This is a genomic window from Mesorhizobium newzealandense (assembly GCF_042682145.1).
Lineage (GTDB): Bacteria > Pseudomonadota > Alphaproteobacteria > Rhizobiales > Rhizobiaceae > Mesorhizobium > Mesorhizobium newzealandense.
On the sequence record NZ_JBHUGZ010000023.1, the window covers coordinates 56,620 to 114,290 of the forward strand.

General features: G+C 62.8%; 46 protein-coding genes and 2 pseudogenes (1 of these 48 running past the window's edge). 29 read left to right on the forward strand and 19 right to left on the reverse strand.

The window, feature by feature from the left end; all coding sequences use genetic code 11:
* Together dnaE and ACFSOZ_RS30015 are read left to right on the forward strand one after the other, a co-directional pair.
* Positions 1 to 1,996, forward strand: the 3' portion of a protein-coding gene (gene dnaE / locus ACFSOZ_RS30010) for a DNA polymerase III subunit alpha (RefSeq protein ID WP_379104065.1). 1,532 nt of this gene lie to the left of the window's left edge; only the last 1,996 of its 3,528 coding nucleotides appear in the window; its start codon lies off the left edge, out of view; its stop codon occupies positions 1,994 to 1,996.
* 67 nt (positions 1,997 to 2,063) lie between these two features.
* Positions 2,064 to 2,867 carry a potassium channel family protein gene (locus ACFSOZ_RS30015; protein ID WP_379104066.1) on the forward strand — a complete coding sequence of 268 codons (804 nt, stop codon included), beginning with the start codon at positions 2,064 to 2,066 and terminating at the stop codon, positions 2,865 to 2,867.
* 43 nt (positions 2,868 to 2,910) lie between these two features.
* Here the strand turns inward: ACFSOZ_RS30015 and ACFSOZ_RS30020 are convergent, their stop codons facing one another.
* Positions 2,911 to 3,369, reverse strand: a complete 459-nt coding sequence (locus ACFSOZ_RS30020) for a hypothetical protein (RefSeq protein ID WP_379104068.1) — start codon at positions 3,367 to 3,369, stop codon at positions 2,911 to 2,913.
* 139 nt (positions 3,370 to 3,508) lie between these two features.
* A complete protein-coding gene (locus tag ACFSOZ_RS30025) occupies positions 3,509 to 4,390 on the reverse strand; it encodes a DMT family transporter (protein ID WP_379104070.1) in 882 nt (293 codons plus the stop codon).
* Positions 4,391 to 4,582: 192 nt separating this feature from the next.
* On the opposite strand from ACFSOZ_RS30025, the gene ACFSOZ_RS30030 reads away from it, so the two are divergent.
* Positions 4,583 to 5,089 (forward strand): hypothetical protein, encoded by a 507-nt coding sequence (locus ACFSOZ_RS30030; RefSeq protein ID WP_379104071.1) that lies wholly within the window; start codon positions 4,583 to 4,585, stop codon positions 5,087 to 5,089.
* A 147-nt stretch (positions 5,090 to 5,236) separates the two neighbouring features.
* On the opposite strand, the gene ACFSOZ_RS30035 is transcribed toward ACFSOZ_RS30030, so the two are convergent.
* Positions 5,237 to 6,565: a DNA polymerase IV gene (locus ACFSOZ_RS30035; protein ID WP_379104073.1), complete on the reverse strand. Its 1,329-nt coding sequence runs from the start codon at positions 6,563 to 6,565 to the stop codon at positions 5,237 to 5,239.
* Between the two features lie 65 nt (positions 6,566 to 6,630).
* On the opposite strand from ACFSOZ_RS30035, the gene ACFSOZ_RS30040 reads away from it, so the two are divergent.
* Together ACFSOZ_RS30040 and ACFSOZ_RS30045 are read left to right on the forward strand one after the other, a co-directional pair.
* Positions 6,631 to 7,206 carry a GNAT family N-acetyltransferase gene (locus tag ACFSOZ_RS30040; protein WP_379104074.1) on the forward strand — a complete coding sequence of 192 codons (576 nt, stop codon included), beginning with the start codon at positions 6,631 to 6,633 and terminating at the stop codon, positions 7,204 to 7,206.
* A gap of 181 nt (positions 7,207 to 7,387) precedes the next feature.
* Positions 7,388 to 8,917, forward strand: coding sequence for a hypothetical protein (locus ACFSOZ_RS30045; protein WP_379104076.1), 1,530 nt, complete (start codon positions 7,388 to 7,390; stop codon positions 8,915 to 8,917).
* A gap of 10 nt (positions 8,918 to 8,927) precedes the next feature.
* On the opposite strand, the gene ACFSOZ_RS30050 is transcribed toward ACFSOZ_RS30045, so the two are convergent.
* Positions 8,928 to 9,581, reverse strand: coding sequence for a hypothetical protein (locus ACFSOZ_RS30050; protein WP_379104079.1), 654 nt, complete (start codon positions 9,579 to 9,581; stop codon positions 8,928 to 8,930).
* Complete coding sequence (locus ACFSOZ_RS30055) at positions 9,578 to 9,877, reverse strand: DUF3572 domain-containing protein (RefSeq protein WP_111546380.1); 300 nt, start codon at positions 9,875 to 9,877, stop codon at positions 9,578 to 9,580. The genes ACFSOZ_RS30050 and ACFSOZ_RS30055 overlap by 4 nt, the downstream gene beginning before the upstream one ends.
* A 239-nt stretch (positions 9,878 to 10,116) precedes the next feature.
* Between ACFSOZ_RS30055 and ACFSOZ_RS30060 the strand changes: the two genes are divergently transcribed.
* From ACFSOZ_RS30060 to ACFSOZ_RS30100, 9 genes are all read left to right on the forward strand, one after another.
* Entirely contained in the window at positions 10,117 to 10,473 is a 357-nt protein-coding gene (locus ACFSOZ_RS30060) for a response regulator (RefSeq protein WP_281035958.1), read from the forward strand.
* Between the two features lie 33 nt (positions 10,474 to 10,506).
* Positions 10,507 to 11,880, forward strand: a complete 1,374-nt coding sequence (locus ACFSOZ_RS30065) for a PleD family two-component system response regulator (RefSeq protein WP_379104081.1) — start codon at positions 10,507 to 10,509, stop codon at positions 11,878 to 11,880.
* A gap of 547 nt (positions 11,881 to 12,427) precedes the next feature.
* Positions 12,428 to 13,924, forward strand: coding sequence for an FAD-dependent monooxygenase (locus ACFSOZ_RS30070; protein WP_379104082.1), 1,497 nt, complete (start codon positions 12,428 to 12,430; stop codon positions 13,922 to 13,924).
* Between the two features lie 115 nt (positions 13,925 to 14,039).
* Complete coding sequence (locus ACFSOZ_RS30075; RefSeq protein WP_379104084.1) at positions 14,040 to 14,774, forward strand: FadR/GntR family transcriptional regulator; 735 nt, start codon at positions 14,040 to 14,042, stop codon at positions 14,772 to 14,774.
* Positions 14,771 to 15,958, forward strand: a complete 1,188-nt coding sequence (locus ACFSOZ_RS30080; protein ID WP_379104086.1) for a PLP-dependent transferase — start codon at positions 14,771 to 14,773, stop codon at positions 15,956 to 15,958. Before ACFSOZ_RS30075 ends, ACFSOZ_RS30080 begins: the two co-directional genes overlap by 4 nt.
* Positions 15,959 to 15,987: 29 nt before the next feature.
* Positions 15,988 to 17,265: an ABC transporter substrate-binding protein gene (locus tag ACFSOZ_RS30085; RefSeq protein WP_379104088.1), complete on the forward strand. Its 1,278-nt coding sequence runs from the start codon at positions 15,988 to 15,990 to the stop codon at positions 17,263 to 17,265.
* A gap of 238 nt (positions 17,266 to 17,503) precedes the next feature.
* On the forward strand, positions 17,504 to 18,427 hold the full coding sequence (locus ACFSOZ_RS30090) for a carbohydrate ABC transporter permease (protein ID WP_379104090.1): 924 nt from the start codon (positions 17,504 to 17,506) through the stop codon (positions 18,425 to 18,427).
* Positions 18,427 to 19,275 (forward strand): carbohydrate ABC transporter permease, encoded by an 849-nt coding sequence (locus ACFSOZ_RS30095; RefSeq protein ID WP_379104092.1) that lies wholly within the window; start codon positions 18,427 to 18,429, stop codon positions 19,273 to 19,275. Before ACFSOZ_RS30090 ends, ACFSOZ_RS30095 begins: the two co-directional genes overlap by 1 nt.
* Before the next feature lie 4 nt (positions 19,276 to 19,279).
* Positions 19,280 to 20,347, forward strand: a complete 1,068-nt coding sequence (locus ACFSOZ_RS30100) for an ABC transporter ATP-binding protein (RefSeq protein ID WP_379104094.1) — start codon at positions 19,280 to 19,282, stop codon at positions 20,345 to 20,347.
* Positions 20,348 to 20,420: 73 nt separating this feature from the next.
* On the opposite strand, the gene rpmG is transcribed toward ACFSOZ_RS30100, so the two are convergent.
* From rpmG to ACFSOZ_RS30140, 8 genes and pseudogenes are all read right to left on the reverse strand, one after another.
* Positions 20,421 to 20,588 carry a 50S ribosomal protein L33 gene (gene rpmG / locus ACFSOZ_RS30105; RefSeq protein ID WP_006201775.1) on the reverse strand — a complete coding sequence of 56 codons (168 nt, stop codon included), beginning with the start codon at positions 20,586 to 20,588 and terminating at the stop codon, positions 20,421 to 20,423.
* A gap of 154 nt (positions 20,589 to 20,742) precedes the next feature.
* Entirely contained in the window at positions 20,743 to 21,201 is a 459-nt protein-coding gene (locus ACFSOZ_RS30110; RefSeq protein WP_379104096.1) for a YqfO family protein, read from the reverse strand.
* Positions 21,202 to 21,318: 117 nt separating this feature from the next.
* A complete protein-coding gene (locus tag ACFSOZ_RS30115) occupies positions 21,319 to 22,497 on the reverse strand; it encodes an MFS transporter (protein WP_379104098.1) in 1,179 nt (392 codons plus the stop codon).
* Between the two features lie 23 nt (positions 22,498 to 22,520).
* Positions 22,521 to 23,262: pseudogene (locus tag ACFSOZ_RS30120) on the reverse strand (NUDIX hydrolase).
* Positions 23,263 to 23,347: 85 nt separating this feature from the next.
* Entirely contained in the window at positions 23,348 to 23,782 is a 435-nt protein-coding gene (locus tag ACFSOZ_RS30125; RefSeq protein WP_379104552.1) for a DUF983 domain-containing protein, read from the reverse strand.
* Between the two features lie 11 nt (positions 23,783 to 23,793).
* Positions 23,794 to 26,101: pseudogene (gene rnr, locus ACFSOZ_RS30130) on the reverse strand (ribonuclease R).
* A gap of 6 nt (positions 26,102 to 26,107) precedes the next feature.
* Complete coding sequence (topA, locus tag ACFSOZ_RS30135) at positions 26,108 to 28,744, reverse strand: type I DNA topoisomerase (protein ID WP_379104100.1); 2,637 nt, start codon at positions 28,742 to 28,744, stop codon at positions 26,108 to 26,110.
* Positions 28,745 to 29,111: 367 nt separating this feature from the next.
* A complete protein-coding gene (locus ACFSOZ_RS30140; RefSeq protein WP_379104102.1) occupies positions 29,112 to 29,489 on the reverse strand; it encodes a COG4315 family predicted lipoprotein in 378 nt (125 codons plus the stop codon).
* A 180-nt stretch (positions 29,490 to 29,669) separates the two neighbouring features.
* Here ACFSOZ_RS30140 and ACFSOZ_RS30145 point away from each other — a divergent pair, with 180 nt between their 5' ends.
* From ACFSOZ_RS30145 to ACFSOZ_RS30160, 4 genes are all read left to right on the forward strand, one after another.
* Entirely contained in the window at positions 29,670 to 30,416 is a 747-nt protein-coding gene (locus ACFSOZ_RS30145) for a cytochrome c biogenesis CcdA family protein (protein ID WP_379104105.1), read from the forward strand.
* Between the two features lie 154 nt (positions 30,417 to 30,570).
* Positions 30,571 to 31,929, forward strand: coding sequence for a bifunctional UDP-N-acetylglucosamine diphosphorylase/glucosamine-1-phosphate N-acetyltransferase GlmU (glmU, locus tag ACFSOZ_RS30150; protein WP_379104107.1), 1,359 nt, complete (start codon positions 30,571 to 30,573; stop codon positions 31,927 to 31,929).
* Positions 31,930 to 32,104: 175 nt separating this feature from the next.
* Entirely contained in the window at positions 32,105 to 33,928 is a 1,824-nt protein-coding gene (gene glmS / locus ACFSOZ_RS30155; protein WP_379104109.1) for a glutamine--fructose-6-phosphate transaminase (isomerizing), read from the forward strand.
* 174 nt (positions 33,929 to 34,102) lie between these two features.
* Complete coding sequence (locus ACFSOZ_RS30160) at positions 34,103 to 34,858, forward strand: DUF502 domain-containing protein (protein ID WP_379104111.1); 756 nt, start codon at positions 34,103 to 34,105, stop codon at positions 34,856 to 34,858.
* Here ACFSOZ_RS30160 and recG read toward each other — a convergent pair.
* Positions 34,810 to 36,918, reverse strand: coding sequence for an ATP-dependent DNA helicase RecG (gene recG, locus ACFSOZ_RS30165; RefSeq protein ID WP_379104113.1), 2,109 nt, complete (start codon positions 36,916 to 36,918; stop codon positions 34,810 to 34,812). The two genes, ACFSOZ_RS30160 and recG, sit on opposite strands and share 49 nt — an antisense overlap.
* Positions 36,919 to 37,010: 92 nt before the next feature.
* Between recG and ACFSOZ_RS30170 the strand changes: the two genes are divergently transcribed.
* The 3 genes from ACFSOZ_RS30170 to ACFSOZ_RS30180 all read left to right on the forward strand — a co-directional run bounded on the left by ACFSOZ_RS30170 (position 37,011) and on the right by ACFSOZ_RS30180 (position 42,455).
* Positions 37,011 to 37,298: a succinate dehydrogenase assembly factor 2 gene (locus tag ACFSOZ_RS30170; protein ID WP_379104115.1), complete on the forward strand. Its 288-nt coding sequence runs from the start codon at positions 37,011 to 37,013 to the stop codon at positions 37,296 to 37,298.
* A 71-nt stretch (positions 37,299 to 37,369) separates the two neighbouring features.
* A complete protein-coding gene (gene mfd, locus ACFSOZ_RS30175; protein WP_379104117.1) occupies positions 37,370 to 40,867 on the forward strand; it encodes a transcription-repair coupling factor in 3,498 nt (1,165 codons plus the stop codon).
* Positions 40,868 to 41,081: 214 nt separating this feature from the next.
* Positions 41,082 to 42,455: a class II 3-deoxy-7-phosphoheptulonate synthase gene (locus tag ACFSOZ_RS30180; RefSeq protein WP_379104554.1), complete on the forward strand. Its 1,374-nt coding sequence runs from the start codon at positions 41,082 to 41,084 to the stop codon at positions 42,453 to 42,455.
* Positions 42,456 to 42,646: 191 nt separating this feature from the next.
* Here the strand turns inward: ACFSOZ_RS30180 and ACFSOZ_RS30185 are convergent, their stop codons facing one another.
* Positions 42,647 to 43,717: a GGDEF domain-containing protein gene (locus tag ACFSOZ_RS30185; RefSeq protein ID WP_379104119.1), complete on the reverse strand. Its 1,071-nt coding sequence runs from the start codon at positions 43,715 to 43,717 to the stop codon at positions 42,647 to 42,649.
* A 440-nt stretch (positions 43,718 to 44,157) separates the two neighbouring features.
* On the opposite strand from ACFSOZ_RS30185, the gene ACFSOZ_RS30190 reads away from it, so the two are divergent.
* The 3 genes from ACFSOZ_RS30190 to ACFSOZ_RS30200 all read left to right on the forward strand — a co-directional run bounded on the left by ACFSOZ_RS30190 (position 44,158) and on the right by ACFSOZ_RS30200 (position 45,671).
* Positions 44,158 to 44,574 carry a GFA family protein gene (locus tag ACFSOZ_RS30190; RefSeq protein ID WP_379104557.1) on the forward strand — a complete coding sequence of 139 codons (417 nt, stop codon included), beginning with the start codon at positions 44,158 to 44,160 and terminating at the stop codon, positions 44,572 to 44,574.
* Positions 44,575 to 44,655: 81 nt separating this feature from the next.
* Positions 44,656 to 45,015, forward strand: coding sequence for a diacylglycerol kinase (locus ACFSOZ_RS30195; RefSeq protein WP_095085124.1), 360 nt, complete (start codon positions 44,656 to 44,658; stop codon positions 45,013 to 45,015).
* Between the two features lie 68 nt (positions 45,016 to 45,083).
* Positions 45,084 to 45,671 (forward strand): hemerythrin domain-containing protein, encoded by a 588-nt coding sequence (locus tag ACFSOZ_RS30200; RefSeq protein ID WP_379104122.1) that lies wholly within the window; start codon positions 45,084 to 45,086, stop codon positions 45,669 to 45,671.
* Positions 45,672 to 45,731: 60 nt separating this feature from the next.
* Here the strand turns inward: ACFSOZ_RS30200 and ACFSOZ_RS30205 are convergent, their stop codons facing one another.
* Positions 45,732 to 46,319 carry a DedA family protein gene (locus tag ACFSOZ_RS30205; protein ID WP_379104124.1) on the reverse strand — a complete coding sequence of 196 codons (588 nt, stop codon included), beginning with the start codon at positions 46,317 to 46,319 and terminating at the stop codon, positions 45,732 to 45,734.
* Entirely contained in the window at positions 46,319 to 46,879 is a 561-nt protein-coding gene (locus ACFSOZ_RS30210; protein WP_379104127.1) for a DUF1003 domain-containing protein, read from the reverse strand. The genes ACFSOZ_RS30205 and ACFSOZ_RS30210 overlap by 1 nt, the downstream gene beginning before the upstream one ends.
* A 95-nt stretch (positions 46,880 to 46,974) precedes the next feature.
* Here ACFSOZ_RS30210 and ACFSOZ_RS30215 point away from each other — a divergent pair, with 95 nt between their 5' ends.
* From ACFSOZ_RS30215 to gltX, 4 genes are all read left to right on the forward strand, one after another.
* On the forward strand, positions 46,975 to 47,691 hold the full coding sequence (locus tag ACFSOZ_RS30215) for a DNA-3-methyladenine glycosylase I (protein ID WP_379104128.1): 717 nt from the start codon (positions 46,975 to 46,977) through the stop codon (positions 47,689 to 47,691).
* Between the two features lie 129 nt (positions 47,692 to 47,820).
* Entirely contained in the window at positions 47,821 to 49,497 is a 1,677-nt protein-coding gene (locus tag ACFSOZ_RS30220; RefSeq protein WP_379104130.1) for an NAD+ synthase, read from the forward strand.
* A 513-nt stretch (positions 49,498 to 50,010) separates the two neighbouring features.
* Positions 50,011 to 51,816, forward strand: coding sequence for an ABC transporter ATP-binding protein (locus ACFSOZ_RS30225; RefSeq protein WP_379104132.1), 1,806 nt, complete (start codon positions 50,011 to 50,013; stop codon positions 51,814 to 51,816).
* Positions 51,817 to 51,978: 162 nt separating this feature from the next.
* On the forward strand, positions 51,979 to 53,352 hold the full coding sequence (gene gltX, locus ACFSOZ_RS30230; RefSeq protein WP_379104134.1) for a glutamate--tRNA ligase: 1,374 nt from the start codon (positions 51,979 to 51,981) through the stop codon (positions 53,350 to 53,352).
* Here the strand turns inward: gltX and ACFSOZ_RS30235 are convergent.
* On the reverse strand, positions 53,270 to 54,472 hold the full coding sequence (locus tag ACFSOZ_RS30235) for a DUF2865 domain-containing protein (RefSeq protein ID WP_379104136.1): 1,203 nt from the start codon (positions 54,470 to 54,472) through the stop codon (positions 53,270 to 53,272). The two genes, gltX and ACFSOZ_RS30235, sit on opposite strands and share 83 nt — an antisense overlap.
* Positions 54,473 to 54,682: 210 nt before the next feature.
* On the opposite strand from ACFSOZ_RS30235, the gene ACFSOZ_RS30240 reads away from it, so the two are divergent.
* The gene (locus ACFSOZ_RS30240; RefSeq protein ID WP_379104139.1) at positions 54,683 to 55,303 is read left to right on the forward strand and encodes a DUF1287 domain-containing protein; all 621 of its coding nucleotides are present in this window, start codon (positions 54,683 to 54,685) and stop codon (positions 55,301 to 55,303) included.
* Between the two features lie 6 nt (positions 55,304 to 55,309).
* On the opposite strand, the gene ACFSOZ_RS30245 is transcribed toward ACFSOZ_RS30240, so the two are convergent.
* Positions 55,310 to 57,634, reverse strand: a complete 2,325-nt coding sequence (locus ACFSOZ_RS30245) for an NADP-dependent malic enzyme (protein WP_379104141.1) — start codon at positions 57,632 to 57,634, stop codon at positions 55,310 to 55,312.
* Positions 57,635 to 57,671: the final 37 nt, after the last annotated feature.

Genomic DNA, 57,671 nt, shown 5'->3' on the forward strand with positions numbered 1-57,671 from the left:
CGACGCCATCGCCAACGAGCCGCGCTTTGCCGAAGAGGCCGAGAAGGAGCCGATCGTCCAGACGCTGCTCGACATGGCGCAGAAACTGGAGGGCCTCTACCGCCACGCTTCAACACACGCCGCGGGCATCGTGATAGGCGACCGGCCGCTGTCGGAGCTGGTGCCGATGTACCGCGATCCGCGCTCGGACATGCCGGTCACCCAGTTCAACATGAAATATGTCGAGCAGGCCGGGCTGGTGAAGTTCGACTTCCTCGGCTTGAAGACGCTGACCGTGCTCGAAACCGCGGTCAAACTGATCCGCCGCCGCGGCATCGAGATCGACCTGGCGACGATCCCGCTCGACGACCCCGAAACTTACGCCATGCTGTCACGCGGCGAAGTGGTCGGCGTGTTCCAGGTGGAAAGTGCAGGCATGCGCAAGGCGCTGATCGGCATGCGGCCCGACTGCATCGAGGACATCATCGCGCTGGTGGCGCTCTACCGGCCGGGGCCGATGGAGAACATCCCGACCTACAATGCCAGAAAGCATGGCGAGGAGGAGATGGCGTCGATCCATCCCAAGATCGACCATCTGGTGAAGGAGACGCAGGGCGTCATCGTCTACCAGGAACAGGTGATGCAGATCGCGCAGGAGCTTGCCGGCTATTCGCTCGGCGAAGCAGATCTTTTGCGCCGCGCCATGGGCAAGAAGATCCGCGCCGAGATGGACAAGCAGCGCGAGCGCTTCGTCTCGGGCGCGGTCGAACGCGGCGTCGCCAAGCCGCAAGCCGACTTCATTTTCGACCTGCTGGCCAAGTTCGCCGACTATGGCTTCAACAAGTCGCACGCCGCTGCCTACGCGGTGGTCTCCTACCAGACTGCCTATCTCAAGGCGCATTATCCGGTCGAGTTCCTGGCGGCGTCGATGACGCTCGACATGGGCAACACCGACAAGCTTGCCGATTTCCGCCAGGATGCGCTGCGCCTCGGCATCGAGGTTCTGGCGCCGTCGGTTATATCGAGCTTTCGTCCCTTCGAGGTCGGTGAGAACCGCATCTACTATTCGCTGGCCGCCCTAAAAGGCGTCGGCGACGCAGCGGTCGAGCACATCGTTGCCCAGCGTGGCGAAAAGCCATTCAAGAACCTCGCCGATTTCTGCGAGCGGGTCGATCCCAAGATTGTCGGCAAGCGTGTCTTCGAAAGCCTGATCATGGCTGGCGCTCTCGACTGTTTCGGCCATGACCGCGCTTCGATGATGGCAGGGGTGGAGCGGATGATGGGGCTGGCGTCGCTGGCGCAGCAGAACGCGGTCTCCGGCCAGCACGATATCTTCGGCGCCTCGCTCGGCGCCCAGTCGCAGGCGCTCAATCTGCCGGCGACGGATCCATGGCTCGCCGCCGACCGGCTGCACCGTGAATTCCAGGTGGTCGGCTTCTATCTCTCCGCCCATCCGCTCGATGAGTACAAGGCGGCGCTGCAGAAGATGCGGGTGCAGAGCTGGGCCGAGTTTTCGGCAGCCGTCAAACGCGGTGCGGCTGCCGGCCGGCTCGCCGGCACGGTCACCACCAAGCAGGAGCGCAAGACGCGCACCGGCAACAAGATGGGCGTCGTCGCCTTTTCCGATACATCCGGCCAGTATGAAGCGGTGCTGTTTTCCGAAGGACTGGCGCAGTATCGCGACCTGCTCGAGCCCGGCCGTTCCGTCGTCATCACCGTCGCGGCCGAGGACAGGCCGGAAGGCGTCAATCTGCGCATCCAGACGGTGCAGTCGCTGGAGGACGAGGCAAGCCGCATCCAGAAGGCACTGCGTATTTTCGTGCGCAATGCGGCGCCGATCGGCACGCTGGCCGGCCAGCTTGCGGTCAGGGGCGAAGGCCAGGTCAGCTTCGTGCTGATCAAGGAAGATGGCGAGGGGGAAATCGAGATCGAGCTGCCCAATCGCTACCGGATCTCACCGCAGATCGCCTCGGCGATGCGTGCCGTGCCGGGCGTGGTCGAAGTGGAGCTGGTGTGAACCCCGCTCTTGCGGGCCGGCGGCAGTCCGCCGCGCGGCTCTTGCCGCGAACGCCACCGCAATCGTCATGAAAGCGGCGGACAAGGACGGGTTGCCAGACAGTTCAGCAATGGCGCGGTTGCGCGACAAACTGCGCAAGCTCTATCACGGACGCACCCCGGCGGCTTTCCGGTTCCAACTGGTATCTGTTGTCATCGACCTCGCGATCATTGCTTTCTTCATCGCGACGCCGGTTCTTCAAGACAAGCCGTCATTCCTCTGGCTCGACTATGCGGTGGCGGCGCTGGTCGCCGCCGACATGATTGCCCGGCTGCTGGCCTCCAACGACATGCTGCGGCTGATGAAACAGCCGACATCGTGGATCGATGCCTTCATCCTGCTGACGCTGCTGATGCCGACGGCGCTGGCGAGCCTCGGTTTCCTGCGCATCCTGCGACTGTGGTCGCTGTCGCGCAGCGGATCGCTGTGGCGGCATTTCGAGATGCGCGGCGTCAAGAAATGGCGCGAGGCAAGCCAGGCGGTCATCAACCTGTTGACCTTCCTGTTCGTCATCACCGGCTTCGTCTACACCTTCTTCTTCCGAACCGGGACGGGGCTCGAAAACTATATCGACGCCCTCTATTTCACCGTCGCCACCGTGACCACGACCGGCTTTGGTGACATCGTCCTGCCCGGGATCGCAGGCAAGCTGACCGCGATCGCCACCATGATCGTCGGCATTTCGCTGTTTGTCAGGCTGGCGCAGGCGCTCTTCCGCCCCTCCAAGGTATTCTTTCCCTGTCCGCAATGCGGGCTGCAGCGGCACGAGCCCGACGCTGTCCATTGCAAGGCCTGCGGCCACCTCCTCAACATACCCGACGACGGCAATTGACGGGCTGGAGACCCGTCCCGCCGGAATACCGAGGTTAACCCGCTCAAAACTGCGGGCCACCTATCTGGCTGTAGTTGATGCCGTCGAAGCTGATGCCCGTCAGGCCGGGAGCCGCCATCTTCCGCTTGTGACCATCGCGGCAGTCGAACACGGGCCACTCCGTCTGTTTGCAAGGGATCTCGCGGCACATTCGGCTCAGGCAATCGCCCTCGGTAAGCAGGAACAAACTATTACCCAGGCGCCGAACCGTGCTTCCGTCGTCGGAACGCCAAGTCCAGGGAATGCGCAACGAGGAAACGAAATCGCCGACAAGGCCACCGGTCCCGGAATGTGCGCGCAGGCTTGTTCGATAATGCGCCATGGACGCGGAATAGTCGGCCACGATCGTCGGGCCATAGGAGGAAGCCATAGGGCTATCCGACTCGAGAAGGTGTGTTCCCGCTTCGGCTTCCGCTTTGCTGGTGGCTACCAGCGCCGACATCAACAAAACAGCGACGATCATAAGAGGCATCGTTGCACCATCTCACGCTGGCTCTCTGTCTCCAGGAGCGTCTCATCCCGCCGCCCCAGCTACAGGCAGCAACGTTAGATCAGGGCACGAAACTCTCGTAGACTCAATCTCTACCAGACCGGACCATGGTCTAGGACGCGACGATCTTTACCGGTTGTGGCGTTTTTCGCTGCAGATTGAGCAGATTGCCCATCAGGATCAGCAGCGCGCCGCATGCGGTGAAGGCGTCTATCTGCTCCTGATAGAGCAGCCAGCCGATCAGCGCCGACAACGGCACGCGCAGGAAATCCATCGGCGAAATGACGGTGGCGTCGGCATAGCCAAGCGCACGGGCCATGCAGAAATGCGACGACATGCCGGTGAAGGCGATCAGCAGGATCCATGGCCACAGCTCCAGCGGCGGGTTGCGCCACTCATAGAGCGCCGGGATGAGGCCGAGTGCCGATTGGATGATCAGCATCCAGAAGATGATGCGCACGACGCTGTCCGTGCGCGTCAGCGACTTGACCAGCACCAGCGATATGCCGAAACAGACGGCGGCACCGAGCACGACGAGGTGTCCCGGATCGACCGAGCCGACGCCGGGGCGCACGATGATCACCACGCCGATCAGCCCCAGCACGATCGCAGCAAGCCTTGGCCGGGAAAGTCTTTCGCCGAGAAAAGTCACCGCCAGGATCGCCGTCCAGATCGGCGTGGTGAATTCGATCGAGATCAGCACGGCCAGCGGGATCAGCGTCAGCGCGTAGAGCCAGGCCGCCTGGCCGGAATAATGGATGATGTTGCGGGCGATGTGGGCAACGGGGCGCTGCGTGCGCATCGCAGCAAAGCCGCCGCTCATCATCACTAACGGCAGAAGGATGAAAAAGCCGATCACCGAGCGCAGTTCCAGCACCTGGAAGACGTTGAGCTCGGCCGTCGTGGCGCGGCCGGCGACCGACATCGCCAGGAACGAGGCGATCGACAGCGCCATCCAGAACGCGGCCTTTGGGATGGAGGGGGTGGGTGCCATGCCCGCTATGTCGCAGGCCGGGGCTCTTGCCGCAATCGCTAGCCGCTGCATTCTTCTGGGCCAGTCGCAACGGCTGGAGGTTGCAAAACGTCATGGTCGAGGCGGAACCTGATACGGCAACGGGCGTTGAGTACCCGATGTTATGCCGTGCCCTTGCGGAGCTGCCTTTCCAACATTGACAAGGAGAGTTTCATGAAACCATTCGCGCAGTTTGCGCTTGCCGGCTGTGTGTTGCTTGCAGCAGGCACGGCACATGCCGATGAGGCCAAGTTTCTCCAGTCGTTCAATGGCGATTTCGCTGGCAAGGGCACTGTCCAGGTAACCACCGATGTGCCGAACGTTAGTGTATCCTGCAGCTTCAAATCGAATGCGACCTCAACCTCACTCTCGCTGGATGGCAATTGCCGCGGTCTCGTCCTGGTAACGCGGGCTATCAGCGCCAACCTGAAGGTCACGGGTGCGAAGTACAACGGCATCTATGTCGGGTCTCGCACCGGGCCGGCACAGCTGAATGGCAGCCGCTCCGGCAACGCGATCAATCTCGGCATTGGCTGGGCCAAGGAGGTCAACGGAGATCGAAAGGCGCGGATGACGGTCGAGAAGAAGGGCGAGAACGGCATGCGGCTGACCGTCACCGACACCGACCCGAAAACCGGCAAAAGCGTGGTGACGAGCAGGATCGATCTGCAGCGCACCTGACAGGTGTGTTGATATTCAGATGATGCCGGCCTGCGAACGGCGGATTTCTGCGCTTCCGGTGCTCGCGTACCGGAACGTACGCTCCGCTTCTCGAAACCCACCACTCTCGGCTCGGCCTGATCCGGATCTCGATACACTCGATGCAGCTCAGTCCTCAAGCGGTTCCGGCGGGTGGGCGTCGCGGCCCTTGCCGAATGTATAGCCGGTTTCCACAGCCTTGCGGCCGAACTTGTCGCGCAGGGCATCGATGGCACCTTCGGCCATGGCTCGTTTGCGCGACTGAACGTCCACCAGATCGGGCGGATCAGCCTTGTCGTCGTCCGAGAGGTCGCTGACGCCGATGCCGAGCAGCCGATATTTCGTGCCGTCGGTTTCCTTGCGCAGAAGCTCGACCCCGGTCTGGAAGATGCGATCGGCGAGCCGGGTCGGGTCGCCGAGTTGGCGGTTGCGCGTGCGCAGCTTGAAATCCTGGGTCTTCAGCTTCAGCACCACGGTGCGCCCGGCGATGCCGGATTTCTTCAACCGTGCCGAGACCTTCTCCGAAAGCCCCCGCAGCACCGCGACGAGCTCGTCGAGTGAAGCGATGTCCGTGTCGAAGGTGGTTTCGGCCGATACGCTCTTGGCATCCTGGTCGGGATCGACGCGGCGGACGTCTTCGCCGCGCGAAAGGCGGTAGAGCCGGTCGCCCATCGTGCCGTAACGGCGCATGAGGTCGCCACGATCCATCTGCTGCAGCTGGCCGATGGTGCGGATGCCGTCGCGCTCCAGCGTGGCGTTGAACGCCTTGCCGACGCCCCAGATCATGGTCACCGGCTGCGCCGCCAGAAAGCTGGCCGCCTCGGCCTCGCCAATGACCGAGTAGCCGCGCGGCTTGCGGAAATCGGACGCTATCTTGGCGAGGAACTTGCAGTAGGACAGGCCAGCCGAAACGGTGATGCCGATCTCCTTCTCGACCGCCAGCGCGAAGCGCGCCAGCACCACCGCCGGCGGCAGGCCGTGCAGCCGTTCGGTGCCGGCGAGATCGAGAAACGCCTCGTCGATCGACAGCGGCTCGACCAGCGGCGTCAACGCCTGCATCATGGCGCGCACCTCGCGGCCGACGCGAACATATTTTTCCATGTTGGGGCTGATGACGACCGCCTCCGGACAGGCTTCGAGCGCCTTGAACATCGGCATTGCCGAGCGCACGCCCTGGATGCGGGCAATGTAGCAAGCGGTGGAGACGACGCCACGCTTGCCGCCGCCGATGATCAGCGGCTTGTCCTTGAGCGCCGGATTGTCGCGCTTTTCGATCGCCGCATAGAAGGCGTCGCAATCGATATGGGCGAGATGCAGCCGGTAGAGCTCGGGATGGCGCGCCAGCCGGGGACTGCCGCAGCGTTCGCAGCGGCGCGTCTGGCTGCGCTGAAATGTCAGGCAGTCGCGGCAAAAACCGTGATCGGGATTGTTGACAGGGGCCGCCATCGCTGCGAACATAAAGAGAACAGATGCAATGGTACGACAGTGCAAGGCCAGCGACAAGGCTGGCCTGGGGAGAACGCATGAGCACGACCATAGCGCCACTGGCACCCGAACTCTGGGCCGATTTCGAGGATCTCTTCGGCAAGCAGGGCGCCTGCTACGGCTGCTGGTGCACGCATTTCCGGCTGGCGCCGGCGATGCGCCGCGAGAGCAGCCGCGAACGCAACAAGGACCACATCAAGGCGCGCATCGAAGCTGGCCCGCCGCCCGGCCTGCTGGCATTTGAAGACGGCAAGGCGGTTGGCTGGATGCAGATCGGACCACGCGCCGACGTGCCCGAATGGAACAATCAGGGTAGGGGGTCGGCACCCGTCGATGCCGCCGACGCCATGGATCCGACTGTGTGGGCCATCTCCTGTTTCTTCATCCGCACCAAGGCGCGCGGCAGGGGCATCACGCATCGCCTGGTCGAAGGCGGTATCGATTTCGCCCGCAAGAACGGCGCCCGGATGGTTGAAGCCTGTCCGATCGACCTGTCCCGCGATTCGCGTTCGATCGGGTTGTTCGTCGGCTCGTCGCGGGTGTTCGAGAAGGCCGGTTTCGAGCGGCTTGTGGAACGCAAGGCAGGCCGGCCGTTGATGCGGCTCGTGCTATGACGAGCTTTTCCGCCTCGGCATCTTTGTTGATCTCACCTTGCGGTTGCAGCGGTAATTTCATACCAGACGAATGAAGCGTTCCTTCCAAAGCGCATGCGCCTTAGGTTTTGTTTTTTGCATGTCGTTCTCCCAAACCGGGGTCCCGTTTGGGCGACAGCATTAGGTCAAACGGAGAATTCACGTGAACCGTGCCCTGCCATTCGTTTTCCTTCTTGCGTTGAGCGCGCCTGCTTTCGGCCAGACCGTCGATGGCCAGGGTGCGAAGCAATTGTCGGAGGACCTGTCCCACTATGTCGGCAAACAGGCGCTCGACAAAGGCATCCTGAAGGTCTCGGCCGAAGGCGATGCCTACAAGATCGTGTTTGATTTCAAGGCGCTTGTCGGGTCACTGCCCGAGCAGAAGCTGCTCAAATTCGACGTTGCGCCCTATGCCCTGATCGTCAAGCCGCGCAGCGACGGATCCTGGGATGTCTCGATGGATTTTTCGCAGAGCGCCTCCTTCGAGTTCAACGGGCCCGAAGGTCTGCAAAGCACGCAGTTTTCGATCAAGGACGGCAAGGGTTCAGGCGTCTACGACCCCAATCTGGCGGCCTTCACCAGCGGCACCAGCTCGATGGCCGGCATGACGATGGCATCGAAGGATGCCAAGCAGCACGTGGAAGCAAGCGCCGGGGCCGCCACTGCGACGATCGCTGCGACCAAGTCCGCGACTGGCGGCGTCGATTTCACAACCTCGCAAAAGGTGTCAAACTTTGTCGAGTCGATCAATTTCGACGATCCCGAAAGCGGGCTGAAATTCCCGGTCAACGTCAAATCGCCGGAACTGTCGGTCGAGGCCAGCGGCACGGGCGTGCGGACCAAGCCGCTGCTCGATCTCCTGGCATTTGCGGTGGCCAATGAAGACGAGGCGACGCTGAAGGCAAACCAGGCGCAGCTCAAATCGCTTCTGCTTGCCGCCTTGCCGGTTTGGGAACATGTCGAGGGAACCTACGGCTTCAAGGATTTCGCGGTGGAAAGCCCGGTCGGCAATTTCGGCGCGACGCAGCTCAGCACCGCGTTCGGGTCCGACGGCGTCGCCCAGAACGGCAAGATCACCTATGGCATCAAGGCATCGGGGCTGACCGTGCCGCAGCAGCTTCTGCCGAGCTGGAGCGTGGCGCTGCTGCCCACCGACATCGACCTGAACTTCGGCGGCGCCAACATCGATCTCGACAGTATGGCGAAGAAGGCGATCGAAGCCTTTGATCTCAATCAGGATCCGCCGCTGTCCGCTGATTTCGGCGACAAGCTCAAAGCCGACTTCATGGCCAAGACGCCGAAGGTCGTCCTCGGCCACAGCACCGTGAAGAACAAGGATACGGAGATCTCTCTGGAAGGTGAGATGACTTTCCCTGGCGAAAAGCCGGAGGCAAGCGTGACGGTCGATGTCACCGGCTTCGACAAGCTTGTCGACGGCCTGCAGACGGCGGCGAAGTCGGAACCGGAGGTGGCGCAGTACGTACCTGTCGCTCTCATGGTGAAAGGCTTTGGCAAGACGCTGCCAGATGGACGCATCGAATGGGTCGTCAACGCCAAGGCCGACGGTTCGGTGATGGTCAACGGCGTCATGGTCAAGCCGGCCGATCCGGCCGTGGACGACAGCGTCGATGATGAGGGCGGGGACGATGACAGCGGGGCCGATAGCGGGGCGGGAGCGAAACTGAACCCTTGAGGGCTGGTTTCTACAATCCGAGCGCACTCGCGATCAGTGGCGCGGCTTCATGCCAATCCTCGACGACAACGATGTCGTCCGGCACCGGCGGCAGGAAAGCGCGCAGCGAATTGTCGGCCATCAGATGGAACAGACTGGCGTCGGCGACCGATTCCCTCACTGACGCCAGATTGTGAGGCTGGTCGTCGACGAAGACCACCGGCCGGCCGGTCTTGCCGCGAAGCCTAGCCACCGCCGGTCCCTTGGCCATTTCAGTGGTCAGAAGCGGGTAGCTCAGCTCGAGAGCATCGAGGTGAGCGCGCCGCACGGCACGATGCCTGTGCGGCATGGCCGTCAGCAGAATAATCTCGGCGCGATCGCCCAGTCCCGCCAGGGCATCCGCGGCGCCGTCGGTGATGCTCTGCCAGTCGGCTTGGGCGTCAAAGAAATCGCCCAGAAGTGCCGTGACTTCGGGCTGTTCGATCAGGCGACCGCTCGCCGTCTCGGCGATGTTGCCGGTCAGGCGGAACGAGGCCAGCGTCAGGCCGAAACCGCGCGCCTTGAGGAAATGCGGGAAGGGGCGGATGAATTCGAGCACGACGTCGTCGACGTCGAGCACCAGCAGCGGACGGTCGTCGGCCGCCAGTTCCTCGATCTGGCGCGCGGTTTCGGGATCATCGCTCATATGGAATGCTCATGGTTGTCGTCGCCCAGCGGCAGCGCCCGCAAGGCCTTGCCGACAGCGGCCGGCGGCGTGCCGGTTTCCTCGGCAAAGCGCATCAGCGTCGGCTCGTGGGCGAGAATGAACTGCAGGACGCCGGCCAGGAATCCCGGTTCGCCGGCAGCCTTGCGGATCGAATGCGCCTCGATGCCGGTGATCGCCAGAAAGCGCGGCAACAGCTCCGGATCGGAGGCGACGAAGCCCAGGGCCTTCACGGCAATGTTTTCCGCTTCTTCGCGCATTGACGCTGCGTTTGCCATCACTACCTTTGGTGTGTGGAATGAGTCTCTCCCGCAGTAATGGCAAGAGATGCTTGCGGCAAGCCATTAGTGCGGCGCCCGAGGTGGAACCCAGACAGGCTTTTCGCACGGTGGATTTCCGTTTCGTCAATCATATTGCCGTAAAGTGAAGCAGGGTTTGGTGCGTCTTGAGCTGGACGCATTACGGTCGCCTTCGAGCGGAAGGCGGTCGGGACGGGATATCGATGCCGAAGAAGGTCATGATCGTCGAGGACAATGAGCTCAACATGAAGCTCTTTCGGGACCTCATCGAAGCAAGCGGTTACGAGACCGTGCGCACCCGCAACGGTTTGGAAGCGCTCGATCTGGCGCGCCTGCACCGGCCTGATCTCATCCTGATGGATATCCAGCTGCCTGAAGTTTCGGGGCTGGAGGTGACCAAATGGCTGAAGGAGGATGACGAACTGCACGTCATCCCGGTCATCGCGGTCACTGCATTCGCGATGAAAGGCGACGAGGAACGCATCCGCCAGGGTGGCTGCGAGGCCTATATATCCAAGCCGATCTCGGTGCCGCGTTTCATAGAAACCATCAAATCCTATTTGGGTGATGCGTGATGTGCCCTTTAAGCCGAGCCGGAGCTTTATGACATGACTGCACGGATCCTCGTCGTCGACGATATCCCTGCCAATGTGCGGCTGCTGGAGGTTCGGCTGCTGGCCGAATATTTCGAGGTGCTGACCGCCACGAACGGGCCAGATGCCATCGAGACATGCGAGAACGGCAAGGTCGATGTCGTGCTCCTCGACGTGATGATGCCCGACATGGACGGCTTCGAGGTCTGCCGGCGGCTGAAGAGCGACCCGGCGACATCGCACATTCCGGTGGTGATGATCACCGCGCTCGACCAGGTTTCCGACCGCGTGCGCGGGCTCGAGGCCGGTGCTGATGATTTCCTGACCAAGCCGGTCAACGACCTGCAGCTGATGACGCGCGTCAAGAGCCTGGTCCGCCTGAAGTCGCTGACCGACGAGTTGCGGCTGCGCGCCTCGACGACGCGCAACATCGGCATCGAAGAGCTTCTGAGCCGCAATTTCGCCTCCGAGGACACGACGCCGAAAGTGCTGTTGATCGACGAGCGCACATCCTCGGTCGAGCGCATCCAGAAGATGCTGCGCGACCGCGCCGACCTCGACGTCACCAGCGATCCGCATGCCGGCTTCTTCCAGGCCGCCGAGACGTCCTACGAATGCGTGATGATCTCGACGGCCTTTGCCAATTTCGATCCGCTCCGGCTCTGTTCGCAGTTGCGTTCTCTCGACCGCACCCGTTTCGTCCCGATCATCCTGCTGGCGGAGGCGGGCGAGGAAGAGCGCATCATCCGAGGCCTCGAGCTCGGCATCAACGACTATCTGATGCGGCCTATCGACCAGCAGGAACTGACGGCGCGGTTGCGTACCCAGGTGCGCCGCAAGCGCTACAACGACCAGCTGCGCGCCAGCGTCACCCAGACCATCGAAATGGCGGTGACCGACGGGCTGACCGGGCTGCACAACCGCCGCTACCTCGATAGCCATCTGCAGACGCTGTTCGATCGTGCCGTGGCGCGGCGGCGGCCGCTGTCGGTGATGATCACCGACCTCGACCGCTTCAAGTCGATCAACGACGCGCACGGCCATGACGGCGGCGACGAGGTGTTGCGGGAATTTGCGCGACGGCTGCGCAAGAATGTCCGCGGCATCGACCTTGCCTGCCGCTTTGGCGGCGAGGAGTTCGTCGTGGTGATGCCGGACACCGACGGCACGGTGGCCGAGAAGGTGGCCGAACGGATTCGTGCCGAAATCGCCCAGGCGCCTTTTGCCATCGGTCCTGACGGCAAGACGATCGAGGTCACCGTCAGCGTCGGCGTGTCGTCGGTGCTGAAGGGGGTGGACACGGTGGCGGCGCTGATGAAACGCGCCGACCTCGCGCTCTACGAGGCCAAGAGCGGCGGCCGCAACCGCGTCGTCGCCAAGGCGGCGTGACCGTCCAGACAAGATTATCCAGTCAACCCGACAGGGTTACCCGTTTACCTTAATCCAAGTGATTCCCGAGCCTTGGTTAAGAAATGGTTGATTTTCATAAGCTCTTGCGCAAGTGTACTGGTCAAGACGAAGCCGGCACGAGGGTAGACAACCGGCTCGATCTCCAGAATACCCCATGATGCTCAGGTCCGCCGCATCTCCTGGGTCCGTGGGGTCGGCCGGCCGGCGCTGGCACATAGTGGCCTCCTCGTACCGCTGCCAACCGCCGACCGGCCCCCTCCTTTCCAAAAAAACATCAGAGCTCCGTGCCAAGGCACGGAAGACTCTGCGTTTTGCCTGAAAATCCGGATATCGTTTTTGGGGCCGCGACGGCGCTAGCCGATCCGCACCTACCGTCTGCGCGACAAGCCTGTTCGCGGCAGCCGACTATGAAGGGGAATTGTACCCCTCCATTTCATACATATGGCGCACAAGGGGCTTGCGGCAAGACCCGGCTCCTCCCGTAGAACCGCGACCCAGCCAAACGCGGGGAACGGGAGTGACGATAATGATTTCAGATCATGCGGTGGTGATCGCTGGGGGCGGTCCGACGGGATTGATGCTGGCGGGTGAACTGGCGTTGGCAGGGGTCGACGTCGCCATTGTCGAACGACGGCCCGACCAGAAGCTTGCCGGCCTGCGCGCCGGCGGCCTGCATGCCCGGACCATCGAGATGCTCGATCAGCGCGGGATTGCCGATCGGTTCCTCGAGCAGGGCCAGTTGGGCCCGGCCTTGGGCTTCCACATGATCCGTTTGGATATCAGCGACTTCCCAACCCGGCACAACTATCTGTTGGCGCTGCGGCAAAACCACATCGAGCGCATCCTGGCCGAATGGGTCAGCGAGTTGAAGGTGCCGATCTATCGTGGACACGAGGTTGCAGGGTTTACCCAGGACAATAGCGGCGTCGATATCGAACTGTCCAACGGCCACCGTTTGCAGGCGGAATATCTGGTCGGCTGCGATGGAGGCCGCAGCACCATTCGTAAGACGGCTGGTATCGAGTTCGCCGGATGGGATCCGACGACGAACTGGATGATCGCCGAGGTCGAGATGTCGGAAGAGCCGGCATGGGGCTTTCGCAGCAACGCCTTCGGCATTCATGCCTTGGGTAAAATCGAGGAGGGCGGACGGGTAGGCGTCGTATTGACCGAGCCGCGATTGAAGACCAGCGGCGAACCCACGCTGCGCGACCTCAGCGAGGCGTTGGTTGCCGTCTACGGTACCGACTACGGGGTCCACAGTCCGATCTGGCTCTCGCGCTTCACCGACATGACGCGGCAAGCCGCGACTTACCGCGACAGGCGCGTGCTGCTGGCGGGCGATGCCGCGCATATTCACCCGCCGATGGGCGGGCAGGGCCTCAACATCGGCGTGCAGGACGGGGTGAACCTGGGATGGAAGCTGGCTCAGGTGGTCAAGCGGATATCGCCAGAAAGCCTGCTGGATTCGTACCACGCCGAGCGCTACCCGGTCGCTGCCCGTGTCTTGCAGAACACGATGGCGCAGGTTGCGCTTCGGCGTATGGACGACCGCAGCAAGGCCATGGGCGATATCTTTTCCGAGCTACTCGGCATGGACGAACGGCGCAAACGCATCGCCGCGGAGATGTCCGGGCTGGGTGTCCATTACGACTTCGGCGAGGGGCATCCACTGCTCGGACGGCGAATGCCCGACCTCGACCTTGTGACGGCCGATGGTCCGCTGCGAGTCTTCACCTTGCTGCACGACGCCCGGCCGGTTTTCCTCAACCTTGGAAACGCCGGTGATTTCGACATCGCGCCGTGGGCGGACCGGGTCCGGCAGGTCGATGCCGTGTATTCCGGTGCGTGGGAGCTTCCGGCCCTTGGTTTGGTCGCGGCACCTGTCGCGGTGTTGATCCGGCCCGACGGATATGTGGCCTGGGTAGGGGATGGAACTCATCCGGGACTTGCCGAGGCGCTGAGCGCCTGGTTCGGACCCGCCTGCCGCGGGGCCGCGGGCACAATGAGGCGGCTTGCGTAACCTGTTGAAATGCATCGCGTCGGAACTCGCGGTGGAAAAGCCTGCTGACAACCGATTGACAGGATGCCTCTCATGTGCAGAAATTGGTTGGACCATTGGACCACTTGGAGGAAGCGTGGACCAGAATAGCTTGCCACCCATTCAGACGACGGCGCGCGATGACGCCGTGCTGAAGGCGTTGGTGGGCTTTGTTCGCGCCGAAGCCTTGCAGCCTGGCGAGAGACTGCCAACCGAGCGTATTCTGGCCGAGCGGCTGAAGGTCAGCCGCAACACCGTGCGCGAGGCGCTGACGCGTTGGGAAGGGCTCGGTCTCGTCGAGCGCCGGCAAGGCAGCGGCACCTATCTCAAGGCGGCCGTTTCACACGACATGCTGCATATGCCGCTGACGCTGGCGGGCGGCAATGATTTCACCAGCCTGATGCAGACGCTGGAAATCCGCCGCGCGCTGGAGGCGGAGGCCGCCGCACTCTGCGCCGAACGCGCCAGCCAGACCGACATCGCCGAAATCGCGCGCAAGCTCGACATCATGGAGCACGCGTTCCGCACGCGCGACGGCATGTCGTCGGAAGAGGACTGGGAGTTCCACCAGGCGATCTACCGGGTCTCGGGCAACCCGCTGTTCGAGCAGATCATCGCCGCCATGCACGAGCTGTTCCATCGCTTCTGGGAGCATCCGCTCGGCGTACGCGACTTCGGCCATGCCAGCTTTCCCTACCACCGCACCATTTACGAATGCATCGCCGCCCGCGACCCGCAGGGCGCCCGCGCCGAGGCGCTCAAGCTGATCGCCACCGTCGAGGACGATCTGAAGCGCGGTGCGGCCAAACTCAAACTTTCGAGCCAGACATGAACGAGCATCCATCCGGTTTCGATCACGACTATCTCGCCGAGGCGGCAACGCTCTTGGCGCATGACGAGCCATTCCCGGGCGGTGCGGTTGTGCCGCCAATCTACCAGACCTCGCTGTTCACCTTCGCCAGTTATGCCGAGATGGCCGACACTTTTGCTGGCAAGCGAAAGCAGCCGATCTATTCGCGCGGCGACAATCCGACCGTGATGGAGTTCGAGGCGCGGGTGGCCGCGCTCGAGGGTGCTGAGGCCGCGCGCGGCTTTTCCAGCGGCATGGCGGCGATCAGCGCCACGGTGCTTGCGTTCGTTGGCGCCGGCGAGCGCATCGTCGCGGTGCGCAACTGCTACGGCGATGCCTACCGGCTGTTCGAGCGGCTGTTGCCGCGGCTCAACATCAAGGTCGACTACGTCGATGGCTCCGACCCGGATGCGGTGGCGGCAGCACTTCCCGGCGCCAAGCTGCTTTATCTGGAAAGCCCGACCTCGATGATGTTCGAGCTGCAGGACATCGCGCATCTGACGCGGTTGGCCAAAGAGCAGGGCATCGTCACCAGCATCGACAATTCCTGGGCGACGCCGGTGTTCCAGAAGCCGATCACACACGGCGTCGACCTGGTGCTGCACTCGGCCTCGAAATATCTCGGCGGCCACAGCGACACCGTCGCCGGCGTCGTGGCGGGTTCGGCCGCCCACATCAAGCATATCAACGAGCAGACCTATTCCTATCTCGGCGGCAAGCTGTCGCCATTCGAGGCCTGGCTGCTGCTGCGCGGCCTGCGGACGCTGCCGCTGCGCCTGCCGCACCACATGAAGAGCGGCCTGACCCTCGCCGAACGGTTGAAGGCGCATGCCAATGTCGAGCGCGTCAACCATCCCGGCTATTCGAACCATCCCGGCAAGGCGACGCTGGCCGGTTATGCCGGGCTGTTCTCCTTCGAGGTGACGGACGATATCGACATCCCCGTCTTCGTCGACGCGCTGAAATATTTCCGCATCGGCGTCAGCTGGGGTGGGCATGAAAGCCTGGTCGTGCCTGCCAAGGCGTCGCTGGAGCAGACACCTGGACTGAATTCGATGGCGCGCTTCGGCGTCAGCCCCCGAACCATCCGCTTCAATGTCGGATTGGAAAGTGTCGAAGATCTCTGGGCGGACGTCGCCCAAGCCTTCGAAAAAGCCAGAAAATAACAAGCGGGTTCAAAATGGGAGTCTTGAACATGAAAAAACTGACCGTCATGCTTGCCACCGTTGCGGGGCTGGCGATTTCCGCCGGAAGCGCTGTGGCCGATTCGACCCTGAAAATGGTCGAAGTCATCACCAGCCCGCCGCGCACCGAATTCCTGAAGAAGCAGATCGCCGAGTTCGAAACCGCCAATCCCGGCATCAAGGTCGAGCTGATCTCGCTGCCCTGGGGCCAGGCTTTCGAAAAGTTCCTGACCATGGTGCAGGCCGGCGACACGCCCGACATTGTCGAGATGCCGGAACGCTGGATGGGCCTCTATGCCAACAACGCCCAACTCGAGGATCTCGGCCCCTACATGGCCAAATGGGACGACGCCAAGACGCTCGGCGACCGCGCCAAGCAGTTCGGCTCGACGGTCAACAACACCCAGTTCATGATCCCGTACGGCTACTATGTGAACGCGCTGTTCTGGAACAAAAAGCTGTTCAAGGAGGCTGGCCTCGACGGCCCGCCGGCGACGCTCGACGATTTCATCGCCGATTCCAAGAAGATCTCGGCACTGCCCGGCAAATATGGCTACTGCCTGCGCGGCGGTCCGGGCGCCTTCAACGGCATGCACATGTTCATGAACATCGCCGCCGGCAAGGGCGGCTATTTCAACGAGGACGGCACGTCGACCATCAACGACGAAGGCTCCGTGAAAGGCCTGCAGATGCTGGCCGACATGTACAAGGACGGCCTGGCGCCGAAGGATGCGGTGAGCTGGGGCTTCAACGAGACGGTCACCGGCTTCTACTCCGGTACCTGCGCCATGCTCAATCAGGATCCGGACGCGCTGCTCGGTATCGCCGACAAGATGAGCGCCGACGATTTCGCCGTGGCGCCATTGCCGGTCGGGCCGAGTGGCAAGTCCTATCCGACGCTCGGCTATGCCGGCTGGGCGATGTTCGCCAACTCGCAGCACAAGGACGACGCCTGGAAGCTGATGGCAACGCTGCTCTCGCCCAAGGACAATCTGGAATGGGCCAAGGAAGTCGGCGTCGTCCCGATCCACAACGGCGCCGACCAGGACGCTCACTTCAAGACCGAGCAGTTCAAGGGCTGGTTCACGGAGCTGAGCGACACCTCCAAATATGAAATGGTGACGCCGCCGACCCATCTGGAGAATCTCGGCAATTTCGTCGACCAGGTTGCGATCAAGAACTTCCAGGAAGTGCTGCTTGGCCAGAAGACGGCCAAGGACGTCGCCGACCAATGGGCTGCCTTCCTGACCAAGGAACAGCAGGACTGGCTGGCGAAGAACAAGAAGTAGCTCTTCTTCCTTCTCCCCGTTTCACGGGGAGAAGGTGGCCCCGATAGGGCCGGATGAGGGGCGGCACAGGCTTCCGCCAAGTTGGCGCTGCCTCTCATCTGCCTGCCGGCTTTCGTCGCTCGAAAAGCCAAGCAATTGGCTTTTCGTCCGCTGCGCGGACCGCTCCACAACTCCCCGAGAACGGGGTGAACGGCGCTTTTCACCAGCCCCAACGCTTCTTGGAGCCGATCCACAGCCAATGACCTATGCCGTGTCCGAAATACGATCCGCCAGCAAGCCGCGTCGCAGGTGGCTTTCACACGCCGCTATCGAACCCTGGCTCTATCTCAGCCCGGCAATCATCCTTCTGGTCGTGGTGCTTCTGGTGCCGCTGGTGATCGGTATCAGCTACTCCTTCCGCAAGTTCTCGGCCTTCAAGTCGGAATATGTCGGGCTCGGACAATATCAGGCGATGTTGTCGGATCAGGTGCTGGGGCAGGCGCTGGTCAATACGCTGTGGTGGACTGTCGCCAGCCTGTTCTTCCAGTTCTTCCTCGGTCTCGGCCTGGCGCTGCTGCTCGACAAGCCATTCCCGGGCCGCAAGGTGGTGCAGGCCCTGGTGTTCCTGCCTTGGGCGGTGCCGTCCTTCCTGTCGGGTCTGACCTGGGCCTGGCTGTTCAATCCGATCATCGGCCCATTGCCGCATTGGCTTTTCGCGCTGGGGCTGAAGGCCGAACCGACCAATGTTCTGTCCGATCCTTCAACCGCCATGTGGGGGCCGATCGTCGCCAATATCTGGTTCGGCATTCCGTTCTTCGCCATCACAATGCTGGCGGCGCTGAAGTCGATCCCGTCGGAATTGCATGAGGCGGCGGCGATCGACGGCGCTTCGCCATGGCAACGCTTCACCAAGGTGACGCTGCCGTTCCTGGCGCCGACCATCGCCATCACCGTGATGTTGCGCACGATCTGGATCGCCACCTTCGCCGACCTGATCTTCGTCATGACCGAGGGCGGGCCTGCCGGCTCGACCAACACGGTGCCGGTCTACATCTATGTCAGCGCCTTCAAATCGCTGGACAAGGGGTATGCCTCGGCGGTGGCCGTGCTGCTGCTCGTCCTGCTCATTGCCTATGCGATCGCATTGATCGGCATCCGCCGCTCCCTGGTGAGGCACGTCTGATGATCGCAGGACGCTCAACCTCGCAGCGGTTTTTCGGCAGCGTCGGCCTCTACGCCGCTATCGCCGCCTATGTGATATTCGCCCTGTTCCCGATCTACTGGACGCTGAAGATCTCGGTCACGCCGGAGCGGCTTCTCTATTCCGAAGGCATCACCTTCTGGCCGTCGCACATGACGTTGCAGAACTTCGTCACCGTGCTCGAGGCCACCGATTTCCCGCGCTATTTCCTCAACAGCGTCATCGTCTCGGTCTCGACGGCGGGACTGGTGACCGTCATTGCCACGCTCGCCGGCTACGCCATGTCGCGCTTCACCTTTCGCGGCAAGGCGGCGCTGGCGCTGATGTTGCTTTTGACCCAGACCTTTCCGCTGGTGATGGTCATTCCGCCGATCTACCGCGTCATGGGGCAGATCGGCCTGATCAACAGCCTGACCGGGCTGATCATCATCTACACCGCCTTCAACACCGCCTTCGCCACCTTCCTGATGCAGTCCTTCTTCGACGGCATCCCGAAGGACCTGGAAGAGGCGGCGATGATCGACGGCTGTACGCGCGCCCAGGCGATGCGCAAGGTGATCGTGCCGCTGACGCTGCCTGGCATGGGAGCGACGCTCGGCTTCGTCTTCACCGCCGCCTGGAGCGAGCTCCTGTTCGCGCTGATGCTGATTTCCAGCGACGACCAGAAGACCTTCGCGGTCGGCCTGCTCACCTTCATCGGCAAGTTCGCCGTCGACTGGGGACAGATGATGGCGGCGTCGATCCTGGCGCTGATCCCGGTCTGCATCTTCTTCGCCTTCCTGCAACGCTATCTCGTCACCGGCCTGACCGCCGGCGCCGTCAAAGGATAGATCGATGGCCTCTGTTACGCTCGAAAAGGTCCGCAAGGATTATGGCTCCGTCCGCGTCCTGCACGCGGTCGACCTTGAGATCGCTGATGGCGAGTTCGTCGTCCTGGTCGGCCCGTCAGGCTGCGGCAAGTCCACGCTTTTGCGCATGATCGCCGGGCTGGAGGAGGCTTCCGGCGGCGAGATCCGCATCGGCGAGCGGCTGGTCAACGATGTCGCGCCGAAGGACCGCGACATCGCCATGGTGTTCCAGTCCTACGCGCTCTATCCGCATATGGATGTGTCGAAGAACATGGGTTTCAGCCTGATGCTGAAGAAGGCCGCGAAGCCGGCCATCGACGCGCGGGTGGACGGTGCCGCCAAACGGCTCGGGCTCGACACGTTCCTGCAACGCCTGCCGCGCCAACTGTCCGGCGGCCAGCGCCAGCGCGTCGCCATGGGCCGCGCAATCGTGCGCGATCCCAAGGTGTTTCTGTTCGACGAGCCGCTGTCGAACCTCGACGCCAAGCTGCGCGTCCATATGCGCGCCGAGATCAAGGCGCTGCACCAGCAGTTGAAGACCACCTCGGTCTACGTCACGCACGACCAGATCGAGGCGATGACCATGGCCGACCGCATCGTCGTCATGCATGACGGGCTGATCCAGCAGGTCGGCGCGCCGCTCGATCTCTATGACCATCCGACCAACATGTTCGTCGCCGGCTTCATCGGCTCACCAGGCATGAATTTCCTGCCGGCGACGGTTCGAAAGGGCGATACGTCGGAGGCTGTGCTGGCCGATGGCCAGGCGCTGCGCCTGCCGGACGGAATACCGCTGAAGGACGGTGACGTCATCACCATTGGCCTACGGCCCGAGCACATCAGGCTGGCCGATGACGGCGCACTGCAGGGCGAGGTTGGGGTGGTGGAGCCGCTCGGTCTCTCGACGCAGTTCTACGTCACGTTGGCCGGCCAGCAGCTTTGCGTCTTTGCCATGGGCCGTGCCGGCGTGAAGTCTGGCGATTTGGTCCGGTTGTCGGCCGATCCGGCGTCGCTGCATTTGTTCGACCCGAAAAGCGGCGATCGCATCGGATAAGGGCCTGCGGCCAACCATGAAAACAAAAACGCCGCCCATTGGGCGGCGTTTTGGCATTTTCGGAGAAACCAGATTACTTGATCTTGGTTTCCTTGAATTCGACGTGCTTCTTGGCGACCGGGTCGTACTTGCGGAACGACAGCTTGTCGGTCTTGGTACGGCTGTTCTTGCTGGTCACGTAGAAGAAACCGGTGTCGGCGGTCGACAGAAGCTTGATCTTGATGTTTGCGGCTTTGGCCATGATCTCAGTCCGTTATGTTCGTGGGGTTTTGGCCGCTGGAGCACGGGAAAACACCCGGACGCGGGAAACTTGGCGCGACACATAAAGAACGTGCCTGGAAAGTCAAGCCCGGCAGGCCTTGGTTGGCCCACCGGAGCAGGCCTATGGCTTCAAATCATGCGATTTCCGCCGCGGATACCCCAACCTTCTTCCAGTCTCCGGTCGTGTTCCACCAGCGATTCGGATTGGCGCGGTCGTCCAGCCCCTTGGAGCGGCTGGCCAGGATCGGCTGAATGCGGATCACCGGCTCCTGGTAGGAGTGCGCCTGGAAAATCGCCTCGACGACGCGTGCGGCCAGTGCCTGGTCGTCGGGCAGTTCGAACGAAACCTCCACCGTGCCTGGGCGTCGCCGCAATTCGGTTTCGGCGCCGGCGGCCGCACCCTCAAGCGGCCTGTAGCGTTCGATGCCATGCGCCGACTGATAGGCATTGCGGTCATATTTGCCCATCGCCAGCGGCGCTATCGCCACCACCGCGTCCATGATGCGGTCGACGTCGGCGGCCGGCGCCTGGAAGGTCACGAGCAGGAGCAGTGTCATTCGCAACGAAGTGGTTTCAAAGCCGCTGTCGATCATCAGAGTATCCTCAACTTCAGATGTTTTGAGGCAACCTTATAACCGGGGGCTGCTGACATGGTTCTGTCAGCAGCCTGTCATCGCGCGACGCTGAAATGCAGGGCGTGTAGTGCCGCGCTACAGGAGGATCTTGCGGATCACCCGGACGCTGACCAGGGCGATGTAGGCGGCGAAGAACAGGCCGAGCGACCAGCCGAAACCGGACGGACCGAACGCATCCATGCCGATGCCGATCGCTTGCGGGCCGAGCACCATGCCGACGCCGTAGCAGAGCACGAAGGCGGCGTTGGCGGACGCCAGTTCGTGGCCGGAAAGCTGCGAACCGAGATGGGCAAGGCCGATCGTGTACATGGCTGCGACGACGCCGCCCCAGACGAACAGAAGTGCCGCCATCAGGTGCCAATTCTGCGCAAAGAAGGGCATGAAGACCGTGCCGGCAAGGCCAACGGTGGCGCAGGCAATCAGCAGATAGCGGCGATCGCTGACGCGGTCGCTGATCATGCCGATCGGGATCTGCAGCAGCACGTTGCCGAGGCCGATCATGGTCAGGAGAAGGGCTGCGTCGGCCTCGGAATAGCCGATGCGGTTGCCGTAAATCGGGAACAGCGCAAAGCCGCCGGTTTCGACAGCGCCGAACACCAGCACGGCGGCGGTCGCCGACGGCACCAGCCAGATGTAGCGCAGGAAATTGCTGGTTTCGCCGTCGGAGGAGATCGACGGGCTCTCGTTGCGCGCCGCCAGCACCGGTATGGCGGCCAGCGTCACCAAACCGATGATGACGCCGAACGGCCTGAAGCCGGAACTGCCGAGATGGGCGAACAGCCAGGGTCCGGCGGCAAAACCGAGCGACAGAACGGTGGCGTAGATGCCGAGGACAAGGCCACGCCGGTGCGGCGGCGCCGAGGTGCTGATCCAGAATTCAGACAGGATGAACAGCACCGTCAATGCTATGTGCAGCACGATGCGCAGCGGAAACCACATCCAGAAATCGGGCGCGAAATGAAAGCCGATGAAGGCCAGGGCGCCGGCGGCGATCATGGCGACCATGGTCCACGCGACGCCGAAGCGCACCGCGAGCGGCGTGGCCAGCGGGGCACCGGCGATCGAGGCCAGGCCGGCGACAGCGGTGTTGAGGCCGATCATCGAAGCAGAATGGCCGCGCGTTTCGAGAATGACGCTGAGCAGCGGCATGCCGAGGCCGATGGCGATGCCGACGACGCTGATCGACGAGATCGCCGCCACCATCGGCAGCCAGTGTACGCGTTCGTCGCCCTGTGGTTGGGTATCGACCGTCATGGGGTGTCTGAATACTCGATGTTTTACAGAATTTCGCGGGTGAAGTGGTTGCGGACAAGCCGGTAGAAGGGCACGGGACCGCCCGGACGCAACAGCGGATCATGGGCGAGGCGCGTTTCCAGCTCGTCCAGGATCATTCGGGTGATGTCGGGTATGTCAGCTTCCCTGGCCTTGGCAAGCGGCAGCCAGACCAACTCTTCGAGTTCGTTGGTTGGACCGCCCCCCCGGCAGTTCGACGGCGACATCGTCGCGCCAGGCGCTGAAGAAACGCGTGTCGAAGCGGCGCACCCGATTGGGCGGCGTGATGGCGCGCGCGACGAAACGCAGCATCTCGAGAGAGGGTTGCACGCCGTGTTCGGCAAAGCCCTGCCAATCGGGCCTGGAAGTGGCGAAAGCACCTTGGCGGCCGATCAGCAGCCCGGCTTCCTCATACGTCTCGCGGATCGCCGACAAGGCGATGGCGCGGGCCCGTGCGGCGCTTGTGCGGCCCGGCCCAGCGATCAACTTTGCTTCCTGCTCCGGATGCAATGCGGCGGCGACCGGGATGCGGCTGTCGGCAGGGTCGGTACGGCCGCCGGGAAAGACGAATTTGCCCGGCATGAAGGCGTGGCCGGCGTGACGGCGGCCCATCAGGACCAGCACCTCATCGCCCTTTCGGTCGAGCAGGATCAAGGTCGCCGCGTCGCGTGGGCGGATAGGCCGGTCGCTCTGAGCGATCATGCTCCGCTCGATCCTGTCGACTTCCGCCTTGGCCATACCGTCCATGCGCAGGACCTAGCGGAAACTTCTGGCAAGCGAAAGTGGCCTTTCACGTCGGTATGTTGCACCAGCGAGCGTAGCCAACTTTGACCTAGACCCCGGGATGGGGCTCGATCACATCCTGCTCGCCGCCGAATCCGTGCATATAGAAGGCCCATTGCAGTCCGATGACGGCACCCTTGACCGGCTGCAGCAGCGCCACCGCCAAGACAATGGTCAGCGGCACCCAGATGGCGATGTGCTGCCAGGTGGACAGCGTCGATGTCGCCTCGACGGCCATGAAGGCGCCAAGCACGATGTGACCGACGATAACGATGACGAGATAGGCCGGAAGGTCGTCGGCGCGATGGTGATGCAGTTCCTCGCCGCAGACGCTGCATGTATCGACGGTCTTGGTGAAGGCGCGAAACAGCTTGCCTTCGCCGCAATGCGGGCAGCGGCCGAGCATGCCGCGCTTCATTGCCGTCCACAGCGGGCGGGCGGCCCGGCCCGAGTGATGTTCTCCGCCGAAAACCGGTTGTTCCATGGCTGTTGTCATCATCGTCTCCTGCCGCGCGAACCCGGTCGCGATTGCGACGCGCGGGCGCGGCCCTTGGCCTTGTGAAACGACCGCTTGGAGCCCGGCAAAGGCTTCGGGTCGGTCAACATCTCGAAGCGCATCGCGCCGGCCATTGGTGCCACCTCGACGAGCCGGACCTCGACGCGGTCCGCGAGCTGGTAGCCTTTGCCCGAGCGTTCTCCGAACAGGGAGCGGGCCGCTTCGTCGTATATATAGTAATCGCCATTCAATGTTGACACCGGGATGAAACCATCCGCGCCATACTGCGGCAATTGGACAAATAGTCCCGATTTGGTGACGCCGGAGATGCGCGCGTCGAAGCGGTCGTCGACGCGCTCGGCGAGATAGGCGGCTATCAGCCGGTCGACGGTGTCGCGCTCGGCTGCCATTGCGCGCCGTTCCGTGCCTGAAATCAGCACTGAGACGTCTTCGAGCCGCGCTTCCTCGTCCTGCGTCAGCCCGCCTGGGCCAAGGCCGAGTGCGGCAATAAGTCCGCGATGCACGATCAGGTCGGCGTAACGGCGGATCGGCGAGGTGAAATGCGCGTAGCGCTTCAGGTTGAGGCCGAAATGGCTGATGTTCTTGGGCGAATATTCGGCCTGGCTCTGCGAGCGCAGCACCACTTCGTTGACCAGGCCTTCATTGTCGGCGCCGCGCACGCGCTCCAGGATGCCGTTGAACTGGCTTGGCCGCATCTGCGCGCCGCGCGCCAGCGACAGGCCAAGCGTCTGCAGGAACTCGCGCAGCGATTCCTGCTTGGCCAGCGAAGGCGCGTCATGGACGCGGTAGACCAGCGCCTGCTTCTTTGCCTCCAGCGTCTCGGCCGCGGCGACATTGGCCTGGATCATGAATTCTTCGATCAGCTTGTGAGCATCGAGCCGGTCCGGCACGATGACGCGATCGACGGTGCCATCCGGCTTGAGCAGGATCTTGCGCTCCGGCAGGTCGAGTTCGAGCGGCTGGCGGCCGTCGCGGCCACGCTTCAGGATTGAATAGGCGTCCCACAGCGGCTTCAGCACGGTGTCGAGGATCGGACCGGTCTTGTCGTCCGGCACGCCGTCAATGGCTGCCTGCGCCTGTTGGTAGGCAAGTTTCGCCGCCGACTTCATCATGACGCGGTGGAAGGAGTGCCGGAGTTTGCGGCCTTCGGCCGAAAAAAACCATGCGCACGGCCAGCGCCGGCCGGTCCTGGCCTTCGCGCAGCGAGCACAGATCGTTGGAGATACGCTCAGGCAGCATCGGCACGACGCGGTCCGGGAAATACACCGAATTGCCGCGTTTCAGCGCTTCGCGGTCGAGTGCCGTGCCATAGCGGACATAGGCGGCGACATCGGCGATCGCCACCGTGGCGACCACGCCGCCCGGGTTGTTCTCGTCAAGGTCTGGTGTGGCGAAGACAGCGTCGTCATGGTCCTTGGCGTCGGCCGGATCTATGGTGACCAGGGGCAGGTCGCGCCAGTCCTCGCGGTGATCCATCGTCGCCGGCTTGACCGCTTCGGACTCGGCGACGACGTCGGCTGGAAAAATATGCGGAATGTCATGCGCGTGGATGGCGATCATCGAGACCGCCTTTTCGCTGGTCAGCGAACCCAGCACGTTGAGCACCTTGGCTCTTGGCAGCCCATAGCGGGAGGCACGCGCGGGCTCGACCTCGACCAGGTCGCCATTCCTGGCGCCGTTCTGGAACTCCTTGTCGACGATCAGTTCGGGCTGGCGCCGTTCCACCGGCTCGATGCGGAAGGTGCCGTCCTGCAGGATGCGAAAGACGCCGAGAACCGCATCGCTGCGCTTCTCGAAGATCTTCATCACCCGCCCGGTGTAGGCGGGGCCCGTCACTTCGTTGGTCGGGAAGGTTTTGGCCAGCACGCGGTCGCCGATGCCTGGTGCCGGGCCATTGCCGCTGCGCGAGATCCGAATGGACACAACCGGCGGCTCTCCCGTACCGACGGCTTCCGCAGGATGCGCCAGCAAAATGCCGTCGCCGTCGCGGCCAAAAATGTCGAGCACGGCGACATGGGGCAGGGCGCCGACGCGGGCCAGTTGTTTGCGCTCCTTGGTCAGGACGCCTTCGTCCTGCAGGTCGCGCAAGATATCCTTCAGCCAGATGCGGTCGTCGCCGCGCAGTGCGAACGCCTTGGCGATGTCGCGTTTGCCGGCGCGATCGGGATTTTCGGCGATGTAGCGCAGGATTTCGTCACGTGACGGCCTATAGTCGTCCTTGACCTTGGCCCTCGTGTCGGCGGTGCGCGGATCGCCGTGGCTTCTACCGGTGATCCTGCGCGCCACGCTGTCCTACCCTTTTTTCTTCGCGGCCGGCTTCTTGGCCGCCGTTTTCTTGGCTGTTGTTTTCTTGGTTGCCGGGGCCTTGGCCGCTGCCGCCTTGCGGAACGGCTTCTTGCCGCCGCCGCCCTTGGCTTCCTTCTCGGCAATCAGCGCCAGCGCGTCCTCGACCGTCACCGATTGCGGATCCTTGCCCTTGGGCAGGGTGGCGTTGACCTTGCCGAAATTCACGTAAGGCCCGTATTTGCCGTCACGCACGACGATCTTGCCGCCGCCGTCGGGATGGTCGCCGAGCTCCTTCAGGGCTGCCGGCGTACCGCCATTGCGGCCGCCCTTGCCCTTCAGCTGCTTCTCGGCGATCACCGACACGGCGCGGTTGAGCCCGATGGAGAACACGTCCTCGATGCTGTCGAGATTGGCGTAGGTGCCGTCATGCAGCACGAACGGGCCGTAGCGGCCGAGCCCGGCCGAGATCATCTTGCCGGATTCCGGATGCTGGCCGACATCACGCGGCAGCGACAGCAGGGCAAGCGCCTTCTCGTGGTCGACGGTTTCAGCCGTCCAGCCCTTGGGCAGGCTGGAACGCTTGGCTTCCTTGCCATCGCCACGCTGCAGATAGGGGCCGAAGCGGCCGCTGCGCAGCGTGATTTCCTCTGATGTATAGGGATCCTTGCCGATGACCTTGGTGCCGTCCTCGCCATTGCCGTTCTCGCCATTGGGATTGGCGGCGTCGCCGAGCTGGCGGGTGAAGGAGCATTCGGGATAGTTCGAGCAACCGACAAAGGCGCCGAACTTGCCGAGCTTCAGCGACAGATTGCCGGTGCTGCATTTCGGGCAGATGCGCGGATTGGAGCCGTCTTCTCGCGCGGGGAACACCAGCGGCGCCAGTTCCTCGTTGAGCGCATCGAGCACGTCGGTGACGCGCAGCTCCTTGATATCGGCAACGGCGCCGGAAAAGTCCTTCCAGAAATCGCGCAGCACGTCCTTCCAGGCGAGCTTGCCGTCCGATATCTCGTCGAGCTTTTCCTCGAGAGACGCGGTGAAGTCGTATTCGACATAGCGCTTGAAGAAGCTTTCGAGGAAGGCCGACAGCAAACGGCCCTTGGCCTGCGGCACCAGCCGGCGCTTGTCGAGGGTGACGTAATCACGGTCCTCGAGCGTCTTCAGGATCGCCGTATAGGTCGACGGCCGCCCGATGCCGAGTTCTTCCAGCTTCTTGATCAGCGAGGCTTCGGAGTAACGCGGCGGCGGCTCGGTGGTGTGCTGGGTGGCGTTGATCGCCTGGCGGGCAAGCTGCTCGCCGGCGCGGATCTCGGGCAGACGGCGGTTTTCCTCGTCTTCCGAATCGTCGTCCTTCTGGTCTGTGTAGGCGGCGATGAAGCCGTCGAAGCGAACGACCGAACCGATGGCGCGAAGCTCGGCGGTGCGGGCGCCGTTGACCGCCTCGATCTCGGCTGTTGTGCGTTCGATCTCGGCCGGCTGCATCTGGCTGGCGATGGCGCGCTTCCAGATCAACTCATAGAGCCGCATCTGGTCGGAATCGAGATATTGCCTGACCGATGCCGGGGTGCGCATGAAGTCCGTCGGGCGGATCGCTTCGTGTGCTTCCTGGGCGTTCTTGGCCTTGGCGGTATATTGGCGCGGCTTTTCCGGCAGGTACTTGGGGCCGAATTCCTTGGCGATGGCGTCGCGGGCGGCCGAAATCGCCTCGGGCGCCATCTGCACGCCGTCGGTTCGCATATAGGTGATCAGGCCGGTGGTTTCGCCGCCGATCTCCATGCCTTCATAGAGGCGCTGCGCCACCTGCATGGTGCGGCTGGCCGAGAAGCCAAGGCCCGATGAGGCGGCTTGCTGAAGCGTCGAGGTGGTGAAGGGCGGGCCGGGATTGCGCTTGGTGGGCTTGGCTTCCACCGACACCGCCTTGAAGGTCGCGCCCTCGAGCATCGACTTGATGTCGTCGGCCTGCGCCTTGTTGGAAATGTCGAGCTTTTGCAGCCTCTTGCGATCGAAGGCGGTCAGCCGCGCTTCGAAATTCTCGTTGCGCGGCGTGCCGAGAAGGGCGGCAATCTGCCAATATTCTTCGCGGATGAAGCGTTCGATTTCGGATTCGCGGTCGCAGACCAGACGCAGCGCAACCGACTGGACGCGGCCGGCCGAACGGGCGCCCGGCAGCTTGCGCCACAGCACCGGCGACAGCGTGAAGCCGACGAGATAGTCGAGTGCCCGGCGGGCGAGATAGGCATCGACCAGCGGCGCATCGATCTGGCGCGGATTGGCCATCGCTTCCAGCACCGACGACTTGGTGATGGCGTTGAAGACGACGCGGCTGACCGGCTTGTCCTTCAGCGCGCGCTTCTGCTTCAGCACTTCCAGAACGTGCCAGGAAATCGCTTCACCTTCACGATCCGGATCGGTGGCGAGGATCAGGCCGTCGGCATCCTTGACTGCCTTGGCGATGTCGGCAAGCCGCTTGCCCGAGGCGGTGTCGACCGCCCAGGACATGGCGAAATCCTCGTCCGGCCGCACCGATCCATCCTTGGCCGGCAAATCGCGGACATGGCCGAACGAGGCCAGAACTTTGTAGTTCTTGCCGAGGTATTTGTTGATTGTCTTCGCCTTGGCCGGCGATTCGACGACGACGACGTCCATGAGGTCTCATATCAGCTGTGATGCGGCAGAAGAATTCCGCTGCGCGCGACGAAATCTCGTTCTATTGGCCGCTCACATGGCCGCGCTTTTGCATCCGGTCAAGGGGAAGCGCCCAAATTGCAGGGCTGTCCGCAGCAATACACTCTTAGAGTGTATGGAGAAAATCACAGAATTTGGCTTGGGGAGATCGCGATCCCGAGTCAGCGGAAACGAACCGATTCATTTTTCCGCCGAGTCGACGAAAAGCGGCTGGGGTATCGCAGGGGTCGACGCTCTGACAGGCTGATTGATGCTGGCCGCCGGGCTCTTGGAGGGACATCCGGCGGCTAGCCAAGCCCCGCCAGCGGCAGGACCCGGATTGAGAACTTTAGTCGGCCTTGACGATGTGCCAGACCTCGCCGACACCGTCGCCGGTCACATCACCAGCCTTCTTGTCCTTGATGAAGGTGTAGACCGGCTTGCCGTCATAGGCCCACATCTTGGTGCCGTCGGTACGGTCGACGACGCTCCATTCGTCGTCCGCCTTGGCGCCGGCCTCGGCCTTCAGCGGCGGCCAGTTGGTGGCGCATTTGTCGTAGCAGTTGGTCTTGCCCTTCTCATCCTTGTCATAGGTATAAAGCGTCATGCCGTTGGCGTCGGTGTAGATCTTGGTGCCATTGACCTCGGCTTCCTTCCACGCGTCGGCGGCGAAGGATGCGGCGGTGCTGAGCAAAAGCGCGGCCAGACCTACGGTTATGGTTTTCATGGAAATCTCCCTGGCTGATACTTGGAGACGCGCGGGAAATCGCGGCCTCACTGTATCAACGCCTGCGAGCCGTCGTTTCTTCCCCGACCTGCGCATGCGGTGACGACTTGCCACAAAATGGTGATTGGTGGAGAAGCAACGTCGAGCCTATATCGGCGCCGGGACAGTCGGAGTTTTGGAATGGCATTGGACATCGGCTATGTCAGCGCGGTCGGGGCGGGAGCGATCTCGTTCCTGTCACCCTGCGTGCTGCCGCTGGTGCCGCCTTATCTCTGCTACATGGCCGGCGTGTCGGTCGACGATTTTCGCGGCAATGCGGGTGCGACGGCACGCGAAGGCGCGCGCGGCGCGCTGCTCTATTCGTCGATTGCCTTCGTGCTTGGCTTCTCGACCGTGTTTGTGGCCCTCGGCGCCGGTGCCTCAACCATCGGCCATTGGCTGCGGGTCTGGCAGGAGCCGCTGGCGATGGTCGCCGGCGTGCTGATCATCCTGATGGGCCTGAATTTCCTCGGCATCTTGCGCATCCCACTGTTGTCGCGCGAGGCCCGCTTCCAGTCGCAGGGAAAGCCGGCAAGCGCGGTCGCCGCCTATGTCATGGGGCTTGCCTTTGCCTTCGGCTGGACGCCCTGCATTGGCCCGGTGCTGGGGCCGATCCTGACGCTGGCCGGCGGCCGTGAGACCGTGGGCGAGGGCGCATTGCTGCTGGCTGCCTATTCGCTCGGCCTCGGCATCCCGTTCCTGATAGCGGCGCTGTTTTCCGGCGCCTTCATGCGCTTCCTCGGAAAGTTCCGCGTCCATCTCGGCCGCGTCGAAAAGGCGATCGGCGCGCTGCTGGTCATCGCCGGCGTGTTTTTCCTGACGGGTGGCGTTCAGACAGTATCTTATTGGCTGCTGGAGAATTTTCCGGTGCTGGGGCGGCTGGGGTAATCTCGTTGCCCAAAAATGCGAAATGCGCGCCGTGGACCCGCTGACCAAGAGTTAGCTGCTCTACGATCTCACCGGAATTTAACCGCATTGGTGCAGCATGGCGCCACTGCTATCCTGTTTTGATTCCCAACCCTTTTCATATGGTTGTCCGTCCATGAGCCAGAGATCCTGCTTGTCCGTCATCCTCGCCGCCGGCGAAGGCACACGCATGAAAAGCGCGCTTCCGAAGGTGCTGCACCAGATTGCCGGCCTGCCGATGGTCGCTCATGTGGTGAAGGCGGCGGAAGCCGCCGGTGCCAGCAGCCAGGCGCTGGTGATTGGCCATGGCGCCGACGAGATGCGCAAGGCCGCGGCAAAGTTCGCGCCGAAGGCCGAGACCTTCGTGCAGGAGAAGCGCCTCGGCACCGCACACGCCGTGCTCGCCGCGCGCGATGCGATATCAAAGGGTTATAACGATATCCTGGTGATGTTTGGCGACACGCCATTGATCGACGCGGATGCGCTCACCGTGGCGCGGTTGAAATTGGCCGAAGGTGCCGCCGTCGTGGTCATCGGTTTCCGGCCACCCAATCCAACCGGTTATGGCAGGCTGATCGAAAAAGGCGGCAAGCTGATCGCCGTCCGCGAGGAGAAGGACTGCAGCGCGGAGGAAAGGAAGATCGGCTTCTGCAATGCCGGCATGATGGCCGTGGCCGGCAGCCAGGCGCTGACGCTGCTCGATGCGGTCGGCAACAAGAACGCCAAGGGCGAATATTATCTCACCGACATCGTCGAGATTGCCAGCGCGCAGGGTCTCGATGTCGTCGCCACAGAAGCCAGCTTCGAGAGCGCGCTCGGCATCAACAACCGCGCCGAACTGGCGCAGGCCGAGGGCATCTGGCAGGCGCGCCGCCGCCATGAGGCGATGCTGTCGGGTGTGACGCTGATTGCGCCGGAAACCGTGTATTTCTCGCACGATACCGAGATTGGCGCCGACACGATCGTCGAACCCAATGTCTGGTTCGGCCAAGGCGTGAAAATCGCCACCGGCGCCAAGATCCATGCGTTCAGCCATTTCGAAGGCGCCACCATTGCCTCGAATTGCGAGGTCGGACCTTTCGCTCGGCTGCGGCCGGGTGCTGACCTGAAGAACAAGGCCAAGGTCGGCAATTTCTGCGAGGTCAAGCAGGCGACCATCGAGGAGGGCGCCAAGGTCAACCACCTGACCTATATCGGCGATGCCCGCGTTGGCGCGGGCGCCAATATCGGCGCCGGCGCCATCACCTGCAATTACGACGGCTATTCGAAATTCTTCACCGACATCGGCGAAGGCGCCTTTATCGGCTCGAATTCCTCGCTGGTGGCGCCTGTCACCATCGGCAAGCGCGGCTATATCGCCTCCGGCAGCGTCATCACCGAAAGCGTGCCGGACGACGCGCTGGCCTTCGGCCGCGCCCGCCAGAAGACCATCCCCGGCAAGGCCAAGGAACTGCGCGAGCGTTTTGCTTCGGCCGCGGCTGCGAAGAAAAAGTAAAACCGGCCGGCAAAAAACCGAATGATTGCAGTAACCGGATTGCAAGAGCGGTCTGTCATGGTGCATGCGTGCAGAAGCGTTCTGTTACATGGGACGAAATGCAATGTGACTTTCGCGGCAGGCCGGCCATCCCTAGATAGTGCTGGTTTTCCATGGGGAATTGGGGGCTGTCTGCATGTGCGGTATCGTTGGAATCGTCGGCCACTCGCAGGTTGCACCGCTCATCGTCGACGCGCTGAAGCGGCTCGAATATCGCGGCTATGACTCGGCCGGTGTCGCCACCATCGAGCATGGTCAGCTTGCCCGCCGCCGTGCCGAAGGCAAGCTGGTTAACCTCGAGCGCCGGCTCAAGGACGATCCGCTCGACGGCACGATCGGCATCGGCCACACGCGCTGGGCAACGCATGGCGTGCCCAACGAGACCAATGCCCATCCGCATTTTTCCGACGGCGTCGCCATCGTCCACAACGGCATCATCGAGAATTTCGCTGAACTGCGCGACGAACTGAAGCGTGACGGCTACGAATTCTCCTCGCAGACCGACACCGAGGTCGTCGCCCATCTGGTGGCGCGAGAACTGGCCAAGGGGTTGCAGCCGGTCGAGGCTGCGCACCAGGCGCTGAAGCGGCTGGAAGGCGCCTTCGCGCTGGCCATCATGTTCAAGGGCGACGAGGACCTGATCGTCGGCGCCCGCAATGGTCCGCCGCTGGCCGTCGGCCATGGCGATGGAGAGATGTTCTTGGGCTCCGATGCCATCGCGCTCGCGCCGTTCACCAATTCGATCACCTATCTCGAAGATGGCGACTGGGCGGTGGTGCGCTGCGAAGGCGTCACGATCTTCGACATTGACGGCAGACAAGTCGAGCGCAAGCGTCAGCAGTCGCTTTCGACCAGCTTCATGGTCGACAAGGGCAACCGGCGCCATTTCATGGAGAAGGAAATCCATGAACAGCCCGAGGTGATCTCGCACACGCTGGCGAATTATCTCGACTTTGTTGGTGGCGTATCCAAGCCGCTCGACCTGCCTTTTGATTTCGCCAAGATCGACCGGCTGGCGATTTCGGCCTGCGGCACCGCTTATCTCGCAGGCCTGATCGGCAAGTACTGGTTCGAGCGCTACGCCCGGCTGCCGGTCGACATCGATGTCGCCTCGGAGTTCCGCTACCGCGAAATGCCGCTGTCGAAGAACGATGCCGCCTTCTTCATCTCGCAGTCGGGCGAAACCGCCGATACGCTGGCGTCGCTGCGCTACTGCCGCAAGGCCGGGATGAAGATCGGCGCGGTCGTCAATGTGCGCGAATCGACCATGGCGCGCGAATCCGACGTGGTGCTGCCGACGCTGGCCGGCCCGGAGATCGGCGTCGCCTCGACCAAGGCCTTCACATGCCAGCTTTCGGTGCTGGCATCGCTTGCCGTGCGCGCCGGCGTGGCGCGCGGCACGATTTCACGCGAGCAGGAAAAGACATTTGTGCGCGAGCTGTCGGAAGCGCCTCGCTACGCCAACCAGGTGCTGAAGCTCGACCATCAGATCGAAAAGATCGCGCGCGACCTCGCCCACTACAAGAACGTGCTTTATCTCGGCCGCGACACCAATTTCCCACTGGCCATGGAGGGGGCGCTCAAACTCAAGGAAATCTCCTATATCCACGCCGAGGGTTATGCCGCGGGCGAGCTGAAGCATGGGCCGATCGCCCTGATCGACGAGAACATGCCTGTCATCGTCATCGCGCCGCATGACCGGATCTTCGAAAAGACCGTGTCGAACATGCAGGAAGTGGCGGCCCGCGGCGGCAAGATCATCCTGATCACCGACAGCAAGGGTGCGGCACTTACAAGTGTCAAGACGATGGAGACGATCGTGCTGCCGGATGTGCCGGAAATCATCTCGCCGATCATCTACGCGCTGCCGATCCAGATGCTCGCCTATTTCACTGCCGTGTTCATGGGCACCGATGTCGACCAGCCGCGCAATCTGGCGAAATCGGTGACGGTGGAGTAGGCGCCGTTTAAAAACGTCGCAGTTTCGAAGCGCCTTCCGGTTCACAGAGCCGCTGTGATGGCATTTGCATCACAGCGGCTGTCTTTCTTTTTTGAGCATGATTTTTCTGAAAACCGGTTCCCACTTTTCGGGATCATGCTCTAATGTTGCGCTGCAACCCACGCCCGGTGAACCATGTCCGACGCTCCCAAGACCTCCGGCATGACCCGGCTGAGGAACTATTTCCTCACGGGCTTCGTCGTCTGCGCACCGCTGGCGATCACCGCCTATATCGCCTGGTCGTTCATCGGCTGGGTCGATTCGTGGGTAAAGCCCTATATTCCGGCACGCTATAGTCCGGACAGCTACCTGCCGTTTCCGGTCCCGGGGTTCGGACTGATCGTCGCGCTGATCCTGATCACACTGATCGGCTTTCTGACGGCCAACATTGTCGGCCGCGCCATCGTCAACTTTGGCGAGCGCCTGCTTGGCCGCATGCCGCTGGTGCGCGGCATCTATCGTTCGCTGAAGCAGATTTTCGAGACCGTGCTGTCGAACAAGGGCGACATGTTCCGCCAGGTCGGGCTGGTCGAATATCCGCGCAAGGGCGTCTGGTCACTGGTGTTCGTCGCCAGCGAGAAGGAGACCGAGATCAATCAGAAGCTCGACCAGGAAGGCGATCCGCTGATCGCCGTGTTCATGCCCTGCACACCGAACCCGACCACCGGGTTCCTGATGTATGTGCCGAAGTCCGACATCGTGCTGCTCGACATGACGATCGAGGACGGCGCCAAGCTGATCGTCTCGGCCGGACTGGTGGCGCCCGAGGTCAAGCAAATGGTCGTCGTGAACGGCGAGCCGATTAATGGAGAGCTTTCCAACCCGTCGGTTGCCGCCCTGGCTCAGCCGGCGCGTAGGAGCCGGACAGCCTCGTCGCGACCGAACAAGTAAAGCAACAGGCGCAACGCCTCGCCACGCTGCGATTGCAGCTCCGGGTCGCGTGACAGGATCAGCCTGGCGTCGTCACGGGCAGCTTCCAAAAGGTCGGCATGCGCCTCGATACGCGCCACCTGGAAACCCGGAGTGCCGGACTGGCGGGTGCCCAGCAATTCGCCTTCGCCGCGCAGTTTCAGGTCCTCTTCGGCGATCAGAAAACCGTCCTCGGTCTCGCGCATCACCGACAGCCGGCGCTTTGCCGTCTCGCCGAGCGGATCCTTGTAGAGCAGCACGCAGGAGGACTTGATGTCGCCGCGCCCGACCCGGCCGCGCAACTGGTGCAACTGGGCGAGGCCAAAGCGCTCGGCATGCTCGATGACCATGACGGTGGCGTCCGGCACGTCGACGCCGACCTCGATCACCGTGGTGGCGATCAGGATGCGTGTCTCGCCCTGCTTGAAGGCGCGCATCGCCTCGTCTTTGTCGGCGCCCTTCATGCGGCCGTGGACGAGGCCGATGCGGTCCCCGAACAACGGTTTCAGCGAGGCAAAACGGTCCTCGGCTGACATCAGCTTGATCTCTTCGGATTCCTCGACCAGAGGACAGATCCAGTAGATCTTCTGGCCGCCGGCAACCGCGTCGACCATGCGGCCGACCAGTTCATCGAGCCGCTCGAGCGGTAGCGTGACGGTGCGGATCGGCTGGCGGCCGGCCGGTTTTTCCGTCAGCTTCGACACATCCATGTCGCCGAAGGCGGTCAATACCAGCGTGCGCGGGATCGGCGTGGCCGTCATCACCAGCATGTCGGGCGCATCGCCCTTGGCGGTTATGGCAAGCCGCTGATGGACGCCGAAGCGATGCTGCTCATCGATGACGGCGAAGACCAGATCGTGGAAGGTGACCGTCTCCTGGAACAGCGCGTGGGTGCCGACGACGATGTCGATCTCGCCGCTCGCCAGGCCGGCCAGCGTCTCGGTTCGCTCGCGGCCCTTTTCGCGGCCCGTGAGGATTGCGATACGCAGCCCGACCTTGGCGGCAAGCGGAGCGATCGTGGCCAGATGCTGGCGCGCCAGGATTTCGGTCGGCGCCATCAGTGCTGCCTGGCCGCCGGCCTCGACCGCACGCGCCATGGCCAGCAGCGCGACGACCGTCTTGCCGGAGCCGACATCGCCTTGCAGAAGCCGCAGCATGCGGTCGGGATCGGCGAGATCGGCATTGATTTCGGCGAGCGCGAATTCCTGGCTCGCGGTCAGCGAATAGGGGAGTGCGGCGCGGAGTTTTTCGACGATGCTGCCGTCGCCAACCAGAGGACGGCCGGACAGGCGGCGGATTTTTGCCCGCACCAGCGCCAGCGAGACCTGGCCCGCCAGCAATTCGTCATAGGCAAGGCGTCGCCACGCGGCGCCATCGATGGAGACATCGATCGGGTCGGCCGGATTGTGGATGCGGGCGAGCGCATCGCCAAAGGGCGCAAAAGTGTGCCGGCGCATGAAGGCGCCGTCCTGCCATTCGGCCAATACGGGCAAGCGCGCCAGTGCCTGGCCGATCGCCCGGCGCAGCACCTTGCCCGAGAGCCCGGCGGTGAGCGGATAGACCGGTTCGACCAGTGGCAGGTTTTCCGCTTCGCTGGCCAGCGCGATATGGTCCGGATGGACCATGGTCGGGCGGCCGTTGAACCATTCCATGCGGCCCGAGACCACGACATGTTCGCCTTCGGGCATTGCCTTTTCCAGATAGGAAGCGTGGGCATGGAAGAAGGTCAGTGCGATCTCGCCGGTGTCGTCATGGGCGAAGACCCGGTAGGGCACCGACCTGTTGCCGCGCGGCGGTGGCTGGTGGCGGTCGATGCGCACCTCGAGCGTGACGATCGCGCCCTCGGCGGCGAGCGCGATGCCTGGCCGGTTGCGGCGGTCGATGACGGTGTGCGGCAGCACGAACAGAAGGTCGCCGGCGCGTGCGGCGCGATCACCGAGATCGGCCGCAACCACTTTCTCGATCAGGGTGCCGACCTGCGGTCCGACGCCTGCCAGCGAGGTGATCGGGACAAACAGCGGATCGAGGATGGAAGGACGCATGATGTCAGCTTATGTCGCGACGGCTGCAGCGCAAGGCTGACAGCCCCTTCTATCCACGCTATATGCGCCGCAGCAAGTGAGGATGCGGCACAATGACCGGAACGACACGATCAAGCGAGGGGCTCGACGCCCACCGCCGCAAGCTTTTGTTTCGTTCCTGGCATCGCGGCATGCGCGAGATGGACCTGATCCTCGGCACCTTCGCCGATGCCCAGATCGGCGCCTTGACCGGCGAGGAAATCGACCAATATGAGAGGCTCCTCGACATTCCCGACACAGAATTCCTGCCCATGGTCACCGGCGAACGCCCGGTTCCCCGGGATATCGATTGTGCCGTCCTGCAAAAGATCCTGGCTTTCCGCCACTCCATGACATTTTGAACACAAGCAATTCCAGGAAAAGTGCGAAGCGGTTTTCCGTCCGGAATTGCGACAAACAAAACAGTGATTTCATGAGCCTTATTCCCACCATCGGCCTGCCGAAAGGCCGCGCCGGCCAGTTCATCGTCGATGGCGTCGCCGACGGCTACGAAGCCTTCGCGCTGGTGCAGGCGGCACTCGAGATCGCACCCGACAAGCCGGTGCTGTTCGTGGCGCGCGACGGCCAGCGCCTGCCGGCGATCATCGAAGCATTGTCCTTCGCGGCCCCCGGCCTTCCCGTATTGGAACTGCCGGCGTGGGATTGCCTGCCCTATGACCGCGTCTCGCCCGGCTCGGACGCCGCCGCCAAGCGCCTCGATGCGCTGACCGCGATGATTGCGCTAGCGAAGAAGCCGCACCGCGCCGTCATCCTCACCACCGCCAATGCGCTGCTGCAGCGCATTCCGCCGGCCGACCTGGTCGAGGCGCAGACGTTTCATGCCAGGCCCGGCAACCAGATCGATATGAACGCGCTGGTGTCGCGGCTGGAGACATCAGGCTTCGAGCGCGTGCCGACCGTGCGCGGCATCGGTGAGTTCGCCGTGCGCGGCGGCATCCTCGACCTGTTCGCCCCGGGTTGGACCGAAGCGCTCAGGCTCGACTTCTTCGGCGACACACTGGAATCGATCCGGGTCTTCGACGCAGGCACCCAGCGCACCACCGGCCAGCGCAAGTCGATGGCGCTGCAGGCGATGAGTGAAGTGGCGCTGACGCCGGAAACCATCAGCCGCTTCCGCCGCTCCTATATCGAAGCCTTTGGCGCACCGCAGCGCGACGACGGGCTCTATGCTGCGGTCAGCGAGGGCAGGCGGTTCGCCGGCATGGAGCACTGGCTGCCGTTCTTCTACGAGCGGCTGGAAACCGTGTTCGACTATTTGCCGGACACACCTGTTGTGTTTGATCATCTGGCGCATGAGGCGCTCGCCGAACGCCACACGCTGATCCTCGATCACTACGAGGCGCGCAAAAAGCAGGCCGACAGCGCGCTGAAGGATGCAGTGCCCTACAAGCCAGTGCCGCCGGACCTGCTCTATCTCTCGCCGGAAAACCTGATTTCTTCGCTGGGGCCGCGCGAAGCGATCGACTTCACGCCCTTCGATGCGCCTGACGCTGGGGCGAAAAAGGTCTACCACGCCGGTTCGCGCCATGGCCGCAGCTTCGCGGGGGAGCGCGCCGATCCCAGCATCAATGTCTTCGATATCGTCGTCAGACACATCGCCGACGAGCGTGCTGCGCGCCGCCGCGTCGTCATTGCCGGCTGGACCGAAGGCTCGCTCGACCGGCTTGGCCAGATCCTGAGTGAGCACCACCTCGGCAATCTCAAGCAGGTCGCGACTCTGGCGGAAGCCGAACAGCTCGAGCCGGGGCAGGCGGCTCTTGCCGTGCTGCCGCTGGAATCCGGTTTCGAGACCGAAGGACTGGTCGTCGTCGCCGAACAGGACATTCTCGGCGACCGGCTGATCCGGCGCTCGAAGCGCAAGAAACGGGCCTCCGACTTCATTGCCGAAGCTTCGGCACTGTCGGCCGGCGACATCGTCGTCCACGCCGACCACGGCATCGGCCGATTCATTGGCCTGCGCACCATCGAAGCGGTTGGCGCACCGCATGACTGCCTGGAAATCCACTATGCCGGCGATGACCGGCTGTTCCTGCCGGTCGAGAACATCGAGCTCCTGTCGCGCTACGGCTCGGATTCGGCCGAGGCGACGCTGGACAAGCTTGGCGGCGGCGCCTGGCAGTCGCGCAAGGCGCGGCTGAAGAAACGCCTGCTCGACATGGCCGGGCAACTGATCCGCATCGCAGCCGAACGGCAAATGCGCGCCGCCCCGGCGCTGGTGCCGGCGGAAGGCCTCTATGGCGAGTTCGCGGCCCGCTTCCCCTATGAGGAGACCGACGACCAGCAGACGGCGATCGACTCGGTTCGGGACGATCTTGCCGCCGGCAAGCCGATGGACCGGCTGATCTGCGGCGATGTCGGCTTCGGCAAGACGGAAGTGGCGCTGCGGGCTGCCTTCATCGCGGCGATGGAAGGCTTTCAGGTGGCGGTGGTGGTGCCGACGACATTGTTGTCGCGCCAGCATTTCAAGACGTTTTCGCAACGCTTTTCCGGCCTGCCGATCCGGGTTGCCCAGGCATCGCGGCTGGTCGGCGCCAAGGAACTGGTTGAGACCAAGAAAGGCATCGCCGAGGGGCAGGTCGACATCGTCGTCGGCACCCATGCGCTGCTTGGCGCCTCGATTTCGTTCAAGAGCCTTGGGCTTTTGATCATCGACGAGGAACAGCACTTTGGCGTCAAGCACAAGGAACGGCTGAAGGATCTGAAGACAGATGTGCACGTGCTGACACTGTCGGCGACGCCGATCCCGCGCACGCTGCAACTGGCGCTGACTGGGGTGCGCGAGCTGTCGCTGATCGCCACGCCGCCGGTCGACCGCATGGCGGTGCGCACCTTCATCTCGCCCTTCGATCCGCTGGTGATTCGTGAAACGCTGCTTAGGGAACGCTATCGCGGCGGTCACTCCTTCTACGTCGTTCCACGCATCAGCGATCTGGCGGAAATCCAGGATTTCCTGAGAGAATCAGTGCCGGAGCTGAAAGTGGCCGTGGCCCATGGCCAGATGCCGCCGGGCGAACTCGACGACATCATGAATGCCTTCTACGACGGCCAGTACGATGTGCTTCTGTCGACGACCATCGTCGAATCTGGCCTCGACATCCCGACCGCCAACACGCTGATCATCCATCGCGCCGACATGTTCGGCCTGTCGCAACTCTACCAGTTGCGCGGCCGCGTCGGCCGCTCGAAGGTGCGCGCCTACGCGCTGTTCACGCTTCCGGCCAACCGCAAGCTGACCGACACAGCCGAGCGCCGGCTGAAGGTGCTGCAGTCGCTCGACACGCTGGGCGCCGGCTTCCAGCTGGCCAGCCACGACCTCGATATCAGAGGCGCCGGCAATCTTCTCGGCGAAGAGCAGTCCGGCCACATCAAGGAGGTCGGCTTCGAGCTTTACCAGCAAATGCTGGAGGAGGCTGTCGCCGAAGTGAAGGATTCCGGCGAGGTCCAGGATGGCGGCTGGTCGCCGCAGATCGCCGTCGGCACGGCGGTGATGATCCCGGAAAGCTATGTTCCGGACCTGCAGCTCAGGCTCGCGCTCTATCGCCGCCTCGGCGACCTCGAAAACACCGAGGAAATCGATGCCTTCGGCGCCGAGCTGATCGACCGCTTTGGCCCGCTGCCGGAGGAGGTGAAGCATCTCTTGAAGATCGTCTTCATCAAGGCGCTCTGCCGCAAGGCCAACGTCGAAAAACTCGACGCCGGGCCGAAGGGCGTCGTTATCCATTTCCGCAAACGCGAATTCTCCAACCCGGTCGGCCTGGTCCAATTCATCGGCGAGCAGGGATCGCTGGCCAAGATCCGGCCCGATCACAGCGTCGTTTTCGCGCGCGACTGGCCGACGGCTGAGAAGCGGCTGGCGGGTTCGGCGGTCGTCATGACCCAGTTGGCGCGGCTCGTCGAGAAAGCGGCGTAGCGCAGGGACAGGGGCACCGCTTCGGCGGGCGCTGCATTCGCCACGCGGCCAAATCCGGTCTAGAATAGGAAATCGGCTTCGTGTATGGAGCCGCGATCCCCATATGGGGCGGATTGGCGGGCGATGGCGCTCGCTTTGTTGTTTGACGCAATTCCGGACGGAAACCGTTTCACACTTTTCCTGGAATTGCTCGGAAAGAGCGTTGGGTGCAGCGATGACGAAATGGTCGCCGAATTCGTGGAGAGCAAAGCCGATCAAGCAGGTTCCTGCCTATCCGGACCTTGCCGCGCTGAAGAACACGGAAGCCCAACTCGCCACCTTTCCGCCGCTGGTTTTTGCAGGTGAGGCGCGCAAGCTGAAGAAGCAGCTTGCAGCTGTCGCTGCCGGTGACGCATTCCTTCTGCAGGGCGGCGATTGCGCCGAAAGTTTTGCCGAGCATGGCGCGGACAACATCCGCGACTTCTTCCGCGTCTTCCTGCAGATGTCGGTGGTGCTGACCTTCGCCGGCGCGCAGCCGGTGGTCAAGGTCGGCCGTGTTGCCGGCCAGTTCGCCAAGCCGCGCTCATCCGACAACGAGACCAAGGGTGATGTGACGCTGCCCAGCTATCGCGGCGACATCATCAACGGCATTGAATTCGACGCCAAGTCGCGCATTCCAGATCCTGCCCGCCAGGAGATGGCGTACCGCCAGTCGGCGGCGACGCTCAACCTTTTGCGCGCCTTCGCGCAGGGCGGCTATGCCAGCCTGGAGAATGTGCATAGCTGGATGCTCGGCTTCGTGTCCGACAGCCCGCAAGGCGAGAAGTACGGTGAGCTCGCCAACCGCATCACCGAGACGATGGACTTCATGAAGGCCGTCGGCATCACCTCGGAAACCAATTATGCGCTGCGCGAGACCGATTTCTACACCAGCCACGAGGCGCTGCTGCTCGGCTACGAGGAGGCGCTGACCCGCGTCGATTCGACCTCCGGCGATTGGTACGCCACGTCAGGCCACATGATCTGGATCGGCGACCGTACCCGTCAGCCCGACCATGCGCATGTCGAATATTGCCGCGGCATCAAGAACCCGCTTGGCCTGAAATGCGGCCCGTCGCTGACGCCGGATGGGTTGCTGGAGCTGATCGACCTGCTCAACCCCGAAAACGAACCCGGCCGGCTGACGCTGATCGCACGCTTCGGCTCCGACAAGGTCGCCGACCATCTGCCGAAGCTGGTGCGCGCGGTAAAGAAGGAAGGCCGCAGCGTGGTATGGTCGTCCGACCCGATGCACGGCAACACGATCGAGGCCGCCGGCTACAAGACGCGGCCGTTCGACCGCATCCTGAAGGAGGTTCAGACCTTCTTCGAGGTGCACCGCGCCGAAGGCACGCATCCGGGCGGCATCCATGTCGAGATGACCGGCAAGAACGTCACGGAATGCACCGGTGGCGCGCGCGCCATCACCGCCGAGGAGTTGCAGGACCGCTACCACACCCATTGCGACCCACGCCTCAACGCCGACCAGGCGATCGAACTGGCCTTCCTGGTCTCGGACCTGTTGAAGAAGAGCCACCCGGTGCAGCACAAGCAGGCCGTTAACGGCTGAGCTCGATTTCGGCCTGAACGTCGACAGAAAAAGCGCTGGAGAGATCCGGCGCTTTCTTTTTCAGCCAGTTGAGTGACCGCGTTCCCAATGCAGGCCAACGAGACGGGGAACGGCAAACGCCGTCCTCGAAAACTCGATGCGCTGTTCCGTGGGTGCAAAACAATCCGTGGCGGCGATGGACGAGGGGACGCTCAGTCCTTCTTGTAGAGCAGCCAGCTCTTGCCGGCGCGGCCGGCCATCGTCGAATGCCTGGTGACGCGGTTGCGGCCACTGACCTTGGAGCGATAGAGCGCCCGGTCGGCCTTGGTGTAGAGGTCCTCGGGACCCTCGGCTTCGGATGCCATGCAGATGCCCATCGAGACGGTGACTGTACCGTAGTTCGCGCCGGTCTGGCTGCTGGTGAACGGCGTCTGCTCGATCAGGGCGCGAATACGCTCGGCAATCTCGTAGGTTGCGTCCTCGCTGGCGCCCTCGATGATCAGCGCGAACTCTTCGCCGCCGGTGCGGGCGACGAACATGTCGCCGCGAATGCTGGTCTGGAAAATATCGGCGATGATCTGGATGATTTTGTCGCCGACCGGGTGGCCGTAGCGATCGTTGATGTCCTTGAAGCGATCGATGTCGGCAAGGATCAGGGCATTGAACAGGATGCCCTTGTTGCTGTTGTAGATCCGGGTGATTTCCTTGTCGAAAGCGCGGCGATTCCAGATATGGGTCAACGGATCGGTGTCGGCCAGCCGCTTGTATTCCTCGAGCTTCGACTTGACGCTCTCGAGCTCGGCCGTCTTGTCGCTCAGCGTCGAGGCCACCTGCCGGCCGTGATCGATCGTCGAATTGGTGGCAGTCGCCATGGCGTTGGCGATCTTCTGCAAGAGATCCTGCGAGAGCAGGCTGCGGTTGCTGAGGCCATTCGATGTCTCATCGAGGATCCTGCCGTATTTCTCGATGTGGCTGCGCTCGCTCCTCAACAGCGATGCGACCTCCTCGAGCTCCCTGGCAATGACGTCTCTGGCGTGCTCGACGATGCCGGGGCCATGATTATGGGCAAAAAAAGCGCGGCCGATCTGGTCCAGTTCATCCTGTGTCGGCCGGTTGCTCAGCGAGACGACGGCGAGGCTGAGCTCGCGATTGGTGCCGCTCAGCGCCTCATAGAAAATCTCGTAGTTGCGCGGCAGGCCGAGCACGCCCAACTGGCGCATTGTGGCGACAACAGTGGCCGCGATATCGGCGCTTCGTTCGGTCGGGACGGCTGCGGGCTGCATGTCGTGATCACTCTTCCCTCGGATCCCGCAGCAGAACTTGCGGGTTCCATTTGTCGCCAGCCGGGGAAGGCAACCCGATAATCCAGAACATCTTGCGAACAGACGCGTCCCCACCTGCGGCCTTCGCTCGCCATGACCATAAATGCGGGAGCGCTAAAGTTTCCTTAATTCGCTGAGGTTTCACAGTTTTTCTCTACCTGCGGCTGTAGAGGCTTCAATTTGCGCACCAACAATCCGGGATGAACGCCAGTTCATCCGGGATGCCCCCGGTTTGGTGGCTTTGAATGCGAAACTCGCGCATCATGCTGCTAACAATGAACCTGAATTTCGGTTTCGCCACACCAGCAAATGTCGCATTTGCTTGCGTGCGGCCGTCGCAAAGCTGGAATCCTGACAAAAGTTGCCCGATGCCAGGCAGAGTTTCTTCAAGGAGGGTCGAAGTGAGTGACAGTCACCTGGGATCGTGTCTGTGCGGAGCGGTCCGCTTCAGAACACGCGGAGCGCTGCGCGGCGTCGTCTATTGTCATTGCTCGCAATGCAGGAAGCAGAGCGGACATTTCTACGCCGCGACCAATGTCGCAAACGCCGACATCGCGATCGAGGGCGGGGAAAGCATTACCTGGTACGAAGCGTCTTCCTTCGCGAGGCGCGGTTTTTGCAAGGCATGCGGGTCGGTGCTGTTCTGGAAGCCACTAGACCAGGACTACATTTCGGTCATGGCCGGATCGTTCGACAGTCCGACGGGCCTTGAGGGCGAATGCCATATCTTCGTCTCCGACAAGGGCGACTATTATTCGATCGACGACGGGCTGCCGCAGTTTGAAAAGTCGACGCCGTCCATACCTGTCGCTGAATGAATCTTGGACAAGTCACCTTATTCCATTGATCTGCCCAGCCATTGCATTATCCCGTCCCGGTGATTCGGAAAGGGGTTTGGCATGCAGCGGCTGATCGACGCTTTTTTCAATTCGGTGCGGGCTTTTCGCAAGCTGGCCGTCAGCGAGAAGGCTTTCCAGCAGGAGTTGATGCTTCTCGCGCTCGCCTTGCCGCTCGGCTGGTTCGTTTCGATCTCGTGGCGCGGCTATGCCTTGCTGATCGGCGCGGTGCTGCTGCTGATCATGGTCGAGGTGCTGAACACGGGCATCGAGGCGGCGTGCGACGCCTTCAGCCGCGAGTTCAATGTCGACATTCAGCTGGCCAAGGATTGTGGTTCGCTGGCGGTGCTGATTTCGGTGATCATCGTCGCCGGCGTCTGGGGCATCGCCATCATCGAGCGGATCACCGGCCTACCGATCTGACACTTCGGTCCCTACATGACGGTCACCACGACCTGATCCCGATGGGATCATGGTCTGAGGAGACAGTCATGACCGAGGCCGCAAACTTCCTGCTTCTCGAACGCAAGGGCCTGCCAGACGATCTGCGCTGGCTGGCCAAGAAATACCCGCGCGAAAACTGGCAGGGCCACGCCAACATCCACGGCGTCGCCAATATGTGGCTGCAGCGGCACGACATGTTCCGCGAACTTGGCGGCATGCTGACCAACGGCATTGGCGACTACCGCGAGGGCAGGCTGACGGCGCCCGACTTCGCGCGCTGGTTCGCGCCGCGTCTCAACCATTTTCTCGGCAATCTCGATGGCCACCACAATGTCGAGGATTACCAATATTTCCCGATCTTCGCCGAAGCCGAGCCCCGGCTGAAGCGCGGTTTCGAGATCCTCGATGCCGACCATCACACCATCCATGAAGGGCTGGAGCGCAATGCCGAGGCCGCCAACGCCTTCGTCAAGACGCTCCAGGAGAGCGAGGACAGACAGCGCTTCGCCGCCGACGCCTATGCCGACGAAAACAGCCGGCTGATCGCCATGTTGACCCGGCATCTTGCCGACGAGGAAGATTTGATCATCCCGCTGATCCTCGATCGGGGTGATCAGGCGCTCGGTATCGACTAATGCATGTCGCCCAAAAGCGCGTGGCGGTTTTAGGACAACGACATGATGAAACGAAAGGCCTCAGCCTTCCCTGGCCCGTTCCTTTTTCGCGACATGCCGGGCGACGAACCAGGCAAGGATCGCCACCGTCAAGCCGATGGCAAGCGCGATCAGCAACCGCTCATGGTGGGCCAGTGCCTGTCCGATGATGTGTTCGGCGCCCAGCCCGAAGACGTAGCCGATGGTGCCAAACAGAACGGCCCAGATCACCGATGAGAGCGCGTTGAGGATGACGAAACGCTGTACAGTGATGCGCGAGAGGCCGGCCGCGATGCCGCCGACAAGGCGCATGCCGTAGACATAGCGGTTCGACAGCACGAAAATGTCGGGATGGGTGTTGAGCAGGCGAAAGGCGCGGCGGAAACCAGGCCGCTTGCGCAATCTGACGACATAGGGATGGTCGGCAAAGCTCCGTCCAAGAATGAAGAAGAAGGTGTCGCCGACGAAGGCACCAAGCGCGGCTGCGAGCAAGGCGTGCCACAACACGAAGACTTGCTGGTGCGCGAAGAAGCCGCCGAGGATGGCGGCACTTTCGCCCTCCGCGACACAGCCGAGAAAGACGGCAAGCAGGCCGTATTGTTCGATGAGGTGATGGATCGCATTCGTCATCAGGGCGAGGTCTGCGTAGCGAGCCGCTCGTCGAGCCGCTTCAACTGATTGGCTATCTGCGCGATCTCGTCGCGCATGCCAATGATCTGGCTGTGGCGCAGTTCGTCCAGTTTTTCATGCAAGGCCATGATCTCGATCTCGGCCTTGAGGTTGACCTCGTAGTCGTGCGCAGCGTCGATGCGGTCGCGCGCGGCCTGGCGATTCTGAGACATCATGATCACCGGCGCCTGCAGGGCGGCGATCATCGACAGCACGAGGTTGAGGAAGATGAAGGGGTAGGGGTCGAACGACTCTTGCCCCAGCAGCCACCAGTTGGCGCCGATCCAGAGGATCAGGAAAGCGATGAAGGACAGGATGAACGTCCACGAACCGCCGACGCGCGCAATGGCATCGGCGATACGGTCGCCCGCGCCCTGAAGACCGGCAAGTCTCTCATTGATGTTCTGCGATACCGGCTTGCGATCGACGGCGCTTTGCAGCACCCGCCTTTCGAGTTCGGTCAGATTTTCCGGCGTTCGCTTTAGCCAGCGGTTGGCCAGTTCGGGCACTGTCTTGTTCATGGATGTCTCCATACCAAAAGCCTCGGCTTGGCAGCCTCGTCTCCATATAGGAAGATGCCGTTCCGTCAAAAGCGCGGCACGGAGATGAAAGCAAAATGCCAGACTTCGCGAAAATCCGCGCACGAGCCGCCAAACGCAAGGGTGGCGAGGCGGAGCTTTCGTCGCTTTTGGGGCCGGCGCCAGACAATGCCGCCGTGGCTGACATCGTGGACGATCGCATTCTGTCTGTTATGGCCGAGCGCGTCTTTGCCGCCGGTTTCGTCTGGCGCGTCATCGAACAGAAATGGCCAGGCTTCGAGGAAGCCTTCCTCCACTTCGAGCCGAAGCGGCTGCTGTTCCAACCCGACGATTTCTGGCACGATCTGACGGCCGACAAGCGCATCGTGCGCAATCCGCAGAAGATCAAATCGGTGCGCGACAATGCTGCCTTCGTCGACCGCGTGTCGAAGGAACACAGCAGCTTCGGCAAATTCCTTGCGCGCTGGCCGGCGGACGACCAGGTCGGCCTGATGGCCTATCTCGGCAAGCACGGCAGCCGGCTCGGCGGCAACACCGGCCAGTATTTCCTGCGCTGGCTGGGCTGGGATGCCTTCGTCATTTCGGGTGATATGGCGGCCGCACTGCGCGACGCTGGCCTCGACATCGCTGAAAGCCCGACTTCGAAGAAGGATCTCGACAAGATCCAGAAGCAGATCAATCAATGGGCAGCGGAGACCGGTCTTCCGCGCCGGCACATCTCGCGTATCCTGGCGATGTCGATTGGCGAGAACAACTCGCCGGAAGCGTTGCGCGAATATATGGGCGACGACTGATCGTCGATCACCCAGCCACGATCAACATTCGTCGATCCGTCAGGACACAAATGATGTATGTCATACGGCTCGAATTGGTCCAACTGAACACCATTGCCGGGCGAATTTTGCCGCGCTAAACCCGCAGGTATGACCAAGAAACTCGATATCCTGCGCATCGCCGTCGCCCAGCTCAATCCGACTGTCGGCGACATTGCCGGCAACCTCGCCAAGGCGCGCGAGGCGAGGGCGGATGCCGCCCGCCAGGGTGCCGATCTCGTGCTCTACACCGAGCTTTTCCTCGCCGGCTATCCGCCGGAAGATCTGGTGCTGAAGCCGGCGTTCCTGAAGGCCTGCGAAAAGGCTGCGCAGGATTTTGCCGCCGACACCGCCGATGGCGGCCCGGGCGTCATCATCGGCACGCCGCTGAAGCGCAAGAGCGGCACGCATAATTCGATCATCTTCGCCGATGGCGGCAAGATCATCGCCGAGCGCTACAAGCTCGATTTGCCGAATTACGGCGAATTCGACGAGAAGCGCGTCTTCCAGGCCGGACCAGAGATCCAGGGGCCGGTCAATTTCCGCGGCGTGCGGATCGGGATTCCGATCTGCGAGGACATCTGGGGCGATGTCGGCGTCTGCGAGACGCTGGCGGAAAGCGGAGCGGAAATCCTGCTGGTGCCGAACGGCTCGCCCTATTATCGCGCCAAGATCGATGTCCGCCACCAGGTTGTCATCCGCCAGGTCATCGAATGCGGGCTGCCGATGATCTATGCCAACCAGCTCGGCGGCCAGGACGAACTGATCTTCGACGGCGCGTCATTTGCCATAGGTTCCGACAAGACGCTGGCCTTCCAGATGAGCCAGTTCGAGGACGCGGTCGACGTGACCACCTGGAAACGATCGGATGGCGGCTGGATCTGCTCGGAAGGGCCGATGTCGAAGATCCCGGACAGGGAAGAGGCGGACTACCGCGCCTGCATGCTTGGCCTGCGCGACTACGTGAACAAGAACGGGTTCAAGAACGTCGTGCTCGGCCTGTCCGGCGGTATCGACTCGGCGATCTGCGCCGCCCTTGCCGTCGATGCGCTTGGCGAGGAACGCCTGCGCGCGGTGATGATGCCCTACCGCTACACCTCGAAGGACTCGCTGAAGGATGCCGAGGACGGTGCCCGTGCGCTCGGCTGCCGCTATGACATCGTGCCGATTTTCGAGCCGGTCGAAGGTTTTCTGCACACGCTGACGCAGCTTTTCGAGGGCACCAAGGAAGGCATTACCGAGGAGAATTTGCAGAGCCGAGCGCGCGGCACCATCCTGATGGCGATCTCCAACAAGTTTGGCTCGATGGTCGTCACCACGGGCAACAAGAGCGAGATGTCGGTCGGCTACGCCACGCTCTACGGTGACATGAACGGCGGCTTCAATCCGATCAAGGACCTCTACAAGATGCAGGTCTACGCGCTGTCGCGCTGGCGCAACAGCCATGTGCCGCCGGGCGCGCTCGGGCCCTCGGGCGAGGTGATCCCGAAGAACATCATCGACAAGGCGCCGTCGGCGGAATTGCGCGAGAACCAGACCGACCAGGATTCGCTGCCGCCCTATCCGGTGCTGGACGACATCCTCGAATGCCTGGTCGAGAACGAGATGGGGGTCGACGACATCGTCGCTCGCGGTCACGACCGCGCGACGGTGACACGTATCGAACACCTGCTCTACATAGCCGAATACAAGCGCCGGCAGGCTGCACCCGGCGTGAAGATCACCAGAAAGAACTTCGGTCGCGACCGCCGCTATCCCATCACCAACCGTTTCAGGGATCGCGGTTAACGGGCTGATTTTATTGATGAACCTGGGGGCGTGCAGGTTTGTCAGCCATTTCAAGGGGACGTCGAGTTCAATTCCGTCACCGACGTGACGATCGCGATTGCCGACCAGGCGGCCTATCTCGTGGTGCCGTGAGCACGGCTCGTTGAGCCGTTGTTGCAAAATAACCTCAGTGCCTGGACCAGATAGACTTTTGGCGAGAGCTCGCCTTGGCGATGCGCCGAGGCGTCTCTATAAGAACCGTTCCGCGATTCATTTGCGGGAGGTCCGAATGGCAGTATTTCAAATGGTAATGCGAGGCCGCGAAGCCTAGGTCTCATCCGGTGTTCCGCGAGGTTTTTGTCCTCGCACTGATGCCGGATTGAGCACAGGCTTATGCCGATGCCGGTCGCCGCCCGACTACGGGCGAGACGCCAAATATGCCACTCCGCATTCTGGGCAATCATTGGTCCGTTACGCGGCTTCTTCAGTTTTCGACCTTACTGGGATCGGGCTCGTTTGCGCCCGAATGACATCATGGCTCGTTTTAGAATCGATTTGCGCGCGAGCGCCTTTCGCAGCGTTCTTGGTTTTACGCTTACCCATTGGCGGCGCCAGCCGTGGCGGCTTTCGCTCATCATGGGCGGCTTCCTGCTGTCGACGCTGGCCGACGTTTTGACGCCGCTCTATTCCGGCCGGCTGGTCGATGCCGTCGCCAGCAGCGCCAGCGCCGACGCGATTGCCTGGAATGCCGCAATGACGGCGTTTTCGATATTGATGGTCCTGGCGCTGACCGGCGTCGTGCTGCGCAATCTTGCCTTCATGGCGATCGTCGAGCTGACGCTGAAGATGATGGCTGATATCGCCGCCGACGCCTTCCATCGCGTCCAGCGTTTTTCCACCGACTGGCATGCCAACAGCTTTGCCGGCTCGACCGTGCGCAAGGTGACGCGCGGCATGTGGGCGCTCGACCTGCTCAACGACACGATCCTCATCGCGCTGTTGCCGTCCGTCGTCATGCTGGTCGGCTCGACGCTGCTGCTCGGCTGGTTCTGGCCGCTTATGGGCGGGGTCGTTGCCGCCGGTTCGGTGCTGTTCATCACGGTGACGGCGATGCTGTCGCTTGGCTATGTCGCACCGGCGGCACGGCTCGCCAACACCTGGGACACGCGCCTGGGTGGCTCGCTGGCCGACGCGGTGAGCTGCAATGCCGTGGTCAAGGGCTTTGGCGCTGAGGAGCGCGAGGAGCGCCGCCTCGCCAGGGTTGTCGCCAAATGGCGTGCGCGCACACGGCGCACCTGGGTGCGCGGCACCATCAACGGCACCACGCAAGGGGTGCTGCTGCTGGTCATGAGAGCTGCTGTGATCGGCCTGGCGTTGATGCTGTGGTCGTGGGGGCAAGCGAGCGCCGGCGACGTCGCCTTCGTGCTGACCTCGTTTTTCGTGCTGCAGGGTTATCTCAGGGATATCGGCACGCATATCCGCAACCTGCAACGTTCGATCAACGACATGGAGGAACTGGTCGATTTCCAGTCCGAACCGCTTGGCATCGAGGACAGTCCTGGCGCGAAGCCGATCCGGATCACGCAGGGGGCTATCCGCTTCGACAACGTCACTTTCCACTACGGCAACCACCGATCGCCGCTCTACCGCGACTTTTCGGTCGATATCGCGCCGGGTGAACGCGTCGGGCTCGTCGGCCATTCGGGTTCGGGCAAGACGACCTTCGTCAAGCTCATCCAGCGGCTTTATGACGTGAATGCCGGAAAAATCCTGGTCGACGGCCAGGACATCTCGAAGGTGGCGCAAGCGTCGCTACGCGGGGAGATCGCGATCGTCCAGCAGGAGCCGATCCTGTTCCACCGGTCGCTGGCCGAGAACATTGCCTACGCCAGGCCGACAGCGACGCAGGATGAGATCGAGCACGCGGCGCGGCTGGCGAGCGCGCACGACTTCATCGCCAACCTGCCGAAGGGTTACGGCACGCTGGTCGGCGAACGCGGCGTAAAGCTGTCAGGCGGTGAACGTCAGCGCGTGGCGATCGCTCGCGCTTTCCTTGCCGATGCGCGCATCCTGATCCTCGACGAGGCGACGTCGAGCCTCGATTCGGAATCGGAGGTGCTGATCCAGCAGGCGATGGAACGGCTGATGGTCGGCCGCACGACGCTGGTCATCGCGCACCGGCTTTCGACGGTGCGGGCGCTTGACCGGCTGATGGTCTTCGATCGTGGCAACATCGTCGAGGAAGGCTCGCACGACGAGCTGATCCGGCTGAAGGGCGGCATCTACCGCCGGCTGTTCGAACGGCAGGCACTGGAATTGACCAAGGGACTGGTGATCTGACCGAACACCATTGCCGGGCCGCGTCCATTTTGGCGCGACCCGGCATACCCGAATGAAGGGGCGCCGCGCCGGTCTTTTCATTGCGCGCGTCCTGTTCTATGTCTGCCGCACAGCGCGGGGGTGCGTCTTGTCAATCACAAAAGCATCCGGTACGCCCCGTTCATGACAGTTACCGTTCGTTTCGCCCCGTCGCCAACCGGCCGCATTCATATCGGCAATGCGCGCACCGCTTTGTTCAACTGGCTGTTCGCCATGAACAACAAGGGCCGCTTCATCCAGCGTTTCGATGACACCGATATTGCCCGCTCGAAGCAGGAATTCTCCGACGCCATCCTCTACGATTTGCATTGGCTCGGCATTTTTCCGGACGCCACCGAGTACCAGTCGCGGCGCTTCGAGATTTATGACGCGGCGGTCGAGAGGCTGAAGGCGGCCGGCGTTGTCTACGCCTGCTACGAAACGCCGGAGGAACTCGATCTCAGGCGCAAGGTGCGCCGCACGCGCGGCCTGCCGCCGGTCTATGGCCGCGAGGCGCTGGCGCTTTCGCCGGAGCAGATCGCCGAATACCAGGCCGATGGCCGCCGGCCGCACTGGCGCTTCCTGTTACCCAATTTCTCCAGCGATCCGCTGCAGCCCGAACGCACCGAGGTCCACTGGAACGATCTGGTGCGCGGCGAGGAAACCGTCGACCTTGCCTCGCTGTCCGACCCGGTCCTGGTGCGCGAGGACGGCACCTATCTCTATACGCTGCCGTCGGTGGTCGACGACATCGAGATGGGCGTCAGCCATGTCATCCGCGGCGACGACCATGTCACCAACACCGGAGTGCAGATCGCCCTGTTCCAGGCGCTGGCTGCCGAGCCGCCAGTGTTCGGCCACCACAATCTCTTGACCACGGCATCGGGCGAGGGTCTGTCGAAGCGCACCGGTGCGCTCTCCATCGAAAGCCTGCGCGAGTCCGGCATCGAGCCGATGGCGGTCGCTTCGCTTGCCGTGCTGGTCGGCACTTCGGAGAATGTGGCGGCGGTGCCGACAATGGGCGAACTCGCCGAACGGTTCGATGCGCCGGCGACCTCGAAATCCGCGGCCAAGTTCGATCCAGACGAACTCTTCGTGCTCAACCGGACGCTGCTGCATCATTTGCCCTTCGCCGAGGCGCAAGACCGGCTGATCGTGCTTGGTGTCTCGGATGACAAGGCCGAGCCGTTCTGGCTGGCGGTGCGCGGCAATCTCGACAGGCTGGCCGATGCGGTGAGCTGGTGGCGTATCCTGCGCGAAGGTCCGCAAGAGAAGCCGGAATTTTCCGATGGCGATCGCGATTTCCTTGGTCAGGCCTTCGACCTGCTGCCGGAGGAACCCTGGAGCGGGACGATCTGGAAGGACTGGACGGGCAAGGTCAGGGAAGCGACGGGCCGCAAGGGCAAGGCGTTGTTCATGCCGCTCAGGCTCGCCCTTACCGGACTGCCTTCGGGGCCGGAGCTTGCAGATCTATTGCCGCTGATGGGTCGGGAAGGAACGATGGCCCGACGACCCTGACCTTGCGCTGCTCCGGCGGCAAGGCGGAGACCGGCGACGTCACCGGCTTGACGGAAAGCCGCTTGATCGCCTCGCGGTCGAGACCGCCTTCTACATTGGCCAGGGTTTCCGGATCGGTACCCGGATCGGGCTTCGAAACCGGCACCGGAATGAACGGTGCCGCGTCCGTTTCGGGCTGCGATTGCTCAGGATTTGGCGGGTTGCCGGCAATGATCTGGAAATTCTGCGCGGCGTTGCAGCCGCAAGCCGGAGGCCGCGACATGTTGGATTGCTTGTAGAGATAGGCGGTCGGCAATTCGCTGTAGGGCCTGCCGGTGACCGACGACGTCATGCCAGCTGAATCATCGTCCATGCCGCGCGAATAGAAAACCTGCATCTCGGTGCCGGGGCAGCTCGATTCGCAGTTCTTCTGGTCGCGTTCGAAATCGCTCGTGGAAGCCGAGTTCGACATCGGGAAGAAATAACCGTCGCAAGTGCGCACGCACGTGGTGTGGAACTCACTGCCGGCGCTCGGAAAATCCGGTATGCTTGGCCGGTTGAGCACCCGGCTGACGTTGCGCTCCTCGCCGGGATCGTCAGGCTCGTCGAGCGCATCGAGTTGCTGGCTGTTGCCGCCGAAAAGCTGGTCGAACAGGTTCGTGTTGCCGTCTTCGCGGTTCGCTTCCTGCAGCGGCGCGCGCCTTGGCGCAACGGTGTCGTCGCGGCAACCCTTGGCGTCGAGCGCCGCCAGGATGCGGCCACGGTCGCGTCGTGATCCGCCGTCGGCCAGCCGCTCGCGTTTCCTTTGCAAGGCGTCGAGATTGGCATTCATGCGATCGATGGTGGCGTTGAGCCCAGCGCATTCCCTGACGTTGCGGCTGAACAGTGAAAAGCCGCAACCGGCGCTGCTGGACTGGCTACGGGCCTTCGAGATTTGCCCACGTTGTCTTTCGATCGCGGCGTCGTATTTCCGGATCAATGCCGGGCCACCGCCGCCACCGCGCGACGCTGCGGCAAGATCGGCCTCCAATTGGCGGCAGACCCGCGAGGCGGCCTGTGGCTCGGTAACGGCGACGGCTGAAAGCACGAGCGCGCCAAGCAGGCCAGCCAGGTGCGTCAGCTTCCACCTTCCGCCCGTCATTGCCCGAAACCCCGCTTGCTTGCCTGCCGCGATGCTATCGGATTCGCAGTTAACCGTCCCTCAATCTACAACCAAAGATGGTCTTAGGCCAAAGATGCGCCGGCGCGCCTGATCGGACAGAGTCGCGGCCGCGGGATCCTGACGCTGCATGAAAAAGACGTATTCGCTCGGAAAAAGTGCCTGGTATCCAGCGATGCCCGGAGGCTTGGCATGACCGCGATGACCCGTCGAACCGCACTGCAATTTGGTCTCTCGTGCCTGGCGATGCAGGTTGCCATGGCGCAGGAAGAGCCCATTGCACCGGATTGGCGGACCAGATTGGTCGAGGCGGCCCTGGAGCAGATCGGCGTCACCACCCTCTACGATCCGGCCTATACACGCCTGGCCTATCCAGGTGGCGATGTCGCGCCGGAGCGGGGTGTGTGCACGGATGTCGTGGTCCGCGCCTATCGCCGCGCCTTCGATCTCGATCTGCAAAGGCTGGTGCATGAGGATATGCTGGCCAATTTCGCGGCCTATCCGAAGACTTGGAGCCTGAAAGCGCCCGACCGCAACATCGACCACCGTCGGGTGCAGAATCTTGCTGTCTTTTTCGGGCGCCGGGGTGTTTCTTCGCCGGTCAGCCAGGAGCCCGCCGACTATCAACCAGGAGACCTCGTCACCCAGATGCTGCCTGGCAACCTGCCGCACATCGCCATCGTCTCCTCCAACCGTTCAGCGGAAGTGCCGGAAAGGGCGCTGGTCATTCACAACATCGGGGCGGGCGCCCGGGAGGAGGATACCTTGTTCGCCTTCAGGCAGACGGGACATTTCCGCTTTGCGCCGACCTGAGAACCTCTAGCCCAGATTGACGACCGCCTGCGCCTTGTGGGCGGCTTCGACGACGGCAAGCGCCGTCATGTTGACGACACCACGCGACGTGACCGACGGCGTCAATATATGCGCCGGCTTGTCGGTGCCGAGCAGGATCGGCCCGACATGCAGCGCGTCCATCATGGTCCTGAGCGCGGTCAGCGTGATGTTAGCCGAATCGAGGTTGGGGAATACCAGCAGATTGGCTTCGCCCTTCAGGCGCGAATGGGGGTAGACGCGCTGGCGCAGATGCTCGGACAAGGCAGTATCCGCATGCATCTCGCCGTCGCACTCCAGATCGGGTGCGATGCGCGCCAGGATCGCCGCCGCCTGTCGCATCTTGAGCGCGCTCGGCGAATCGCGCGAGCCGAAATCCGAATGCGAAAGCAGTGCTGCCTTCGGTTCGATGCCGAAGCGCTGGATTTCTTCCGCCGCCAGCACCGTCATCTCGGCGATCTCCTCCGCCGTCGGGTCGACGGTGACGTGCGTGTCGGTCAGGAAGATGATGCCGCGCTGCGAGATCAGCATGGAGAGCGTCGACAGGTCATGATCCTTGATGCCGGCGCGCGGCCCGATGATCAAAGTGACGTTGCGCAGATGCCGCTCGAACCGTCCTTCGAGGCCGCAGACCATGGCATCGGCATCGCCGCGCTTCAGCGCCAGCGCGGCGATAACCGTGTTGTCGGTGCGCACCATGGTGCGCGCGGCTTCCGTCGTCACGCCGCGCCGGCCGGCAAGTTCGATCAGCAGGTCGACATAGTTGCGATAGCGCGGATCGTCCTCCGGATTGATCAGGCCGAAATCGACGCCGGGCTTGATGCGCAAGCCGTAGCGCTTCAGGCGCACCTCGATGACGTGCGGACGGCCGATCAGGATCGGTTCGGCGATGCCTTCCTCGAGCACCACCTGGGCAGCGCGCAGCACGCGCTCGTCTTCTCCGTCGGCATAGATGACGCGCTTGGCGCTCGACGCCTTGGCAGACGAGAACACCGGCTTCATCACCAGGCCGGAGCGGAAGACGAAGCGGTTCAGCTTGTCGATATAGGCGGCGAAGTCGGTGATCGGTCGTGTCGCGACACCGGTGTCGCAGGCCGCCTTGGCGACCGCCGGGGCAATGCGCAGGATCAGGCGCGGATCGAACGGCGAGGGGATCAGGAACTCGGGCCCGAAGATCGGCGTCTCACCGGAATAGGCGCGGGCCGCGACATCGGAGGGTTCCTCGCGGGCAAGCGCTGCGATCGCCCGCACCGCCGCCATCTTCATCTCCTCGTTGATGGCGCTGGCGCCGCAGTCGAGCGCGCCGCGAAATATGTAAGGAAAGCACAGTACGTTGTTGACCTGATTGGGAAAATCGGACCTACCGGTGCAGATCATCGCATCGGGACGCGCGGCGCGCGCGGTTTCCGGCATGATCTCGGGATTGGGGTTGGCCAGCGCCAGGATCAGTGGTTTCGGCGCCATGTGCTGGAGCAGTTCGGGCTTCAGCACGCCTGCCGCCGAGAGGCCCAGAAAGACATCGGCGCCCGGGATGACATCGGCCAGCGTGCGCGCATCGGTGTCCTTCACATAGGGGTCTTTCCAGCGGTCCATCTCATCGGTGCGGCCCTTGTAGGCGACGCCGAAACGGTCGGTGACCCAGATGTTTTCCACCCGCGCGCCAAGCGAGACCAGCAGATTGAGGCAGGCAAGGGCGGCCGCACCGGCGCCGGAGGTGACGATCTTGATGTCCGAGATGGTCTTGCCGGCGAATTCCAGCCCGTTGAGTACAGCGGCGGCGACGATGATGGCGGTGCCGTGCTGGTCGTCATGGAAGACCGGGATGCCCATGCGGGATTTCAACTGTTCCTCGACCTCGAAGCATTCCGGCGCCTTGATGTCTTCGAGGTTGATGCCGCCGAAGGTCGGCTCCAGTGCCGAGATCGTCTCGACCATGCGCTCGATGCCCGGCGCATCGATCTCGATGTCGAAGACGTCGATGCCGGCGAACTTCTTGAACAGGACAGCCTTGCCTTCCATGACCGGCTTGGAGGCCAGCGGGCCGATGTTGCCGAGACCGAGCACGGCCGATCCGTTGGAGACGACGCCGACCAGATTGGCGCGCGCCGTGTAGTCGGCGGCGGTCGCCGGATCGTCGCGGATTTCGAGACAAGGGGCGGCGACGCCTGGCGAATAGGCGAGCGCGAGGTCGCGCTGGTTGCCGAGCGGCTTGGTCGCCTGGATCTCGAGCTTTCCCGGTCTTGGATGCTTGTGGAAGTAGAGGGCGGCTTCGTCGAGGTCCGAACGTGCCGTTTTTTTGGTCTCGCCTTCCATGCGGCCGCTCCCTCGAAATCTGCCTGGAGATTCCTTT

Bases quoted from the DNA above. Each gene is read 5' to 3' on its own strand.
- topA (WP_379104100.1), bottom strand. From the start codon at position 28,744: ATGGACGTCGTCGTCGTCGAATCGCCGGCCAAGGCGAAGACAATCAAC.
- ACFSOZ_RS30095 (WP_379104092.1), top strand. From the start codon at position 18,427: ATGATCGCAGGACGCTCAACCTCGCAGCGGTTTTTCGGCAGCGTCGGC.
- ACFSOZ_RS30205 (WP_379104124.1), bottom strand. From the start codon at position 46,319: ATGACGAATGCGATCCATCACCTCATCGAACAATACGGCCTGCTTGCC.
- ACFSOZ_RS30160 (WP_379104111.1), top strand. From the start codon at position 34,103: ATGTCCGACGCTCCCAAGACCTCCGGCATGACCCGGCTGAGGAACTAT.
- ACFSOZ_RS30145 (WP_379104105.1), top strand. From the start codon at position 29,670: ATGGCATTGGACATCGGCTATGTCAGCGCGGTCGGGGCGGGAGCGATC.
- ACFSOZ_RS30215 (WP_379104128.1), top strand. From the start codon at position 46,975: ATGCCAGACTTCGCGAAAATCCGCGCACGAGCCGCCAAACGCAAGGGT.
- ACFSOZ_RS30070 (WP_379104082.1), top strand. From the start codon at position 12,428: ATGATTTCAGATCATGCGGTGGTGATCGCTGGGGGCGGTCCGACGGGA.
- ACFSOZ_RS30240 (WP_379104139.1), top strand. From the start codon at position 54,683: ATGACCGCGATGACCCGTCGAACCGCACTGCAATTTGGTCTCTCGTGC.
- ACFSOZ_RS30050 (WP_379104079.1), bottom strand. From the start codon at position 9,581: ATGAGCGATGATCCCGAAACCGCGCGCCAGATCGAGGAACTGGCGGCC.
- ACFSOZ_RS30020 (WP_379104068.1), bottom strand. From the start codon at position 3,369: ATGATCGTCGCTGTTTTGTTGATGTCGGCGCTGGTAGCCACCAGCAAA.
- ACFSOZ_RS30185 (WP_379104119.1), bottom strand. From the start codon at position 43,717: ATGCAGCCCGCAGCCGTCCCGACCGAACGAAGCGCCGATATCGCGGCC.
- ACFSOZ_RS30025 (WP_379104070.1), bottom strand. From the start codon at position 4,390: ATGGCACCCACCCCCTCCATCCCAAAGGCCGCGTTCTGGATGGCGCTG.
- gltX (WP_379104134.1), top strand. From the start codon at position 51,979: ATGACAGTTACCGTTCGTTTCGCCCCGTCGCCAACCGGCCGCATTCAT.
- ACFSOZ_RS30055 (WP_111546380.1), bottom strand. From the start codon at position 9,877: ATGGCAAACGCAGCGTCAATGCGCGAAGAAGCGGAAAACATTGCCGTG.
- ACFSOZ_RS30235 (WP_379104136.1), bottom strand. From the start codon at position 54,472: ATGACGGGCGGAAGGTGGAAGCTGACGCACCTGGCTGGCCTGCTTGGC.
- ACFSOZ_RS30035 (WP_379104073.1), bottom strand. From the start codon at position 6,565: ATGTTCGCAGCGATGGCGGCCCCTGTCAACAATCCCGATCACGGTTTT.
- recG (WP_379104113.1), bottom strand. From the start codon at position 36,918: ATGCGTCCTTCCATCCTCGATCCGCTGTTTGTCCCGATCACCTCGCTG.
- ACFSOZ_RS30080 (WP_379104086.1), top strand. From the start codon at position 14,771: ATGAACGAGCATCCATCCGGTTTCGATCACGACTATCTCGCCGAGGCG.
- glmU (WP_379104107.1), top strand. From the start codon at position 30,571: ATGAGCCAGAGATCCTGCTTGTCCGTCATCCTCGCCGCCGGCGAAGGC.
- ACFSOZ_RS30200 (WP_379104122.1), top strand. From the start codon at position 45,084: ATGACCGAGGCCGCAAACTTCCTGCTTCTCGAACGCAAGGGCCTGCCA.
- ACFSOZ_RS30040 (WP_379104074.1), top strand. From the start codon at position 6,631: ATGAGCACGACCATAGCGCCACTGGCACCCGAACTCTGGGCCGATTTC.
- glmS (WP_379104109.1), top strand. From the start codon at position 32,105: ATGTGCGGTATCGTTGGAATCGTCGGCCACTCGCAGGTTGCACCGCTC.
- ACFSOZ_RS30195 (WP_095085124.1), top strand. From the start codon at position 44,656: ATGCAGCGGCTGATCGACGCTTTTTTCAATTCGGTGCGGGCTTTTCGC.
- ACFSOZ_RS30110 (WP_379104096.1), bottom strand. From the start codon at position 21,201: ATGATCGACAGCGGCTTTGAAACCACTTCGTTGCGAATGACACTGCTC.
- ACFSOZ_RS30060 (WP_281035958.1), top strand. From the start codon at position 10,117: ATGATCGTCGAGGACAATGAGCTCAACATGAAGCTCTTTCGGGACCTC.
- ACFSOZ_RS30085 (WP_379104088.1), top strand. From the start codon at position 15,988: ATGAAAAAACTGACCGTCATGCTTGCCACCGTTGCGGGGCTGGCGATT.
- ACFSOZ_RS30210 (WP_379104127.1), bottom strand. From the start codon at position 46,879: ATGAACAAGACAGTGCCCGAACTGGCCAACCGCTGGCTAAAGCGAACG.
- ACFSOZ_RS30180 (WP_379104554.1), top strand. From the start codon at position 41,082: ATGACGAAATGGTCGCCGAATTCGTGGAGAGCAAAGCCGATCAAGCAG.
- ACFSOZ_RS30245 (WP_379104141.1), bottom strand. From the start codon at position 57,634: ATGGAAGGCGAGACCAAAAAAACGGCACGTTCGGACCTCGACGAAGCC.
- ACFSOZ_RS30140 (WP_379104102.1), bottom strand. From the start codon at position 29,489: ATGAAAACCATAACCGTAGGTCTGGCCGCGCTTTTGCTCAGCACCGCC.
- ACFSOZ_RS30090 (WP_379104090.1), top strand. From the start codon at position 17,504: ATGACCTATGCCGTGTCCGAAATACGATCCGCCAGCAAGCCGCGTCGC.
- ACFSOZ_RS30030 (WP_379104071.1), top strand. From the start codon at position 4,583: ATGAAACCATTCGCGCAGTTTGCGCTTGCCGGCTGTGTGTTGCTTGCA.
- rpmG (WP_006201775.1), bottom strand. From the start codon at position 20,588: ATGGCCAAAGCCGCAAACATCAAGATCAAGCTTCTGTCGACCGCCGAC.
- ACFSOZ_RS30065 (WP_379104081.1), top strand. From the start codon at position 10,507: ATGACTGCACGGATCCTCGTCGTCGACGATATCCCTGCCAATGTGCGG.
- ACFSOZ_RS30100 (WP_379104094.1), top strand. From the start codon at position 19,280: ATGGCCTCTGTTACGCTCGAAAAGGTCCGCAAGGATTATGGCTCCGTC.
- ACFSOZ_RS30225 (WP_379104132.1), top strand. From the start codon at position 50,011: ATGGCTCGTTTTAGAATCGATTTGCGCGCGAGCGCCTTTCGCAGCGTT.
- ACFSOZ_RS30015 (WP_379104066.1), top strand. From the start codon at position 2,064: ATGAAAGCGGCGGACAAGGACGGGTTGCCAGACAGTTCAGCAATGGCG.
- ACFSOZ_RS30125 (WP_379104552.1), bottom strand. From the start codon at position 23,782: ATGGAACAACCGGTTTTCGGCGGAGAACATCACTCGGGCCGGGCCGCC.
- ACFSOZ_RS30170 (WP_379104115.1), top strand. From the start codon at position 37,011: ATGACCGGAACGACACGATCAAGCGAGGGGCTCGACGCCCACCGCCGC.
- ACFSOZ_RS30220 (WP_379104130.1), top strand. From the start codon at position 47,821: ATGACCAAGAAACTCGATATCCTGCGCATCGCCGTCGCCCAGCTCAAT.
- ACFSOZ_RS30115 (WP_379104098.1), bottom strand. From the start codon at position 22,497: ATGACGGTCGATACCCAACCACAGGGCGACGAACGCGTACACTGGCTG.
- mfd (WP_379104117.1), top strand. From the start codon at position 37,370: ATGAGCCTTATTCCCACCATCGGCCTGCCGAAAGGCCGCGCCGGCCAG.